Here is a 56,965-nt window from a genome sequence, read left to right as displayed (position 1 = left end):
ACGTAGTGGTAGTTGAGGCCGATCGCGAGGCTCTGGCCCTCGATCTCGCAGGAGAGCGTCTCGGAGGACTCTCCCTGCTCGGGCGAGCGGGCGGACAGGCGCACCAGCCCGCCGTCGGCGTCCACGTCAAAGCGGATCGAGGCATTCTGCTGGGCGATGACCGAGACGCGCTTGAGCGCGGCGGAGAACTCGGCCACGTCCAGGGTCACCGCCGTGGAGCACGTGGGCGAGACGAGCTGGCGCCAGGAGGGGAAGTTGCCCTCGAGCAGGCGCGTCACGAACGTCGTGGTCCCGAACGAGAAGACCGCCTGGTTTTCCGCCGTGCCGAGCGAGATCGTGTCGGTGATGGAGGGCATGGCCAGCACGTCGTGGAACACCTGGCCGCCGATCACCGAGCAGAAGGGCTCGTCGGGCGCCGCCTCGACGGAGGAGTCGCAGACGGCCAGGCGGATCGTGTCGGTGGCGACCATGCGGATCGTGTTGTCCTCGACGGTGAGCTGGATGCCCTGGAGATACTGGCGCGTGGTCTCCTTCGAGGTGACGCGATAGACCTTGTCGACCATGCGGGAGAGCAGCTCGCTCGGCAGCTCGATCGTGCGCTCCGGCCGGATCTCCGGGAAGGCGGGCCAGTCCGCGGCCTTGAGGGTGTTCAGGCGGAACGTCGACTTCGCGCAGGAGATCTCGACCTGGTGACCGTCGTCGGCGAAGCTCACCGCCGCGTCGGGCAGCGTCTTGACGATGTTGGTCAGCACCTTGCCCGAGACCACCGTCTCGCCGGGCTCCTCCACGTTGGCCGGGACGAGGTGGCGGATGGAGATCGAGAGGTTGTTGGTCTGGAGCTCCAGGTTGCCGTCCGCGGCGCGGAGGTAGATGCCCGAGAGGATGGGAAGGGTCGTGTTGGCGCTCATGCCCTTCGCCACGACCGTGAGGGCCTTCATGAGCGAGGACTGGCTGACGGTGAACTTCATGGTTGCCCCTTCTTCTAATAGTACTTAGAGAATAAAAGAACAGTAGTAGTAATAGGGCCTGTAGAAAAGACGAAAACCCGGAGAACTCCGAGGTCACGAGCCTGATCGAGGTCGCCTGCCGAGGGCCGTCCCCTCGACACCTCTCGACACGGCCCGCCGGGCGAGAAGAACGTTCTACATCGCGACCTCACTTTTCCACACGTTTCGACATCCTTCCCACAGGCTTGTCAACCTGCCTCACATGCTCCCCGTGATCGACTCCCTGATCTGCATGAGTCGGTCGTAGAAGGTCTTGTCCTCCCGTCGCGCCTCGTCGACGACGTTGATGCTGTGCTTGACGGTCGCGTGGCTGCGCCCGCCGAAGTGGTCCCCGATGTCCACGAGCGTGCGGTCGCAGAGCTCGCGCGAGAGCCAGATCGCGACGTGACGGGCCTCCATGAGGCCCTTGTTGCGCTTGTTGCCCACGAGGCTCGAGTGGTCGATGTCGTAGAACTTCTCGACCGCGCGCTGGACGTCCTCGATGGAGACGGACCTGCCGGCGCCCGGCCAGCACTCGCGCGCGATCGCCTCGATCTCGTCGCGCCCGAGCTCGTCGCCGCGCTTCTCGGCCGCCGTGGCCGCGTAGAGGCAGCGCTGGCAGAAGCCCTCGATCACGCGGATGTTGGTCCCGGCGCGCTCGGCCATGTAGCTGCGCGCCGCCTCGGGCACCGTCCCGGTGAGGCCGGCCACGTTCTCGCGCAGGGCGTCCTCGCGCATCCGCTCGCAGAAGGTCTCGACGAGGCGGAGCTTGAGCTCGTAGTTCGGGGCCTGGATCGGCGTGGTGAAGCCCGACGAGAGGCGGCTCGTGACGCGCTCGTCGAAGCCGTCCTTGCCCATGCCGAGCTGTGCCGGCGTGCGGTCGGCCGCGAGCACGATCTGCTTGCCGTTGGCGATGAGGTCGTTGAAGGTGTCGAAGAAGAACCCGACGGTGCCCGCCTTGCCGGCCATCTTCTGGACGTCGTCGATGATGAGGACGTCGATGTCGGCGTAGTTCTGGCGCAGCGCCTCGGCCGCCGAGCGCGCGGGGTCGCGCATGGCCCCGGTGTAGTCGTTGATGAAGGAGGAGGCGTCGCGGTAGACGCACAGGCGCGAGGGGTCGTCGCGCGCGATGTAGTTCTGGATGGCGCGCAGGAGGTGCGTCTTGCCCAGACCGCTCTTGCCGTAGATGAACAGCGGGTTGTACGTGCTGTTCATGCCGTTGGCCACCTGCACCGCCGCCTGGTAGGCGATGTCGTTCTCCTCGCCCCGGACGAAGCGCTCGAACGTGAGCTTGGAGGTCGTCGGCGAGATGTCCTCGACGAGCGGGTTGTTGCGCCTGCGGCGCTCGGCGTCCGCGCGCAGGTCCTCCGGGCTCGGGCCCACCCAGCCGTCGTCGGCGATCGTGCGGGCGGCGGGGCCCTCCCAGGCGGGCCGGCCGCCGCCGGTCTCCGCCGCCCAGCTGTCGGCCTCCTCGCGCGACATGCTCGACGGCGCCGGCGCCGCTGCGGCGGGGGCGCCCGCCTGGGCAAAGGTGACCTCGAAGCGCATGGGCTGGAAGGCGGCCTGCGAGAGGCACTCCTCTATGACCCCGGCGTTCTTCGACACCGTCTTGAGCACGAGGCGCATGGGGGTTTCGACGCGCATGGTCGAGCCCTCCATGCTCGTGGGCGTGCAGTTCCTGAGCATGGCGAGCGTGGCCTCGGGCAGGTTCCTGCCGGCCAGAAGATCGAGCGTGTCCTGCCAGAGCGCCTCGGCGTCCGACTCGAGGGAGAGTTCCATGGTCCTTGCATTCCCCTATTGTTGAAAACAGCGAAGAACCAGTATAGCGATTGTTGATAACTACTCGTCGGGAGTTAGACGAACGCCCGCCCGATTCCGGTGAGGCGGTACTTCTGCCCGTCCTTCATGACGAGTCCCTGCGCGGCGAGCCCGGCGAGCGTGCGCGACCACGTGGGGCCCGAGGCGCCGAAGGCGCGGGTCAGCTCGGTGGGGCCGCAGCTCTCGTGCGCGCCGAGGTAGGACAGGGCCTGCGACGAGCGCTCGTCGAGCTGCACGGGCGGGACGGCCGACGGGGCCGGCGCCGGGGCCGGCGCGGGCGCGGCCATGGCGGGCGAGAAGGACGGCGGGTAGTAGCCGTAGGCAGGGACCTGCTGCGGCTGGGGCTGCATCTGCGCCTGTGCCGGCTGCGGCCACGGCGCGGCCGCCCCCCACGGGGACGGCTGGGCCCAGCCCTGCTGCGGGACGGCCGGCATCTGCGGCGTCGGCGGCTGGACCTGCGGCGGGAGGTCCTTCTCGGCCGGCGCGTGCTCGGCGCCGGAGATGGCGCGGGCCTCCTCCCGGGGCCGCGTCGAGATGGTGACGACGGTCCCGCCGGAGATGTTGTCCTCCACCTCGAGGCTGCCGCCCTTGTCGCTCATGTACTGCTGCACGTAGGGCAGGCCGCTGCCCACGCCGCGGATGTAGCGCTTCATCTCCTCGGTGGCCGACGACGTCCCGTACTCGAGCGCGAGGGACTTCTCGCGGATGCCGGGGCCCTGGTCGGAGAAGCGGATGGTGTCGCCGCCGTCGAGGATCGTGATCGTGGGGGCCTGGAAGTACGCGTGGATGAAGTTCTCCACGATCTCGCGGATGACCATGAAGGGGATGGTGCCCCCCTGCTCGCGCACGAGGCGGTTCACGGTGGCGGTGATCTCCTCGAGGTAGGCGCGCACCTCCTGGGGCTCGACCATCACCACGCGGGGTGCCGCCGACGCGTCGTCGTAGACGGCGATGCGCGCGGGGTGACGCACCACGAGCTCGGTGCCCTCGGGCTCGTGCGCGCCCTCGGGGCCGTTCTCCACGAAGGGATAGAAGTCTCTCGGCACCGTCTCCCCTTTCAACATTCGTTCGTCATCTGTAGAAAACTTTTCAGACGGGATTCTATCTGAACGAAAGGTTTCAACAAACGTCAAACACTTGTTGAAAACTGGCTCTTTCCGCTGAATGGTGGTGAAAAATCATAGCATGTGCGGTGATTTCAAAGACTCATATGAACGGATGAATCCAAATGAATTCATCCGTCGGGTCCCACGCGCGGCGAGCACACCCGCAGACGACGCTGCCCACCTGCGAAGCAATCGTGAAGATTGTCTGCATCCCAAATTGACACGCCCCACGACGGACCCTTACAATCTCTGAGCTTATTGCTCTATCTGGACGTTCATACCCAACCGGGAGGAATAGACATGAAGCGTACCTACCAGCCCAACAAGCGCAAGCGCGCCACCACCCACGGCTTCCGTGCCCGCATGGCCACCAAGGGCGGCCGCGCCGTCCTCGCCCGTCGTCGCGCGAAGGGCCGCAAGCGCCTGACCGTGTAGCGTCGCCCGATGAGGACCATCAAGTCCAGAGGTGACTTCGAGAGGGTCTTCTCGCGGGGGAGGCGTCTCAACGACACCCTCCTCCGCGTGCGCGTGCTCGCAACGGGGGAGGGTGTTCCCGGAAGGGTGGCCTTCGTCGCCGCCAAGCGCCTGGGAAACGCCGTCTTCCGCAACCGGTGCAAGCGCGTCCTGCGCGAGGCCGCGCGCCTCTGTGACCTGCCGGCGCCCGGCTACGACGTGATCCTCTTCTCGACGCGCGCGACGCACGACAGCACGCCGGCCCAGGTGGCCGGCTCGCTGGGTCGCCTCCTGGGAAGGGTCGGCCTCTGATGGTTCCGAACGGTCCGGGCGCACTGCCCTCACGTGGGGCGCGCGCCCTTATTCGTCTCTATCAGACGAGAGTTTCACCCGCACTTCCCGCCCGATGCATCTACGTGCCCACGTGCTCGAGCTATGCGTACGAGGCAATCGAGAAGTACGGTCTAGTACGAGGGGGTCTGCTCGCCCTGCGCAGGATCGCACGGTGCCATCCCCTTCATGCCGGAGGATACGATCCCGTCCCCTGAGGGACGGAGCGGAGGAACCATGTGGGAATGGTTTATTAACTTTCTGACCTGGGTGCTCGCGGGCATCGAGGGCTTTGTCGGCGACTGGGGCCTGGCGGTGATCATCCTCACGGTCATCGTGCGCCTGATCCTCACGCCGCTCATGGCCCACTCGACGCGCTCGACGGCGCGCATGCAGGTCATGCAGCCCAAGCTTCAGGCGATCCAGGAGCGCTACGCCGACGACCCGGCGCGCCAGGCCGAGGAGCTTCGCAAGGCCTACGCCGACATGAAGTTCAACCCGCTCGGCGGCTGCCTGCCCCTGCTGCTCCAGATGCCCATCTTCTTCGGCCTGTTCTCCGTCGTGCAGGCGGTGCCCGCCGACGCGTGCTTCTACAACATCCTCCCGTCGATCGCCACTTCCTGCGCCACCATGGTCCAGAGTGGCGACTGGCTGGCCGCGGCGCCCTACATCGTCTTTGACGTCCTCTTCGGCGTGCTCACCTTCGTCCCCATGGTGCTCAACACCTCCATGCAGGACTCCGCGCAGCGCACCCAGACCATGACGATGGGCGCCATCATGGCCCTCATGATGCTGATGTTCGGCTGGAACGTGCCCGCCGCCGTGCTGATCTACTACGTGACCTCCTCGCTCTGGCAGGTCGTCCAGCAGCGCCTCATCACCGTCCGCGTCATGGAGAAGGCGAAGGCCGAGGCCGAGGCCGAGGCGGCCAACAAGCCGGTCGAGGTGGACGTCGTGCGTCGCGAGAAGAAGCCGCGCCCGCACAAGAAGAGCTAGTACGACCAAAGTCTCACCTTTGGTTTCTTTGACCAAGTAGTTTAGTTTCTGTTTCGGAGGACGGCATGTCAGAGGAAGAGCAGATGGAGACGACGGTGCCTGTCGAGGACGAGTTCTCCTCCATCCGTGAGCACTACGAGGCAGGCGTCGAGCTGACCGACGAGGAGATGGACAGGGTCGCCGACCTTGCCGTGGGATACCTCAAGGGCATCCTCTCCCTCTTTGGGGAGAACGAGTCCTCCATCGACGAGTACGACGGCGAGAACGGCGAGCTCATCCTCGACGTCAACGGCGGTGACCTGGCCGTCCTCATCGGCCGGCACGGCCGGACGCTCGACGCTCTGCAGATGGTGCTCACCTCGCTCATGAGCAGCCGCATCAAGTTCTACTATCCCATCGTGGTGGACATCGAGGGCTACAAGTCCCGTCGTCGCAAGAAGCTCGAGGACATGGCACGCAGCTCCGCCGCCCGAGCCAAGGATCGTGGTGGCAAGGTGACCCTCGCGCCGATGAATGCCTACGAGCGCCGCATCATCCACCTGGCGCTCCGTGGGGACGAGGGCGTGGTCACCCACTCCGAGGGCGAGGAGCCCGAGCGCCGGGTCGTCATCACTGCCGTCCGGTAGGCGCCCTCACATATGGTCCGGTCAAGGGAGAGCATTGAGTGCTCTCCCTTTTTCTGTGACAATTTCTCTTGATACACAGGTTTTTGTCAGCAAGGGGTTTCTATGAGCAACGGTCGAGTCGAACGGCTCCTTGACGAGCTGTCTGGATTTGGGATTGAGGTTACTGGTCAGCAGGCCGAGGCTCTTGTTGCCTACCTCGATCTGGTCATCGAGAAGAACAAGGTGATGAACCTCACGCGCATCACCGAACCTGATGAGGCAGTTACCCTCCATTTGGTTGACTCGTTGCTCCCGCTTGCCTCCCCGCTGCTGAGCCTTGACGAGAGGAGCCGTCTCCTTGACATGGGTACGGGTGCTGGGTTTCCTGGCGTGCCGTTTGCCATCGTCACCGGGGCTCAGGCTACGCTCGTTGACTCCGTGCGCAAGAAGGTGGATGCCGTTCAGGAGTTTGCGAGTGCACTAGGCATCCACAACGTGACCACACGCCATGCTCGTCTGGAGGACCTTGCTCGCGAGCTTCCTGCTTCCCAGGATGTCGTGTTCGCGCGCGCACTCGCACAGACCAACGTGCTCCTTGAGTATGCGACACCTTTCTTGCGACGCTCTGGACTTCTCGTTGTTGAGAAGGGCCGTCCTGAGGAGGACGAGATTGAGCGAGCCGAACGTGCGGCTGACCTCTGTGGGATGAAGCTTGTTTCACGTGAAACGTATGAGCTTCCTCATGAGCTTGGGCATCGTGAGATATTGATCTATCAGAAGATTCGAAAGAGTAAGATTCGACTCCCCCGTAAGGTTGGTATGGCCCGATCCAATCCATTGAGATAGTCACACGCTGTTTCACGTGAAACAGCGACAAAGATTTGAGAACTTCAATATAGAGAACAACGATAATGACGGCATGTTTCACGTGGAACATGCCGTATTATCTCTATAGATACGCTTGCGAGGAAAACGGAGGATAAATGAGCTATAAGGACACCAAACGTGGACTTCCTCAGCGTGAAACGAGGGTGATTGCGGTCATCAACCAGAAGGGCGGCGTCGGAAAGTCGACCACGGTCATCAACCTGTCCGCATGTCTCGGTGAGAACAAGAAGAAGGTCCTCGTCATCGACTTTGACCCACAGGGAAACTCGACCAGTGGGTACGGAATCGAGAAGGAGGAGCTCGAGCACGACATCTACGACGTCATCCTACACGATCATCCGATTGAGGACGTCGTTCTGGAGACGTGTGAGAGCAACGTGTTCATCGTTCCTGCGACGATTCAGCTTGCGACGGCGGAAATCGAGCTCGTCAGTGCGATGGCGCGTGAGTCAGTGCTCAAGGACGCGATTGCGCCGCTCGTGAATGACTTTGACTACATTCTGATTGACTGCCCGCCGTCTCTGGGTCTTCTGACCATCAACGCGCTTATTGCAGCCAACTCGCTTCTGATCCCGATTCAGTGTGAGTACTACGCACTCGAGGGTGTGGCAAAGCTTCTTGAGTCGATGCAGATGGTCAAGCGCCGCATGAACCCCGATCTTGAGATCTTTGGCGTCCTGATGACGATGTTCGACAGCAGAACGACGCTTTCCAAGCAAGTTGTCGACGAGGTGCAGAACTACTTTGGGAAGAAGATGTTCAAGACGATCATCCCCCGCAACGTGAAGCTCTCTGAGGCACCGAGTCACGGCCTGCCCGTCGTTCAGTACGCACGTGTAAGCAAGGGATCGCTGGCCTATATGAAGTTGGCAAAAGAGGTGGTCGCGCGTGGCTAAGAAGAGCGGACTCGGAAAGGGACTGGGTCTTCTCGTCGGTGAGGCGGATGCCGAGACGGCGGGGATGCGACCGGACTCGACGCTTCCAATCAACGAGATCAAGCCAAATAAGGATCAGCCGAGAAAGAGCTTCAAGGCTGAGGACCTCGCCGAGCTGACGGACTCCATCAAACAGAACGGCATCCTGCAGCCGCTGCTCGTCCGCAAGAAGGGAAACGGCTACGAGATCGTGGCCGGCGAGCGCCGCTATCAGGCGGCACGGGCTGCCGGCCTGACCGAGGTGCCGGTCGTCATCCGTGAGATCTCCGATGACGACGTGTTCAAGCTTGCCTTGATCGAGAACCTCCAGCGCTCCGACCTGACCCCGCTCGAGGAGGCTCGAGGATATCGCCAGCTGATCAAGGACAAGGGCCTGACCCAGGAGGAGCTTGCCAAGATTCTCTCCAAGTCTCGCTCTGCGATCACGAACACGATTCGCCTGCTCGACCTTCCCGAGGAGGTCCAGGACCTCGTCGAGGAGGGCAGCCTGTCGGCCGGGCACGCCCGAGCCATCCTTGCGGTCCCCAGCGAGGAGGGCCGCATCAAGCTGGCACAGAAGGTCGTCAACGAGCGGCTGTCGGTACGTCAGACAGAAAGTCTCGCCCCACTGTTTTCTGTCACAGAGAGCACCGAGCGGGCCGTCAGGGTGCCGACGCCCCAGTCCTTCAAGCGGGCGGCCCGTCAGATTCGCCTGGCGCTGGACACCAACGTCAAGGTGAAGAACGTGCGCGGCAAGAACAAGATTGAGATCGAGTTCTCCGACGAGGAACAGCTCGGTCACATCGTCGACCTACTGAGCGGTCCGGGGACGTGGTCGGAGTGAGCAAGAAGGTCGGCGGCGCGGTTCTTCTCGCCGGTCTTGTCGTGGGCGCAGGAGTGGCGGCCTATCGTCTGCTGCTGACAAGCGAGGCCAAGGCGGCACTCAGGGACAGTTTCGATGAGGTACGCCATGCCGTCGAAACGCTCAACGAGACCCTCGTGGAGAGGCAAAACAACGAGGAAGCGACCAGAGCAAACCAGCAGCGAACCCGAGAGATGTGGTCAGCGCTCGGATACTAACGAACATGTGTTCTTTTCGATAGAAGAAAAGAGGGACCCTGCGTTTCGTCTCGCAGGGTCCCTCTTCGTTGAGGCGGCTAGGAGCGCCGCGCACGGGCCACGCGCTGCTTGAGCTGGCCGCAGGCGGCGTCGATGTCGGCGCCGCGCGAGTTCCTGACGGTCGCCTCGACGCCGACGGAGGCGAGGCGCCTCACGAAGTCCTCGGCCCGCGCGGGCGTGGAGGGGCGCAGCTTGGAGCCCTCGACCTCGTTCAGCAGGATGAGGTTGACGTGGGCGAGCGTGCCCTCGCAGAAGTCGCAGAGCGCCTGGAGCTCGGGCTCGGTGTCGTTGACGCCGCCAATGAGGGCGTACTCGTACGTGGGGCGCCGCCCGGTCTTGGAGACGTAGGTGCCCATGGCGTCGTAGAGGTTGACGAGGGAGTACTTGCGGACGCCCGGCATGAGGGCGTTTCTCGTCTTCTGGACGGCGGAGTGGAGCGACACGGCGAGCGTGAACTGCTCGGGCTCGTTGGCGAAGCGCATGATCTGGGGGATGATGCCGCAGGTCGAGACCGTGAGGTGTCGCGCGCCGATGCCCGCCCCGTCGGGCGAGTTGAGCCGGCGGAGCGCCTTGAGCGTGGCGTCATAGTTCATGAAGGGCTCGCCCTGGCCCATGAGGACGACGCTCGTGACGCGCGTGCCAAAGTCGTCGCGCACGTGCATGACCTGCTCGTAGATCTCTGCGGCGGTGAGGGAGCGCGTGAGCCCAGCGCCGCCGGTCGCACAGAACGCGCAGCCCATGGCGCATCCCGCCTGGGTGGAGGCGCAGACGGCGAGGCGGTTGCCGGACGGCATGCCGACGCACTCCACGCTGACGCCGTCGGCGAGCCCGAGCAGGTACTTGCGGCTTCCGTCCGCCGAGAACTGACGCGCGAGCTCCTCGGCGGCTCCGAGCGTAAGGTGGCGCGAGAGCTCCTCGCGCAGGGACTTGGGGAGGTTGGTCATGTCGTCGAAGGAGCGGGCGTTCTTGGACCAGACCCACTCCTCGACCTGCTTGGCCCTGAAGGCCGGCTGCCCGAGGCGGGCGAGCAGGTCGCGCAGCTCGCCGCCCGTGAGCGCGTGGATGTCGCGCGGCGGCTCCTGCGGTGCGTCAGGGCGGTTGCTGGCAGCGGACGTCATCTCTACCCCCGTATCACGAAGCGTTCTTTGGAGTATCCTCTTCTGCGAGAGAACCAAGCCGAGTCTAGCGCAAGCATGCGGTACCAAAGGGGCGTCGATGGACAGAGAGAAGCTGATGGGAACGCGCGTCGCCGTGATCGGCGGCGGCTGGTCGGACGAGCGGGAGATCTCGCTCCAGTCTGCGACGGAGTGCCAGAGGGCCCTGCGCGAGGCCGGCTTCCAGACGGTTGACCTGCTCGACCTCGCGGCGCGGGACTTCGTCTCGCGGCTCATGGGGGGCGGCTACGACGTCGCCTTCGTGGCGCTGCACGGCCGCTACGGGGAGGACGGCAGCATCCAGGGGTTTCTCGACATCCTGCACATCCCCTACACCTTCTCCGGCGTGGCGGCGTCGTCCGCTGCGGCCGAGAAGCAGATAGCGAAGGCGGTCTTCAAGGACGCCGGCATCCCCGTGCCCGAGGGCGTGGACGTTCCGGCGGGGCAGGCGCTCTCCGAGGCGTGCGTGGACTCGCTCGTCGAGCGCCTGGGGCTGCCGATGTTCGTCAAGCCGGCCGCCAACGGCTCGAGCTTCGGCGTCACGCGCGTCACCGAGCGCGGGCAGCTCGCGGCCGCGCTCGAGGCCGCCGGCGCCGAGGGCGGACGCGTGCTGATCGAGAGCTGCGTCGAGGGGACCGAGATCACGGTCCCGGTCATCGGCAACGAGGACGCCCACGCGCTGCCGATCGTGGAGATCGTGACCGGCGCCGCGTTCTACGACCTCAAGGTCAAGTACGAGCCATCCTCCATGCACCACGTCATCCCCGCCCGTCTGGAGCCGGGCGTGTACGCCCGCGCCCAGGAGCTCGCCGTGCGCGCGCACCGCGCCCTCGGGTGCCGGGGATGCTCGCGCAGCGACTTCATCGTCCGCGCGGACGGAACGCCGGTCATTCTGGAGACCAACACCATCCCCGGCATGACGGCGGAGAGCCTGCTGCCCGACTCGGCGCGCCACGGCGGCATCGAGTTCCCGGAGCTCTGCACGCGCTTCGTCGAGTACGCGCTCGAGGAACGCCGGTGACGGCGGCGGCCGGCCCCCGGCCGCCCGTCGAGGACCTGCTCCTCTCGGGCACGCCGGAGGAGGTCCGCGCGCGCTACCTGACGCTCGCCGCCCGCGCGGAGACGGCCGACTTCGGGCCGCTCGAGGAGGACGTGGTGGTGCTCGACACCGAGACCACGGGCCTCTCCTTCAAGGACTGCGAGCTCATCGAGATCTCCGCCGCCCGCCTCTCGGGGCGCGAGGTGGTCGGGCGCTTCCAGACCTTCGTGGACCCGGGCTGCCCCATCCCGCCGGAGATCGAGCGTCTCACGGGGATCCGCAGCGTCGACGTGGCCGGCGCGCCCTCCGCGCGCGAGGCCGTGGCCGCACTCGCCGACTTCGTGGGCGGCAGCCCCGTCCTGGCCCACAACGCGACCTTCGACCGCACCTTCATAGAGGCCGTCCCCGGCGGCGCGGCGGTGAGCGACACCTGGATCGACACGCTGGCGCTCTCGCGGATCGCGCTGCCGAGGCTCTCCACCCACCGCCTCGCCGACATGGCCGAGGCCTTCGGGTGCGCCTCCGTGACGCACCGGGCCTCCGACGACGTGGACGCGCTCTGCGGCATGTGGAGGATCCTGCTGCTTGCCCTCTCCGACCTGCCCGGCGCCCTTCTCGCCCGCCTGGCGTCCATGCACCCGGACGTCGACTGGGCCTTCCGGCCCGTGTTCTCCCACCTCGCGGCGCTTGCCGGCGAGGCCGCGACGGCGCGGCCCTTCTCGCTCAGGGAGCACCGCGCGACGCTGCTGCGGGACGCCCCCGACGACGTCCGCGCCGACGCCGCCACGCTCGAGCGCCGCTCGGCGCCGAGCCTGGAGGAGGTCGAGGCGGAGTTTGCCCCCGGCGGCGCGGTCTCGAGGATGTACGAGCGCATGGAGCGCCGCCCCGAACAGGTGGCGATGGCCCGCGAGGTCGCCGAGGCGCTCGCGAGCGGCACGCACCGTGCGATCGAGGCGGGCACGGGCGTGGGCAAGTCGGTCGCCTACCTGCTGCCCGAGGTGCTCTACGCGCAGCGCAACCACGTCAGCGTGGGCGTGGCGACCAAGACCAACGCGCTCACCGACCAGCTCGTCTCCCACGAGCTGCCGGCGCTCGCGGCCGCCCTTCCCGGCGGGCTCACCTTCACGAGCCTCAAGGGCTACGACCACTACCCCTGCCTGCGCCGCCTGGACCGCGCGGCGGAGGAGCCCCTGCCGCTCGGGGAGGTCCCCCACGACGGGCGCTCGGACAACGCGGTGTCCTGCGACATGCTCACGGCGATCGCGGTGACCTACGCCTTTGCGTGCCAGTCGCTCGAGGGCGACCTCGACGCGCTCGGCATCCGCTGGCGCTACGTGCCCCGGCAGATGCTCACGATCACGCCGGGCGAGTGCCTGCACGCCCGGTGCCCGTACTTCCCGGGGGCGTGCCTGCTGCACGGCGCCCGCCGGCGCGCGGGCTGCTCCGACGTCGTGGTGACCAACCACTCGCTGCTCCTGCGCGACGTGGAGGCCGAAGGGCGGATCCTGCCGCCGGTCCGCAACTGGGTGGTAGACGAGGCGCACGGCTTCGAGGCCGAGGCGCGCCGCCAGTGGGCCGTCGAGGTCTCGGGGACCGAGGCGCGCACCGTCTTCGAGCGGCTCGGCGGCACGCAGACCGGCACGCTCCACGCGGCGCTCGTCGCGGCCATGGGAGCGGAGGGCTCCACGCTCATGGTGGGCCTGCTCACGAAGGTCGCGGCGTCGGCCGCGCGCTCCATGGCGGCGACGGCCGACCTCTTCGAGGCCGTACACGGCCTCGCGCGCCTCGCTCGCGGCGACGGCGGCTACGACACGGTGACGCTCTGGCTCGACGCCGCCGCCCGCGAGAGCGCCGAGTGGCACGCGGTGCTCGACGCGGCGGCGCGCGCCGAGGACGCCCTCGACGAGACCGTCCGCGCGCTCGCGGACGCCGCAGGGGCGCTCGAGGCGCAGCTGCCGCAGCACGCCGCCGACCTCGCCGACCACGGCCGCGAGCTGCGCGACCTTCTCGCCGGCATCCGGCTCATCTGCGAGGGGACGGATGAGAGCTACGTCTACTCGGCGCAGCTCTCACGCTCGCGCAAGCGCATCGCGTCCGAGCGGCTGGTGGCCGAGAAGCTCGACGTGGGCGCCGACCTCGCCGCGCGCTGGCTGCCGGAGATGGAGAGCGTGGTCTTCACGTCGGCGACGATCGCGGTCGGAGACGACTTCTCGCACTTCGATCGCGCCGTGGGCCTTGTCGAGCTGCCCGAGGGCGCCCACCGCGACGTACGGCTCGACTCGAGCTTCGACTACGACGCGCACATGTCCGTAATCGTGGCGAGCGACCTGCCGGCGCCGAGCGAGCGCGGCTACCTGGACGCGCTGGAGGACCTGCTCTTTGACGTGCACGTGGGCATGGGCGGCTCGGTGCTCACCCTGTTCACCAACAGGCGCGACATGGAGCGCGTCTACGAGGGGCTGCGCCCGCGCCTGGCGGTAGCCGGATTGGAGCTCGCGTGCCAGGAACGCGGCAGCTCGCCCCGGCGCCTGCGAACGCGCTTCATGGCCGAGAAGACCCTCTCGCTGCTGGCGCTGCGCTCGTTCTGGGAGGGCTTCGACGCCGGCGGCGACACGCTGCGCTGCGTGGTCATTCCCAAGCTGCCCTTCGCGAGCCCCACCGACCCGCTCGTGCGCGAGCGCGACCGCCGCGAGGAGCGCGCCTGGTGGCGCTACTCCCTGCCCGACGCGGTCATCTCCGTCAAGCAGGCCGCCGGCCGCCTCATCCGCAGCGCGACCGACACCGGCGTGCTCGTGCTCGCGGACTCGCGCGTGGCGAGCAAGCGCTACGGGAGCCTGTTCCTGAAGTCGCTGCCATCGAAGAACGTGTCTCGGCTCGAGGCTGCGCACGTCGGGCGCTACCTCAAGATCTGGCGCGCGAGCCACGAGTGAGGCCGGGGCCGGGCTCAGGCCTCCTCAAGCTGCTGCTGGGCGTATGACGTGGCCAGGGACGTGACCTCGGGGTCGTCGCAGCGTGCCGACCCACCGCAGGCCGCGAGCATGCGCGGGAGCCACATGCCGCCGTAATAGGGCGTCTCAGCGACCACGGGCCGCGCCCCCGGGGCGCTCGTCACGTGCAGGTCGTGCCAGGGGAGCAGGTCGAGAAGGGCGGCGTCCTCGAAGGTCAGGCGGACCGTCCGGGCGCGGGGGCGCTCGGGCTCGGTGGGCCCGTCCGGCGCGCGGCGGCCGGTCTCGACCTCCGACATGCGGTCCGCCCGGAAGGTGCGCTCGGCGTTTCGGTCCAGGTCGTGGGCGTCGAGGAACCACGCCCCGTCCTCCGACCTGAGCTCGCGCGGGACGACGCGGCGCCGCTCCGTCGTACCGCCGTCCGGCTTGCGGTAGGCGAACTCGAGCACGCGCCGGCCGGCGATCGCCCGGCCGCAGGCCACGAGCGTTCGGGCGAGGCCCTTCTCGCCGCGCTCTCCCGCCATGAGACGCCGGACGAGCCCCTCGTCGACGGGCTCGGCGGCGAGGGCCCCGGAGAGCGTCTCGCGCAGCGGGTCGTCACCGGGGACGCCGAGGCGCTCGAGCGCCGCGTCGAGGGCGAGGGTCTCGGCGTGGCTCAGGCGGAGCCTCCGGCCGCGCACGCCGTCCGCGCCGACGAGCGTGAGCAGGTCGCCGTCCTCGGCGAGCGGCAGGCCCGCGCCTCCTGCGGACGCCGAGGAGAGGACGAGCTCCAGGAGCTTCTCGGCCCGCTCCTCGCTGACCCCGAGCCGCTCGGCGACGGCGTCCGCCCCGAGGGCGTCGCCGGCGTCGCTCAGGCTCGTGACGAGCGCCACGAGCTCGCGCGCCTCGTCGAGGGAGCCGGGCCTTCCCGCGCCGCCGCCCCTACCGGCCATCGTCCGCCACTCCCTCGAGGACGCCTCGCCACGCGGAGACGAGCGAGTCTGGGAATACCGGCCGCACGTCTGCCGCGACCGCCCAGCGCGCGGCCGCGAGCTCGTCGCTGACCTCGACGGTCCAGACGAAGCCGTCTTCCGTGCGCTCGAAGGTCCCCTGCGCGCCCGCCATGCGGCGCACGTCGTCCTCGCGCTCCGGGCTCACGAGCAGCCGCGCCGTGCCGCGCGCCGGACCCATCTGGAAGGGAAGGCGCCGCCAGGCCGCCACCGAGAAGCCCTCGGGAACCGAGAAGGACGTCCCCTCGAGGGGGCGCGCGGAGGAGAAGCGGTCGATGCGATAGGTGCGCACGTCCCCCGCGCCCGGCCCGCCGTCGTCCGCGAGTCGGGCGGCGACGAGGTAGAGGGTCCCGCGCAGGCCGAAGAACCCATAGGGGGCGAGCGTGCGCTCCGAGGCGACGCCCCGCGCGTCCACGTAGGACACGCGCGCCGCCGTCCGGTCGGTCAGGCACGCGCGGAGGGCGTCGAGGACGCGCCCGGGCCCCGCCGCACGCACGCGCGACGCGGAGAGGGCCTCGGAGAAGGCGCGCGACACCTTGGCGAGGGCGAGCCGCAGGTCGTCGGCAAGCGGGAAGGAGGGGTCGTCCGCGAGCGGGCGGCAGGCGAGCTCGAGCGCCGCCGCGTCCGTCGGGGAGAGCTCGGCCCCGCGCGCGAACGACCGCGCGGCGTCCGCCTCCCAGAGCGACTCCTCGCCGGGCACGCGCCGCTCGACCACGATGACGCCGCAGGCGGCGAGCACGGCGCGGTCGCGCGAGAAGGACCGCCGGAAGCTGTCGGGCGAGAGCCCGGGGTAGTGCGCGCGAGCGATCTGGGAGGAGGGGACCGGGACGGTCGCGTTCATGAAGTCGAGCGCGAGGGAGCAGACCCGCCTCGCCCGTTCGTCGTCGCGCGTGAGCCTCACGGTGCCTCCCACCCTTCTCACGTTCCCGTTCATTGAGCCATTCGGTGTCTTTCCTGCGTGGCGCAGGGACAAGACGTATACTCTTTTGATTGTATGCACGGCTCGTGACGACGTTCGCGACACTCGTGAAAAGGATGCTTCGCATGGCCATGACACACGACTACCTTGACTTCCTCGACGAGAGAATCGGCATCTCGCCCACCAACAGCGAGGAGGAGCTCCAGGCTGCGGAGGTCATCTCCGACCTCATGGGGCAGCACAACGTCGAGGCCAGCATCGAGGACTTCGAGGTGCCGGCGCTCTCCGGCCTCACGCCGGCCCTTCTCGCCGTCATCTCGCTCGTGGGCATGGTGCTCGTCGGCATCGGGGTGCTCCCGCTCACGCTGGTCGGTCTCGTGCTCGCCGTCGCCCCCGCCGTCATCTCGCTGCTGCGGCTCTTCGGCCGCGCGCCGCGCCTCGCGTTCGGCCCGCGCGCGCAGAGCCAGAACGTCGTCGCGGTCCACCGCGCCACCGGCCCCCTCGTGACCAAGGGGAGCCGCACCATCGTCATCGCGGCTCACTACGACTCTCCTCGCGAGAACCTCCTCTACACCTCGCCGCTCGCGCCCTATCTCGCGCTCATGGGACGGCTGGTCGTGCCGTGCTCCTTCGCCGTGGCGGTGTGCGCGCTCATTCAGCTGCTGGGCTTCCTGCCCGCTCCCTTCCGCATCGTCGTGTGGATCGTTGGCATCCTCGCCGCCGTCCCGGCCACCGTCCTCGCGGTCGGCTCGATCATCGAGCGGACCGCCCCGTGCACCGACGGCGCCAACGACAACAAGGCCGCCGTCGCCGCACTTCTCGGCGTGCTCGAGAACGTTCGCCCGAGCGGCGCCGTGCCCAAGGCTCGCCCCGTTCCGAAGCCCGAGCCGGAGCAGGCAGACGAGCCTGAGGTGCCCGCAGCCGAGCCGGAGCCCGAGCCTGCGGCCACCGCCCCGGCGGACGAGCCGGTGGTGGGCGTCCGTCACGGCGCCGAGGTCCTTAGGGCCCTCGCGATCCTGCCCGAGTCCTGCGAGATCGAGTACGTGACCCCGGCTGCGGCGCCCGCCCGCCCGGTCGCGGCTCCGCCCGCCCCGGCGCCCGTCGTCGCGGAGGACGAGACGCCCGCCGCTAAGGACGAGGCTCCCGTCGAGCAGCCCGCCCCCGAGCCCGAGCGGACCGCCCCCATCGCCGATGACACGGCGACGACGCGCGATGACCTGCTCGCGACCGGCCGCTTCGCCATCGTGATGGACGACGAGAGCACGGGCGTCGGCCCCAAGGACTCCTCGGGCCTCTCTGCGATGGAGGAGGACCTCGACCCCGACGCCACCCGCCCGGCCGAGCCGATTCGGCGCCCGGAGGCCCCGGACGATCCCGAGTGGGGCAAGACGAGCTACCGGCCGCAGCTCTCGAGCGTCGCGCGCCGTGCGTCGCTCTTCGACCTGCCCGACCCCTCGGCGAGCGAGTCCGACCCGTTCGCGACCGACCCCAACGCGACGCGGGTGCAGCCGCCCGCCGACGCCCGCGCCGCCGAGCCCGCCCCCGCGAGCGCCGACGCCCCGCAGGCCGAGCCGATCGAGACCATCTCCGCGACCGGCGCCGCCCCCGAGGAGGCGCGCGCGGGGAAGAAGTCCAAGAACATCGTGCTCTCCCTCATCGAGCGCCTGCGCGGCGCGGCGCCGCGCAACGCCGCGCCCGAGGACGAGCCCGACGCCGATGACGACGCCGACGACGGCCGCGACTGGCGCGGCGGCGCCGCGACGCGCGGCGACCTCCGCCTCGTGGGCGAGGACGAGCAGCCGGGCGAGGAGGAGCTCCGCGACGCCGTGCTCGCGCTCGGCGACGACGCGCTCATCGCCCACGACATCTGGTTCGTCGCCCTCGGCGGCTCCGCCCTCGACCACGCCGGCATGCGCTCCTTCCTCTCCCGCCACCGCTCCGAGATCCGCGGCTGCTTCGTGGTCAACCTCGACTGCGTGGGCGCTGGGCGCCTCGTCACGCTCAAGAACGAGGGCCGCGAGGAGACGCGCCGCGCCGACCGCCGCATGACGCGCCTGCTCAACGGTGCCGCGAACGACCTGCACGTCGAGCTCGGCCAGGAGACGCACGACTGGGCGGACACCGACGCCACCCCCGCCATGCGCTCCTCGCTGCGCGCCGTCACCCTCATGGGTCTGGACGACAACGGTCTCCCCGCGCTCTCGCGCACCCCGGAGGACGTTATCGAGAACGTGAGCGGCGACCAGGCGGCCCAGGTCGCGGCCATCGTCACCGAGATGATCCGTCGCTCGTAGCGGGCCGTCACGGCACGCCGACGCACGCCCTCCCGGCGTGACCGACCGCCGGGTGACGGCCGTCGCGGGGCAGGTCCCCGCCCCTCGGCCACGAGCGCGGGGCGCACGTCCTTCTCGCCCGCACCCGGTCCGGGTGGTCCCGGGACCGCCCGGACGCACCTATCGGCTCTCTATGCATGTGACCTCCCGTCTCTCTGGTGGATGGGAGGTCACACGTTACGCAGGGTCCCTTGCACGAATCTTTCCGACGGCGTCCCGCGCGCTCGCACGGGGCGTGCGGCTGGCTGACGACCTCTCTGGGTCAGCAGCTCACGCCCCGCGCACAGCCCGTGCCACACCAAGCCAGCCCGCTCGGACGCACCGGACGGGACCGCCGCGTCTCACAGGACCTCCATCAGCGGAGACGGGCCCCGTCCGCGTGCACCGTCGTCGGCACCGCGCGCCGCACGGCGCGGCCAACGCTCACGCCGACCGCGAGCTTGAGGGCGTCCGGCACGACGAAGGGCACGACCGCCATCCCCAGGGCGGCGACGGGCCCCACGTTGAGCAGCACCATGAGCTGGAGCGTCCCGAGCGCGTAGGCGACGAGCAGCATCACGGTCACGGCGAGCGCCTCGCGCACCCGCTCGGGCAGTGCGCGGACGGAGAGGACGGCGGCCGCGAGCAGCATGCCGACGAAGAATCCCCACAGGTAGCCCCCGGTGGGGCCGAGCAGGTGGGCGACGCCGCCCGAGAACCCCGAGAAGACGGGCAGGCCCACGCCGCCGAGCAGCAGGTACACGCCGACCGCCCACACCGCCTCGCGCCCGCCGAGCGCCACGGGGAGCATGGCGAGCACGAGCGTCTGCAGCGTGAACGGGACGGGCCCGAGCGCGACGGTGATCGAGGACGCGACGGCGAGCAGCGCGACGGCGACGCCGCAGCGCGTGACGAGACGGGCGGACATGGGGCGGCTCCCTTGACGGCCGTTTCTGACGGAGGCACACGGACGTTCTTCTCGCCCTAGCCATGGGGCGATGGTGATTCCGCGTGCCTTGCCTCCCGGTCGAGAGGCAGGGTATACTATACCGTGCGTCTCGCATGGCGCCACAGACGCGGGCATCGCCAAGTGGTAAGGCATCAGCTTCCCAAGCTGACACTCGCGGGTTCGAGTCCCGTTGCCCGCTCCAGACTGAACGGGGCCCCGCGCGGGCCCTTTTTTTGTTGCCGCCCGCCGCCCCCGGGCGAGCACGAGCGAAAGGAACCAAGGTGGCAAGCATCCCCATGACCGACGAGGAGTGCCGCGTCGCGACCGAGCGGCTCTCCGAGCAGCTCGACCTCTACGCAAACCTCCTCGTGAGGAAGGGCGTCGCGCTGCGCGCCGGGCAGGAGCTCGTCCTGCAGGCGCCCGTCGAGCGGGCCGACTTCGCGCGCCGCGTGGTGCGCGCGGCGTACCGTCACGGCGCGGGCCACGTGACCGTCATCTGGGCGGACGACGAGGTGAGCCGCCTCACCTACGAGAGCTGCCCGCTCGAGTTCTTCGAGCACACGCCGTCCTGGCAGGTCGAGCAGCTCAACTCGCTCGCCGAGGCCGGCGCGGCGTTCCTGTTCCTGGAGGGCCAGGACCCCACGATCCTGCGCGGCATCGACCCCGCCAAGCCCGCCGCCGCGTCCCGCGCGCGCAACACCGAGTGCCGCTCCTTCCGCGACGGCATGGACTTCGGCCACAACGCCTGGTGCATCGCCGGCGTGCCCGTCCAGGCCTGGGCGCGCGAGGTCTTCCCCGAACTCTCCCCGGCCGAGGCGCTCTATCGCCTCTGGGTCCTCATCCTTGAGGTCTCCCGCGCCGACGGCGAGGACCCCGAGAGCGCCTGGGAGACGCATAACGCGTCCTTCGAGAAGACCAAGCGCTTCCTCAACGGCCACGCCTTCGACGCCCTGCGCTACGAGGCCGCCAACGGCACCAACCTCACGATCGGCCTGCCCGCCGGGCACATCTGGGACGGCGGCGCCGGGCGCACGCAGGACGGCGTGACGTTCTTCCCCAACATTCCCACCGAGGAGGTCTTCACCTCGCCGGACCGCCTGCGCGCGGACGGCGTGGTCCACTCAGCGCTGCCGCTCGTCCACGCCGGCCAGGTGGTGCGCGACTTCTGGCTGCGCTTCGAGGGCGGCGCCGTGGTCGACTTTGGCGCCGAGCAGGGCCGCGAGGTGCTGCGTCACGTCCTCGAGACCGACGAGGGCTCGCGCCGCCTCGGCGAGGTCGCGCTCGTCTCCAAGAACACGCCGATCCGCCAGAGCGACACGCTCTTCTACGACACCCTCTACGACGAGAACGCGAGCTGCCACCTCGCCCTCGGCATGGGCTTCCCCGAGTGCATCGCCGGCGGCCCCAAGCTCAGCAAGGAGGCCCTGCTCGAGCACGGCGTCAACCAGAGCAGCGCGCACGTCGACTTCATGGTGGGCTCGGACGACCTCACGATCACCGGCATCTGCGCCGACGGCACCGAGGTCCCCGTGTTCGTCAACGGCCAGTGGGCCTGGGAGTAGCCGCCGCGCGACCGCGCCGTGCTAGAATCGACACCACGCGCCCTTAGCTCAGCTGGCAGAGCAGGGGACTTTTAATCCCAAGGCCCAGGGTTCGAACCCCTGAGGGCGCACCAGAGCGCATCGGGCCGGACGTCCTTCTCGGCGTCCGGCCCTTCTTTGTGCCCTCCCGCGCCGGGAATGTTTCAAAAAGGAGTCACTTCTCGCTGCTCGCGGGCCGCTGTCCTATAGTCACCCACGTCAGACAGCCGCAGGCCAATAGCCTGCGCCCGCTCAACTACTGAGGAGGCCAACGTTCATGAACGTTCACAGCGCGCCCATGCCCGCTGCGGTCCTCCTCCTCGCCACCTCCCAGATGCGACGAATCTAGCCCGCGATGTCCCCTCGGCGCGCGCTGCCGCCCCGTGACCGACATCGTCGGGTTTCCCCTGTTCTGACACCCATCCCGTGAAAGGAAGCATCATGGCAGAGAAGGAAAAGGTCGTCCTCGCGTATTCCGGCGGACTGGACACGTCCGTCATCGTCAAGTGGCTGCAGGTCGAGAAGAACCTCGACGTCATTGCCATCTGCGGCAACGTGGGCCAGGACGAGAAGGACCTCTCCTGGATCAAGCAGAAGGCCCTCGACATGGGCGCCATCGCGTCCGAGGCCATCGACATGCGCGCCGAGTACGCCGAGAAGATCCTCTCCAAGGCCATCTGGGCCAACGGCAAGTACGAGGGCGTCTACCCGCTGCTCTCCGCGCTCTCCCGCCCGCTGATCTCCAAGCACCTCGTGGACATCGCGCACCAGTACGGCGCCAAGTACATCGCCCACGGCTGCACTGGCAAGGGCAACGACCAGGTGCGCTTCGAGACCTGCATCCGCGCGCTTGACCCCGAGCTGGAGATCATCGCTCCCGTGCGCGAGTGGGACCTCACCACGCGCGACTCCGAGATGGAGTGGGCCGAGGCCAACGGCGTGCCCGTGCCCACCACCAAGAAGAAGCCCTACTCCATCGACGACAACCTCTGGGGCCGCGCGATCGAGTGCGGCGTGCTTGAGGACACCTGGAACAAGCCGCCCGCGGACATCTGGACGATGACGGCCAACCTCGAGGACTGCCCGGCCGAGCCGGAGGAGGTCGTGATCAGCTTTGAGGAGGGCGTCCCCACCGCCATCAACGGCGAGAAGATGGACCTGCTCAGCCTCATCATCAAGGCCAACGAGATCGCCGGCCGCAACGGCTACGGCCGCATCGACATGATCGAGGACCGCGTCGTGGGCATCAAGAGCCGCGAGTGCTACGAGTGCCCGGCCGCGCTGCTGCTCATCCAGGCGCACCAGACGCTCGAGCAGCTCTGCCTCGACGCCGAGACCCTCAAGCAGAAGGCCAAGATGGACGTCGAGTGGGCCTCCACGGTCTACCGCGGCCTCTGGTTCTCCCAGAACCGCAACGCCATCGACGCGTACAACGCCTACACGCAGAAGTACGTGACCGGCGACGTCCGCATCATCCTCTGCAAGGGCGGCCTGTTCGTGGACGGCGTGCGCTCCGCCTACAGCCTCTACGACTACAACCTGGCCACCTACGACGAGGGCGACACCTTCGACCACACCGCCGCCGAGGGCTTCATCGTCCTCCACGGCCTGCAGTCCAAGACCTGGTCGCGCGTGCAGGGGCCGGGCAGCGGCCTGCAGCCCGTGCACTAGGCGCGGCGGGGCTGGGGTTCTCGGCACTGTGTGACCAATAGCATACACTGAGCGCCGCAAGCTGAAAGTTCTTCTCGCGTTTTGACGATAAGCGCGGCGCCAGTGTATGCTAATCTTGCCGAGAAGAACCTCCGCCCGCCACCCAAGGAACCCTATGCGCCTCTGCGTCTGCAAGCTCACCGCCCTGCGTGCCCTGCGCCAGCTGCGCAGCTCGAGCGCACGGCTGCCCGAGGCGCGCTGCGACCTTCCCGTGCCGGACCCGAGCCCCGCCTGCCGCTGGACGTCGCGCCTCGTGCCCGTGGAGCGCCTCGCGCTGGACGAGCGCCCCAGCGCCGAGCGGCGCATCGACGTGGCGGTCCCGACGCGCGACGCCCGGATCCAGGCGGGCTTTGTGGCCAACGCGCTCCACTCCAGGGGCTATCCAGCCGGCTCCTTCGTGGACCTGGGCGACGGACTGGTGATCCCCTGCCCGGAGCTGCTGTTCCTCGAGCTGGCCGGCGTGCTCATGCAGGACACCCTGGCCCTTCTTGCCTACGAGCTCTGCGGCACCTTCTCGCGCGACGCGCGCGACCCCCGGCTCGGGCCCGTCACCTACGACGTGGAGCCCGTCACCAGCGTCGCGCGCATCGCGACCTACCTGGACTCGTGCCCCGGGGTGCGCGGCGTGGCCGAGGCCCGGCGCGCCCTCGCCCGCGCCGCCGACAACGCCTGGTCGGCGCCGGAGTCCGTGATCGCGCTCATGGCCACCACGCCGATCGAGCGCTTTGGCTACGGCCTGGGCCGCGTGCGCCTCAACCGCCGCCGCGCCAACGACCGGGGCCTCGTCGCCCTCGGCACGCGCGCGTCCCGGGTGCCCGACATCGAGATCGCGGGCACCTCGGTCGGGCTCAACTACGACGGGCACGATCACCTTGACCTGGCGTCGATTGCCGAGGCAACGCCGGAGGACGTCTCCGAGGCCATGGCCGCCGTCCGCGGGAAGTACCGCGACGACCTGAGCCGCAACCGCGAGCTCGCCGCGCAGGGACGCATCGTGCTGCCGGTGACCAGCGAGGACCTGTTCGCGCCCGGCGGGCTTGACGCCGTGATGCTTGAGGCGATGATGGTGGCCGGGAGAATCGACGGCCGCCGGATGGCCGAGCTGGACTGCATGCTGCTCGAGTCGGACACGCTGTCTGTGGTTCGCCAGCTCACGATCTGGGCGCTGCTTCCCTGGCCGCAGGGCGCGCGGTATGCCGCAGAGCTCGTGCGCCTGCGCGGCGGCCGGAACGACCCCGAGGTCCACGACGAGGTCATCAAGTTCTGACTGCGGGCGCGGTGTTCTTCTCGCCGGGCGGGTTTTTGCGGCGCGATAGCATACACTGACGCACCGTAATTCCGCATATGCCGAGAAGAACTTTCAGGTAGTGGACGCCAGTGTATGCTAACGGCCACGACATCAGCGCAGCAGCATCGTTTGCTAAGCTGTACACGACAAAATCGCGGGCAAGGAGGCTGGCATGGCGCTGTGGGGCGGCAGGTTCGAGAAGGGCGTGGACGCGTTCACGCAGGAGTTCGGCGCGAGCCTCGAGGTCGACAAGAACATGGCGGCCCAGGACATCGCCGGTAGCCGCGCGCACGCGCGCATGCTCGCCGAGCAGGGCGTCATCTCCGCCGAGGACCAGGCCGCGATTGACGCGGGCCTCGCCGACATCGCGCGCCAGATCGAGGACGGCACCTTCGTCTGGGACGTCAACGACGAGGACGTCCACATGGCCGTCGAGGGCGCGCTCACCCGCGCGATCGGCGCGCCCGGCGGCCGGCTCCACACGGGCCGCTCCCGCAACGACCAGGTGGCCACCGACATCCGCCTGCTCGCCAAGGACCTCTGCGACCAGCTGCTCTCCGGCAATGTGGCCCTGCGCCGCGCGCTCGTGGAGACGGCCGACAAGAACCTCGACGTCGTCATGCCCGGCTACACGCACCTCCAGCACGCGCAGCCGGTGCTGCTCTCCCACCACCTGCTCGCCTACTTCTGGATGTTCACGCGCGACTTCACGCGTCTCGCCGCGGCGCGCACGGCGGCCGACGCCAACCCGCTCGGCGCTGCGGCGCTCGCCGGGACCACCTACCCGCTGAATCGCGACCGCACCACGGAGCTGCTCGGCTTCTCGCGCACGATCCCCAACTCGCTCGACGCCGTCTCCGACCGCGACTACCTGCTGGACCTGGAGTACGCCTGCGCCGTGAGCATGATGCACCTCTCGCGCCTCTGCGAGGAGATTGTTCTCTGGAGCTCCACGGAGTTCGGCTTCATCACGCTCTCGGACAGCTACTCCACCGGCTCCTCCATCATGCCGCAGAAGAAGAACCCGGACTTCGCCGAGCTCACGCGCGGCAAGTGCGGCCGCGTCTACGGCGACCTGATGGCGCTGCTCACCACGATGAAGTCGCTCCCGCTGGCGTACAACAAGGACCTCCAGGAGTGCAAGGAGGGCCCGCTCGACGCCGCGCGCACGCTCAGCGACTGCATGGAGATCGCTGCCGGCATGATCGAGACCATGACCGTGAACGCCGACGCCATGCTCGCCCAGGCGGGCACGGGTTTCTCGGCCGCCACGGACGTGGCCGACTACCTGGCCAAGAAGGGCATGCCCTTCCGTGAGGCACACCGCGTGGTGGGCGAGCTCGTGCTCTACTGCGAGAAGCACGGCAAGGGGCTCGAGGACCTCACGGCGGAGGAGTTCGCCGCCGCGAGCCCGCTCTTTGAGGCGGACATCGCACAGGACCTAGACCCGGCCGGCATCGCCAACGCGCGCGTGACCTACGGCGGCACCGGGCACGACGCGGTGGTCGTGCAGCTGGGCGAGGCCCGCGACGCGCTCGAGAAGGACGCCGCCTCGATGGCGTAGCGCCGGCCGAGAAGAACATGCGCCCGTGACGGAGGGCTTCCAGGAATCGCCGCCCTTGTCGTCCGTCGTTCTAGAAACGGCCGCCCTTGTCGCGCAGGCTTCCAGGAATCGCCGCCCTTGTTGCACGGGCTTCTTGGAATTGCGGCCCTTGTCGCAGGGCGTCCGGAAATCGCCGGGCTTGCGCGCCGTGATTCCGGGAATCGCCGACCTTGCGCGGCCGTCGTCCTTCTCGCCTGCGCAACCTCGCCAGTTCCTAGAGCCCGCCGGGACAAGCCCGCCAAAACCTAGACGCGTCCTGCCTGCGGTAGAATCGAGGGGTCAGCCGCGCAACCGCCGAGGAGGCCTCACATGATCGATCGCTACACCCGTCCCGAGATGGGCCACATCTTCTCCCTGGAGAACAAGTACCGCATCTGGCAGGAGATCGAGGTCCTGGCCTGCGAGGCGCACGCCGAGATGGGCAAGATCGGCATCACGCGCGAGGAGGCCGCCTGGATCCGCGAGCACGCGGACTTCAACAAGGACGAGGTCGACGCCATCGAGGCCGTGACCAACCACGACGTCATCGCCTTCCTCACCAACATGGGCGAGTACATCGACAAGGACGTCCCCGAGGGCGAGCCCAAGCCGTCCCGCTGGGTCCACTTTGGCATGACCTCCTCCGACCTCGGCGACACGGCCCTCTGCTACCAGCTCGTCCAGGCCACCGACCTCCTCATCGAGGACTGCCGCAAGCTCGGCGAGATCTGCCGCCGCCGCGCCTTCGAGGAGCGCGACACCCTCTGCGTGGGCCGCACGCACGGCATCCACGCCGAGCCCATGACCTTTGGCATGAAGTTCGGCAGCTGGGCGTGGGAGCTCAAGCGCGACTACGACCGCCTCAAGGACGCCCGCGCCAACGTGGCCTTTGGCGCCATCTCCGGCGCGGTGGGCACCTACAGCTCCATCGACCCGTTCGTGGAGGAGTACGTCTGCGAGCACCTGGGCCTGGTCCACGACCCGCTGTCCACGCAGGTCATCTCCCGCGACCACCACGCCTACCTCGCCGGCGTTCTGGCCACCACCGCCGCCACCTGCGAGCGCATCGCCACGGAGATCCGCAACCTCCAGAAGACCGACACCCTGGAGGCCGAGGAGCCGTTCCGCAAGGGCCAGAAGGGCAGCTCGGCCATGCCGCACAAGCGCAACCCCATCACGGTGGAGAAGGTCTGCGGCCTCTCCCGCGTGGTGAAGGCCAACGCACAGGTTGCCTTTGACAACGTGGCGCTCTGGCACGAGCGCGACATCTCCCACAGCTCCGCCGAGCGCGTGGCCCAGGCGGACAGCTTCATCGCGCTGGACCACATGTTCCAGTGCCTCATCCGCATCGTGGACGGCCTCATCCTCTACCCGGCGCAGATGCTCGCCAACCTCAACAAGACGCGCGGGCTCATCTACTCCTCCAAGGTGCTGCTCGCCCTGGTGGAGACCGGCATCACGCGCGAGGAGGCCTACGCGATCGTGCAGGAGAACGCCATGGCCACGTGGCGCGAGGTCCAGCAGTGCGAGGGCGGCACCACGTTCCGCGAGAAGCTCGAGGCCGACCCGCGTTGCACCGTCCCTGCCGCAGAGCTGGACAAGATCTTCGACCCGCGCGCGTTCCTCACCCGCGCCGGCGTGGTCTTTGACCGCCTGGAGCAGCTGAGCTTTGACTAACGTGGAAAAGGGACAGTCCCTATTCCACATCGAGAGGAGATAGAGATGCACTTCGACTACACGCCGCGCGGCGTCTGCTCGCGCGCCATCCACATCGACCTGTCCGACGACGGCACGACCATCGAGCACGTCTCCTTCGAGGGCGGCTGCAACGGCAACCTCAAGGCGATCGGCAAGCTCGTGGTCGGCCACCCCGTGGAAGAGATTGTGGGCATCCTGTCCGGCAACACCTGCGGCCCGCGCCCCACGTCCTGTGCCGATCAGCTCGCCCGCGCGCTCACCGAGGCGACCGCCGCCGCGCGCGGCTAGCCCCGCCATGCGCCTGCCCGTCCCCACACGCCGCACGTTCCTCAAGGGCGCGGCCGTCGGCTCGGCGGCCGCCGCCGCGACGGTCACCCTCCTCTCCGGCTGCACCCACACCACCGACGAGGAGGAGACCTCCGACCCGGTCGTGGTCGACGAGGACTCGGCCGAGAGCATCCTGGACACCTTTGAGAGCGTGGACCTCGCGCTCGTCGAGGAGGCGGCCTGGTCCTTCCCCCTGGGTAACGTGCTCCACCCGAGCGAGGGGACCTGGGTGCCCGTCACCACGGCCGGCTCCTCCGCCGCGCCCATGGTGAAGGCCTCGGCGCTCTCCCTCGCGTCGGGCCAGCTCGTCGAGGTGGTGTCCGAGCCGGTGGGCACGACCGCGACCACCGTGATCTACGACGTCCGCTGCTCGGACTACGCCTACGCCTGGGTCGAGCTCGACCTGCAGTCGCGCGCGTGGAAGCTCTACGCCGCGTCCTTCTCGGGCGGCGCGCTCGCCGACGACCCCGTCACGCTCTGGGAGTCGGACGCGGAGTACGACCCGGCGGCGGTCGCCGTGTCCGGCCGGACGGTCCTCTGGCAGGTGCAGCCCTCCGCGACCGGCTCGCACACGGCCGACCCCTCGCGCTGCTACGTGTGGCATCTCGGCGACGCGGAGGCCAAGGCGGCGGTGGAGTCGCCGGGGCGCTTTGCCACGGCGCCGAGCGTCTCGGGCGACGCCGTCATCCTCACCCCGCGCGTCCGCGCCGACGAGGGCGTCTTCTACGGCGTGACGGCCTACTCGCTCTCGGACGACCTTGCCACCCGCCTGGACCAGCTCGTCATGCCCCAGAACGTCCGCCCGTTCAAGGCCACGCGCGTCGGCGAGCGGTTTCTCGTCTCGGTTGAGGCCAGCTACAGCACCGGCGGCCTGCTCGGGCAGATGGGGACCTACGTCGGGACCGCCGACGGGGGCTTCTTCCGGCTCAACCGCGAGCCCTCCGAGATAGGCTGCGGGACCGGCGACACGGTCATCATCAAGAGCCTCGCCTCGTACTTCGTTGTCGACCTCGCCAAGCGGCAGTACGCGGTGCTCGGCTCGGCGGACCGCTCCGTCGACTACGGCGACTACCCCGCCCGCACGGGCGAGTGCGACCTCTTCGTCACCTACGCCACGGTCAAGGACGCCGACACGGGCTATCCGGCCACCGTGGCCGTACGCACCTTCCGCCTGTAAGGTCGCATCGAGCCCGCGCCGGTGGGGTACACTAGAGACACTTACGGGCCGCGCGTCGGCAACGCGAGAAAACCAGGGAGGCCAAGATGGCTTCAGACGAGAAGAAGATCCTGCTGGTCGAGGACGAGAAGGCGATCCGTGACGCCGTCGCGGCCTATCTCGAGCGCGAGAACTACATCGTGCGCGGGGTCGGTGACGGCCAGAGCGCGGTCGAGGAGTTCGAGAAGCACTCCTTCGACCTCGTGATCCTGGACCTGATGCTCCCCAAGCTCTCGGGCGAGCGCGTCTGCCGCGCCATCCGCGAGACCTCCAACGTGCCCATCATCATGCTCACGGCCAAGGGCGAGGTGGAGGACCGCATCATCGGCCTGGAGCTCGGCGCGGACGACTACCTGATCAAGCCCTTCTCGCCCCGCGAGCTCGTCGCGCGCGTCCGCGCGCTGCTGCGTCGCGCCCACACCGAGGCCGAGCCCGCGCTCGAGACGCTCGACTTCGGCGACCTCGTGATCGACATCTCCGGCCACAAGGTCCTCGTTGAGGGCAAGGAGGTCGACCTCACGGCCTCCGAGTTCAAGCTGCTCACCACCCTCGCGCGCTACCCGGGCCGCGTCTACACCCGCATGGAGCTGGTCGAGAAGGTCCTGGGCTACGACTTCGAGGGCTACGAGCGCACGATCGACTCCCACGTCAAGAACCTGCGCGCCAAGCTCGGCGACGACCCGCGCAACCCGCGCTGGCTCTACACCGTGCACGGCGTGGGCTACCGCTTCGAGGCGCCGGAGAAGCCGTCTGATTCCGCCACCAAGTAGGAAGCGGTCATGGCCGCAAAGTTCGTGACCGGGAGAAGGGCGCCCGCCGACGAGGGCGGCGAGCGGCCGTCCTCGGGCACCAGCTCGTGGAACACCATCAAGCGCCGTCCCAAGCGGGGCCGTCCCTACGTGACGAGCCTCACCTTCGCCTTCGCGCTCACCGCCATCATGACCGCGCTCGTGCTCGTGGCGGTTCTCGCCATCGTGTGGGAGCCGCAGTTCATGGCCTACACGCGCCAGAACATGCAGGGGCTGGCGGACTCCACGGCAGACGCCATCTCCGACGCCTACGCCGAGGCAGGCGAGATGAACGAGGAGGTCGCGGCCGTCGCGGGCTCCGCCTCGGCCGTCTCGTCGGAGATCGTGGTGCAGGTCACCACGACCGATGGGGAGATCCTCTACGACGACACGTGGGCCACCGGCCCGGGCCGGCTGCCCGGCGGCGGCTCACGCGCCTCGGCGACGGTGCCCACGGCAGAGAACGCCACGGTCAGCGCGGCCATCACGGCCCCCAGCGGCAAGATCGTGGGCACGGTCCGGCTCTGGGCGCTCGGGTCCGAGGCCCTCCTCACGAAGGCCGACGCCGCCTTCCGGACCAACTCCTACGGCGCCATCGCCACCGCCGCGGCCATCGCCGCCCTTCTCGCCTGCGTGATCGGGTACTTTGTGTCGCGGGCCATCTCCCGCCCGATCCAGTGCATCACCTCTACGGCCAAGCAGATCAGGAACGGTGACCTCACCGCCCGCTCCAAGGTCACGGGAACCGACGAGGTGGGCCAGCTCGGCGAGACCTTCGACGACATGGCGGGCACGATCGAGCGCGACCTCAAGCTCGAGCACCGCCTGACCGGCGACGTGGCGCACGAGCTGCGCACCCCGCTCATGGCGATGCAGGCCACCGTCGAGGCCATGCAGGACGGCGTGCTCCCGGCCGACGACGAGCACCTCGAGGTCGTGGCCACCGAGGTGCGCCGCCTCTCCCGCCTGATCGACGCGATGCTCAAGCTCTCCCGTCTGGAGAACGGCACGACCGAGCTCAAGAGCGAGCGGACCGACCTCGTCTACCTGGTGCGGAGCCTGGTCTCCTCGCAGCACCAGCTCTTCCACGAGAAGGGCCTCCACCTGCGCTTCGTGGACGAGACGCCCCACGGCGAGCTCTACGCCGACGTGGACCCCGACCTGTTGCGCGAGGCCATCGTCAACCTGATGAGCAACGCGATGCGCTACACCAACGCCGACGGCTGGGTGAAGGTCTCTCTGCGGCAGGACCACTCCGACGTGCTCATTGCCGTGCAGGACACGGGCATCGGCATCGCCAAGGAGGACATCCCGCAGACCTTCGCGCGCTTCTGGCGCTCCGACGTGAGCCGCGAGCGCGTGTCCGGCGGCCTGGGCGTGGGACTGGCCATCACCAAGGAGATCGTGGACCGGCACAACGGCACGATCCTCGTGGAGTCCGAGCTCGGGCGCGGCACCACCTTCACGCTGCGTATCCCGCAGCGCCGCGAGCGCAAGCAGCAAGAGCGGTAGCGCCGGGGCGGACTCTGTAAGGCGGGGGACGGACGTTGTTTACACAGCGTTACGCAACTCTTTCCAAATGATGCAAGGACCGAGACAACGCGTTCCTAGGGTTGTGTGGTGACACCTGACCACGCATGAGGAGGAACGCACATGACGAGAAACCAGCTGATGGCAAGCGCCCTCTCGGCCCTGATGATCGCGACGGCTGTCCCGGCGCCCGCCCTGGCGGAGGCCCTGGACCCCAGCGCCGGCGGTGCCGTCGCAGACGAGCAGGCCGTGGACGGCGACGAGGCCGACGATCTGGGTGACGCAATCGCCGAGGAAGTGCCCGCCGGGACCGAGGCCGAGGCGGAGGCCGTTGGGGAGGCGCCTGCCGGGACCGAGGTCGACGAGCCGGCGCCGGCCGAGAAGAACGAGGCGGCCGACGGGGAGACGGCGCCCGCGGCCGTGGAGACCGCAGATCCGGAGGCTCAGGCGGCGCCCGTCGCGCAGGCCGCCGGCGACCCGTACGAGACTGAGGCCCCCGCGCACGACGCGAGCACCCTTGCGCGCGTAACCAGCACGGTGAGCTACAAGTACGGCGCTGACGGCTTGAGCAACAGCACGTCGATCCTCTCGGCGGGCAACATCGCCTCCATCGGAGAGCCGACCAAGAACGAAAAGGGAGGCTGGGACGTCACGGTGACGCTTGACGCCCAGGCCACGGCGAGCGATTTCGGTCTGAGCAGCTGGCAGGTCGGGAGCAAGGACCCCAAGAGCGTCTACATCGACGCGGCCGCGTCCAAGCTCACCCTCACGTTCAGCACCGACTCCGCCACCGACGGTTCGTGGAGCTGCACGAGTTCCGCTCGTGCGAGCATCGTCTTCACCGACCAGGCATCTGCGCAGGCCCCCGCGTTCGACGTCAACGACGTGCTCGACGTCGACAATGCCGTGCACTACTACGCGAACGGCAGCACGAAGCACGCCACGAACATCGGGAGCATCAGCAACGTGGTGAGCTGGAGCCAGCCGGTCCGTCATGAGAATGCGAACATTCCGCGCCTTTCCTACTGGTCCGTTGACGTCACCATCAAGGGCGCGGGCACCACGGCGGAAGACTACGGCGTGCCGACCGGCTACCTCGGTCAGACGGACCCGTCCGAGTGGGTTTTTGACGACAGCCAGGAGAACGACCTCGTAACGACGTTCGTCCTCTATGACGGCCAGTCCAAGTGGCAGGCCGGCGCAGGTTCCTACGCCCTGCTCCACTTCAAGCACGATGTCGCCCCTGCCGCGCCGACTGCTGCCGAGGTCTCCAACATTGCAGGCATGGCAAACTATCGACTTCTGAACGCTGATGGCAGCGAGGGATACTCCGTGCGCTCCACTGCAGGCCAGCTTCCCGCTGAGCTCATCACCGTCGGGAACGTCTACAAGGCGGATGACGGCAATTACGCCGTCGACGTGACCGTGGACGCAAAGGAGACCCCTGCCGAGAACGGCTTTGTCCCGTCGGCGGGGTATACCGACGCCTACAAGCTCGTCGCTGATCAGTCCACGACCAAGATGACCCTCGAGTACCAGGACGGCGCATGGAACTACACCTGGCCGAACGTCATCCAGCTCACCTTCGCTCCCGTGGTCGGCCCTGCCTTCGACATAAACGCCCATGCCTACGACATCAACAACGTGGCATACGTGGTGTACGGCGAGGACGGTCAGGTCGAGTACCGCGGCAGCGTGAGCCTCTCGGCGCTCGGCGGCGTCAGCAAGGTCGAGAAAGAGGGCGAGCCCGAGCAGCAGGTTGACAGCACCTGGGCCGTGGTCGTGACGCTCGCGGAAGACACGCTCACCTCGCTCGACCAGACCGACGTCCCGGCGTATCAGCTCAAGCACGACAAGGGCGACTACGTCCTCGACCTCGCGTCCTCCGACCTCACGGGCACCTACCGCACGACGGGCTCCGGCACCACGTACACCATCGCGGGCACCGACCGTCCGACCTTCGTGTTCCGCTACAAGGCCCCGCAGGAGCCCCAGGCCCCTGCGTTTACCTACGACGGCACGGTTCCCGTGCGCTACGAGCTCCGCAACGCGGACGGAACCCTCATCACGAGTGGCACCACGACCAGGCACGACGAGCTGGCCTCCGTCTCTGACCCCTATCTTGACGAAGAGGGCAACTGGGCGGTCGACGCCTGGATGCCGACCCTCACGCCCGCAGGTCTCGGCATCGACGGCTCGACCCTCGGCGTCGACGACCTCGACGCGGCTTTCGCGCTGGACGAGGACGCCTCTAAGACTGCCGTCACGCTACGCACCGACGGTCAGGACGGCACGGTCTACCGCTGCGAGGGAGAGGACGGCCCGCTTTACGTCTACACGGCCAAGAGTCAGCTGGACCTGAGCGGGGAGCAGAAGCCCACCGACGAGAAGCCGGGCGACGTTCAGGACACCAAGACGGACGAGACGGACGAGACGGACGAGAAGGACGAGAAGGACGAGAAGGACGAGAAGGACGAGAAGGACGAGTCCGCTGACGAGGGCAAGGCGCTTCCCAGGACCTCCGACCCCTCCAGCCTCCAGAGCGTCGCCACTGCAGCCCTCTCCGGCATGAGTGCGCTTCTCGCCGCTCTGGGCGTCTCCTCCCGCCGGCGCAGGAACGGCTAGCTCACGAGGCCAGCAGGCAAATTGAGGCACGCATGAATTCGTCGGGGGCGGACCCAGCCGGGCCCGCCCCTTCGCCTGTTCTTCTCGCCGCGCTATACTGGTTGTTTGACTGAGACGCCGAGGAAAGGTGGCCGGAATGGCTGAGATGGAACTTCGCCCGGACTCGCACGGCAAGGTGCGTGACATCTACGACTGCGGCGACAAGCTGCTCATGGTGGCGTCCGACCGCATCAGCGCCTACGACTACATCCTGCCCGACGAGATTCCCTACAAGGGCGAGATCCTCACCCGCATCTCCGCGTTCTGGTTCGAGCGCTTCGCCGACCTCATCCCCAACCACATGATCTCCTGCGACGTGGCGGACCTGCCCGAGGAGTTCAAGCCCTACGCGGACTACCTCGCCGGCCGCTCCATGCTGGTCAAGAAGGCCCAGACCGTGCCCATCGAGTGCATCGTGCGCGGCTACCTCACCGGGTCCGGCAAGAAGACCTATGACCAGGACGGCACCGTCTGCGGCATCAAGCTGCCCGACGGCCTGACCGAGGCCTCCAAGCTCCCCGAGCCGATCTTCACCCCGTCCACCAAGGCGGAGCTCGGCGACCACGACGAGAACATCTCCTTCGAGCGCTGCTGCGAGATCGTGGGCACCGACGTCGCCGAGCAGCTGCGCGACGCGTCGCTCGCCATCTACAAGGCGGCCGCCGACTACGCGGCCGAGCAGGGCATCATCATCGCCGACACCAAGTTCGAGTTCGGCTTCATCGACGGCAGGCTCACGCTGATCGACGAGTGCCTCACGCCCGACTCCAGCCGCTTCTGGCCGGCCGACTCCTACGAGGAGGGAAAGGTCCAGCCCAGCTACGACAAGCAGTACGTCCGCGACTGGCTGCGCGCCAACTGGGACATGACCGGCGAGCCGCCGCGCATCCCCGCCGAGGTCATCAAGGGTACCTCCGACCGCTACCAGGAGGCGTTCCAGATCATCACCGGCACCGCGTTCGAGCCCGTCCGCGCCAACTAGCGGCGACGTCAAGCTAAGGAGTTCCATTGTCACTGAAAGACACCATCCAGGGCGCCCTCCAGGAGGCCGAGGGCAACGCCGCCGGCCGTCCCAAGAAGGAGGTCGAGGAGGTCGTCGGCGACGACGAGAAGAGGGGCTTCTCGCGCAGCTCCGCCGCCAAGGCCAAGCCCGCGCGCGAGGCGGCCGCCTCGGTCCGCACCGGCTCCAAGCCGCAGTCGTCCGGGCTCTTCGGGAAGTCCGAGAGCAAGGAGGAGAAGAAGGAGCGCCGCCGTCGCGAGCGCGAGGAGTCCGACATGCGCACCCGCGCCTACGACCTGCTCCTGCGCTCGATCCCCGAGTACCGCAGGACCGACCGCATCTTCTGGGTCGTCGTCGGCGTGGCCATGGTGTTCGCCGTCGCCTCGCTCGTGGGCATGTACGCGTTCGGCGAGGTCACCGACATCACGTCCGTGCACGGCATCGTCGCCACGGTCACGCTGGTGGCCGCCTACGCCCTCATCATCGGCGCCATCATCTACGACTTCGCCAAGCGCCGCCCCTTCCGCAAGCGCGCCCAGGCGCAGGTCAACGGCCTCACCGAGAAGCGCCTCGTCGAGCTCTTCGAGCAGGACCGCGCCGCGCAGGTCGCCAAGCAGGTGGCGCGGGAGGCCCGGCGCAAGAAGAAGTAGTTCTTGTCGGGCGGCGCCCCGGTGATAGAATGTCATTCACGCCTTCGTAGCTCAGGGGATAGAGCACCGCTCTCCTAAAGCGGGTGTCGGCCGTTCGAATCGGCCCGGGGGCACCAGAGTTTTCGCAGGTCAGTGGCCATGTGGCTGCTGGCCTGCTTTGCTGTCGGGGATGCTTCCCGTTTTGCCGGACCTTGTCCCAGGGGCTTCCGGGAATTCGCGACCGTGTTCCGCGTGCTTCTAGTAAATCGTGCCCTTGTCCCGCGTTGGTCCGAGAATCGCCGTCCTTGTCGTATTGTTGGGCGAGAAACTCTAGGAACTGGCGGCCTTGCGCGCCTCTGGCGCGCGTCCGTGGGACAAGCCCCGCGTTTCTCGGACGTCCCCGGAACAAGGCCGCCGATTCCGGGAACGCGCCCGCCTACCGCGTACCTGGGTCCGCTCGTGAATTCACCTGCGGCCCGTTTCTAACGCTCCGGCGAGAAGAACCCCCGCTCGTGAATTCACGAGCGGGGGCTGCGGCTGCAAGTCCGTTGGAAGGCGGAGCGCTACTCGGTGGTCTCGCCGCCCGAGGGAGTCTCGGGCTCGGGCGGCGTGGTCGTCTGCTGCGCCTCGGTCGTGAGCGTGATCGTGGAGCCGTAGGGCGCAGACCCCGTCGCGGACTGGGAGACGACGATGCCGTCGTTCGGCCCGTTGACCGTGACGTGGAAGCCGCTGTTGGTGAGCGCGGTGCTCGCCTGGCTCCCGGTCCAGCCCACGACGTTGGTCACGTCAACGTACTGGACGCCGAGCGAGACGGTGATCGTCACCGTGGAGCCCACGTCCGCCGACTCCCCGACGCCGGGGTTGACGGCCGTGACCGTGCCCTCGGGCGAAGAGGAGTAGTCCTCGTTCACGCTCACGACGAAGCCCTCGTCCTCGAGGCGCTGGCGCGCGCTGGACTCGGAGTCACCGATCACGTTGGGGATGACCTTCTGGCTGGCGCCGCTGGAGATGTGATAGGTGATCGTGGTGCCGGCGTCGACCATGGCGCCCGGCTCGGTGTCCTGCGAGGAGACCTTGCCCTTCTCGACCTCGTCGCTCTCCTCGTCGGCGCCCCGGTTGGGGGTGAGGTTGACCTTGGCGAGCGCGTCCTCGGCCTCCTCCTGCGTCATGTTCTGCAGGTCGGGGACCTCCACCTGCTCGATGGGCGTCGGGCCGTTGGAGACCTTGAAGTTGATGGTGCTGCCCTCGGGCATCTCGCGGTACGCCGCCGGGTCCTGCTCGCAGACCTTGCCCTTCTCGACGCTGTCGTTGTAGGTGTACTCGGGCTCGCCCGGCACGAAGCCGGCATCAGTGATGGCCTGCTCGGCCTGCTCCACGGTGAGGTTGGCGAGGTTGGGCACCGTCGCCGTGGCCGTGCCCGAGCCGAGCACCATGACGAGCGCGGCCACGATCAGCGCGACGGCCGCGATGCCGCCCACCACGCCGAGGATGACGTTGCGACGGTGCTTGCGCTGCCGCTCCGCCTCCTCCTCGGCGGCCTGGGCCGTGGCGCTCTGCGTGTAGAAGCGCCCCGTGCGCTCGGTGCGCGCCATCTGGGCGGTGCCGCCGACGCCCGCCGCGCTGCGGTCGAGCTTGTTGGTCGTCTGGACGGGCAGCATGGCGGTCGCGGAGTTCACGGCCTGCATGCGGCCGGCGAGGTAGTCGCGCAGCGTCCGGTAGAGCTCGTCGGCCGTCTGGAAGCGGTCGGCCGGGCTCTTCTGCATGCACTTGAGGATGATGGCCTCGAGCTGCGGGTCCACGGCGGGGTTGAGCTGGCTGGGCGGCTTGGGCTGCTCGTTGACCTGCTTGAGCGCCACGGAGATGGCGTCGTCGCCCTGGAAGGGGACCTGGCCGGTGGCCGCCTCGTACATCACGATGCCGAGCGAGTAGATGTCCGTGGTGGGGCCGAGCTCCTTGCCCTGCGTCTGCTCGGGGGAGACGTAGTGCGCGGTGCCGAGGACGGAGTTGTCCTGCGTGAGGTGGCTGTTCTTGGCGCGCGCGATGCCGAAGTCCATCACCTTGATGTTGCCGTCCGGCTGCACCATGATGTTCTGCGGCTTGATGTCGCGGTGGATGATGTCGTGCTTGTGCGCCACCGAGAGCGCCTGCGCGATCTGCGAGCCGATCTGCGCGACCTTCTTGCAGTCGAGCGCGCCGTGCTTGCGGATGCCGCTCTTGAGGTCGGTGCCGCGCAGGTACTCCATGACGATGTAGTAGGTGTCCGCGTCCTTGCCCCAGTCGTAGACGCTCACGATGTAGGGGCTCTGCAGCGCGGCGGCCGCCTGGGCCTCCTGCTTGAAGCGCGCGGCGAACGAGGGGTCGTTGGCGTACTGGGGCAGCATGGTCTTTATCGCCACCGTGCGCCCGAGTACCTCGTCGAGGCCGCGGTAGACCGTGGCCATGCCGCCCGCGCCGATCTTGTCCTGAACCTGGTAGCGTCCGCCAAGTAGCATCGCTGTCATCGTCTCTCCTATCCCTCGCGGGCGGGGCCCGCGTCGTATCGTCCGGTGTCGCGTCCGGTTGCGCCCATCATCGTCAGCTCCCCGCGCCGGCGGCCTGCACCTGCAGGGAGGTCGCGAGCACCCGGCCGGCGATCCCGGCCGCGAGCCCCTCGACGTCGCTGCCCTGCCCCTCCACGCAGACCGATATCACGAGCGTGGGCTCGTCGTACGGCGCGAAGCCGATGAAGAGCGAGTTGACGTTGCCGTTCTCGACCTCGGCGGTGCCGGTCTTGCCGGCCACGCGCGTGCCCGAGACCCGCGCCGCCGTGCCGGTGCCGCCCTCGACCACGCCGAGCATGGCCTCCTTGAGCTGGTCGGCCGTGGAGGCGGAGACCACCTGGCCGAGCGAGCGCGGCGCCGTCGAGGAGGTCTCGACGCCCTCCGGCGAGAGCACGTGCCCGACGACGTAGGGGTCCATCGCCACGCCGCCGTTGGCGATCGCCTGGGCGACCACGGCGTTCTGCATGACCGTGGTCTGCGGGCCCGCCGGGCTCTCGTGCTGGCCGACCGGCTGGCCGCACGCGGCCCAGGCCGTCTCCCACTCCGTCATCTCGGCGGGGACGGGCATGAGCGAGGCGAGGCACGGGAAGTCCTGGCCGATCTCCTGCCCGTAGCCGAAGGCCTTGGCGTAGCTCACGAGGGTGTCCGCCCCCGTGGAGAGCCCGATCTGGCCGAACGCCGTGTTGGCCGAGACGGCAAAGGCGTCGGACACGGAGACGTTGCCGTAGTCCGCGTCATGGATGTTGGTCACCTCGGCGCCGCCGAGCTCGATCGAGGCGGGCGCGCTCACGGTGGCGTCGAGCGACGTCGCGCCGGAGTCGAGCGCGGCCGCGAGCGTGACGGCCTTGAACGTGGAGCCGGGCGCGTAGAGCGCCTGCGTGGCGCGGTTGACGAGCTCGCCGCCCGTGCCGGAGGAGATCACCTGGTCGAGCTGGTCCACGGTGTAGGTGGGCGACGACGCGCTCGCGAGCACGGCGCCGGTCTTCGGGTCCAGCACCACGATCGCGCCCGTGTACCCCTCGAGCGCCTGCTCGGCCGCGCGCTGGATCTGCGAGTTGATGGTCAGCTGGACCGTCGAGCCCGGCTGGGCGACCCCGGCCAGGGAGTAGAGGGCGCTGCGCCAGTTGGAGTAGTCCTCCCGCCCGGTGAGCGTCTCGTTCATCGTGGCCTCGACGCCCTCGGTCCCGTACTGGGTGGAGATGTAGCCCACGGTGTGACGCGCGAGCGAGCCCTGCGGGTAGGAGCGCGTGTAGGTGCCGTCGGGCTGCTGGGTGCTCTCGGCGAGGGTCACGCCGTCGGAGGTGATGATCGCGCCGCGCTGCACGTAGGCGCTCCGCGCGATCGTGTGGTTGTTGGTCGGCAGGCTCTGGATGCGGTCCGCGTCAATCTGCTGGACGTAGGTCAGGTTGGCCACGAGCGCGGCAAAGAAGAGCGAGAAGACCGTGATGAGCGCGGTCAGACGCTTGCCGAGCGCCACGCGCCCGAGCACGCCGGACTCGGCGGTCGTGAGGCCAAAGCGCCCGCGCGCGTGGCTGCCGTGGACCACGGAGGCCGCGTGCGCGCCCGCCGCGCCCGGCGCCTGGATCTGGCTCGTCAGGGTGAGGACGGGGTCGCGCCGGGAGCTCTCGCGCTCGGTCGCGCTGCGCATCTGCGTCTCCCGCCCGGTGCCCTCGTCGCCGGCGCGCAGCAGCAGGCCCACGATCACGAAGCTGGCGAGAAGGGACGTGCCGCCCTGGCTCATGAAGGGCAGGGTCACGCCGGTGAGCGGCAGGAGCTTGGTGACGCCGCCCACGATGATGAAGGCCTGGATGGAGATGGCGCATGTGAGGCCGACGGCCGCGAAGGCGGAGCAGTCGGACTTGGCGCGCGCCGCCGTCGCGAGGCCGCGTACGCAGAAGAGCAGGAAGAGGATCAGGATCGCCGACGCGCCGAGAAGGCCCATCTCCTCGCCGACCGCCGCGAAGATGAAGTCGCTCTCGACGAAGGGGATCGTCGTGGAGAGGCCGTTGCCGATGCCCGTGCCCACCAGGCCGCCGTCGGCGAGCGAGTAGAGGCCCTGCACGATCTGGTAGCCCCCGCTCGACGCGGCCGACCACGGGTCGAGCCAGATGTTGACGCGGTTCTGCACGTGGCCGAAGAGGAAGTAGCACGCCACGCCGCCGACGGCGAGCAGAAGCAGGCTCACCACCACGTAGCTCGCGCGGCCCGTGGCCACGTAGATCATGATCACGAAGAACGCGAAGAAGAGCAGGGCGCTGCCGAGGTCCGTCTCAAAGATCACGACGAGCAGGCTGATGCCCCACATGACCAGCAGCGGGAGCAGCATGCGCAGGCGCGGCAGCGAGAAGGGCCCCAGCTTGCGCATGGACGCGGAGAGCGCCTCGCGGTTGGTGGCGAGGTAGAACGCCAGGAAGAGCGTGATCGCGATCTTGGCGAACTCGCCGGGCTGGAAGCTGAAGCCGCCGATGTAGATCCAGAGCTTGGAGCCGTTCTGCTCGGTGCCCAAGATCATGGGCAGGACGAGAAGGACCACGCCGGCTATCCCCAGCGTGTACTTGTAGTCGGCGAGCGCGTCGAGGTCCCGCACCACGGCCAGCACGGCCACCATCGCGGCCACGGAGAGGAACAGCCACACGACCTGGCTCACCGCCGCGTCCGGCGCGAGCCGCGTGAGGAAGGTGATGCCGGTCCCCGAGAGCACGAAGACGATGGGCAGGACGGCGGGGTCGGCGCCCGGCGCGAGGAAGCGGATCGCCACGTGGGCGGCCGCGAAGGCGCCGAAGAGCCCGAGCGGCACCCCGAGCGTGGAGAGGCTCAGCTGGGCGTCGGAGTTGAGGACGTACATCGCGTAGAGCAACAGGACCGGCACAGCCGCGAGGCAGAGCAGGAAGAGCTCGGTGTTGCGGCGGCCGTGGCCGTGCCGGCGCCCGCGCTCTGCGGGAAGCGGCGCGGCCATGACGGAGGCCTCGACCTCGGAGCGCGACAGCGCGCCCGCGTACCTTCTGCGCCTCACTGCTGATCGCCCCCCGCGTCATCGGCCGTGGCGCCGTCCGTCTCGGAGCGCGCCGTCTCGGCAATCTCCGCGGCGCGGTCCTTCTCGGCGTTGATCTGGTCATGGTAGGAGTCGATGACCTCGCGGCCCGCCTCCTCGCTGTCCACGCGGATGCCCTGCGCGAGCTGGTCCTGGACGGAGGTGGGCAGGTCGGAGAGCTCGACGGAGCTCGTCCCCACGAGCTCGTAGGTGGGCACGCCGAGGAAGCTGCCGCTGACGCCCCGGTAGAGGCCCACGGTGGTGCCGTTGACGCCGAGGAACCACTCGCTGCGTACGAGCGCGGCGGCGAGAAGCACCGCGAGCGCCACGAGCGCCACGACCACGCCCCCGATGATGCCCGCGCGCCGGACGAGGCGCCTGCGGGCGGCGTCGGCGAGGCCGTCGTTCAGGACGTCCACCACGACGACGGTGACGTTGTCGGCCCCGCCGGCGGTGAGCGCGGCGGCCACGAGGTTGTCGGCCGCCTGCTGCGGCGTGGCGCTCGAGACCGCGACGGACTCGATCTCCGCGTCGGAGATCATCGACGAGAGACCGTCCGAGCAGAGGATGATGCGGTCGCCGTCGTTGACCTCGAGGGAGAAGTGGTCGGCGTACATGTCCGGGTCGGAGCCCAGGGCACGGGTGATGATGGAGCGGGAGGGGTGCGTGCGGGCCTCGTCGGCCGTGATCTCCCCGGCGTCCACGAGCTCCTCCACGTAGGAGTGGTCGTGCGTGACGCGCACGAGCGTGCCCTGGCGCAGGACGTAGGCGCGCGAGTCGCCCACGTGGGCCACGGCCATCTTGTTCTTCTCGACGAGCACGGCGGTGGCGGTGCAGCCCATGCCGGGCTTGCCGATGCCCTGCTCGGCCGCCTCGATGACGGCCATGTTGGCGGCCTCGACGGCGGCGCCGAGAAGGACGTCGTCGGCCGTGCCGGGGGCCTGCTCGCCCACGGTCTCCACCGCGATCGAGCTCGCCACCTCGCCGGCGGCGTGGCCGCCCATGCCGTCCGAGACCATGAAGAGCGGCGTGCGCAGCAGGAAGGAGTCCTCGTTGTGGCCGCGCACGAGGCCCACGTCGCTGCGGGCGCCCCAGGAGATGAACTCGTTGGAGCCCGAGACGGCGTCCGCGCCGACGCGCCCCTCGACGGGGATCTCGGCGCGGCCCGGGGCGTTGGTCGGCTCCTGGAGGGGGGCCGTCTGTGCCTCGGCGGACGTCATCCGCGACTCACTCGCATGATGGTGTCGCCGACCTGGACCTCGTCGCCCTCGCGCAGCGTGACGGGCTGGTCGATGACGTGCCCGTTGACGAGGGTGCCGTTGGTGGAGCCGAGGTCCTCGAGGACGAGCGCGGGGCCCTGGAGGGCGAGGCGCGCGTGCGTGGAGGAGACGTACGGCTCGTCGATCACGACGTCGGAGGAGGGGGAGCGGCCGATGACGATCGGCCCGAGGATGTCGACGTGCAGGCCGCGCAGGGAGCGCGTGCCCTTCTCGACGTCGATCGCCCAGATGGCGGCGTCGCGGCGCTGGCCGCGCACGAGGCCCACGCCGGTGCGCATGACCGCGAAGAGGAAGAGGTAGAGGACGACGACCAGCAGGATGCGCCCCGCGAACAGCACGAGCTCGATCATCGCGGGTTCTCCCTGAACTCGAGGTTCATGAGGCCGAGCGTGATGAGGTCGCCGTCGCGCAGGACGCACTCGCGGACGTCGACGTCGTTGACCAGCGTGCCGTTGGTGGAGCCGAGGTCGGCGATGTGCCAGTCGCGGCCGTCGAAGGAGAGCTGGGCGTGGCGGCGCGAGACGTTGGGGTCGCGCAGGACGACGCCGGACTGGGAGCGCTCGCGGCCGATGATCGTGGACGGCGCGCTCGCGGTGTAGGTCTGGCCGCTCTGGCGGTCGATGAGCAGGCAGGTCGCCGGGCGGGGCTCGGCGGCGGGAGCGGCGGCCGCGACGGGCTCGCCCACGCCGCGGCGCGGGTCGACGAGCGGCACGTTGCGGCGCTGGGTCTGTGGGACGGGCGCGGCGCCGGGGCCCTCGCCGGGCACGACGACCGGGGCGGGGCCGCCCAGGGGCACCGGCATGGGGGTCGAGGAGGACGCGGAGGCCACGGGCAGGGGCTCGATCATGTCGAGCGGCATCACGTCGAGGCCGTCGTCCACGGAAGCGGGCGCCGGGGTCGGGGCCGGGGTCGGCACGGGAGCGGGGGTCGGGACCGGCGTCTGGGCCGGGGCGACCTCGGCGACCGGCGCCTCGCGGCGGCGCCCGCGCGGGTGCACCTGGGCCGCGGCGCCGCCGGCGCTCGAGTTGCCGGCGAGAAACGCGCGCTCCTCCTCGCGCAGGCGCGCGAGCGTGCCCGCGTCCACGTTCTCGGCGAAGACGGCGAACTTGCCGGACTTGAGGGACGGGTCGACCATGAAGCGCACGAGGGGGCTGCCCACGAACGCGTAGCCCTTCTTCTGGGCCTGGGCCGTCACGAACGAGGAAGTCTCGTAGGTGATCTGCTCGTAGAGCGGGCGCATCAGGGAATCGTCGGTGGCGGAGACGAGCACGGTGTAGAGGGCGGGCGCGGTGTCCACGCCGTCGATCTCGTAGGTCTCGTTCTCCATCTCGCGCGCGGCGCGCTTGGCGAGCTTCTTGAACGAGAAGGGCTCGGTGTAGCCTTGGGGCGCCGCGCCAAAGACGGAGCCGATCCGGGACTCGAAGTCACTCAGAAAACTCATCTATCTCCTCGCCTTCCCGGTCCTCGTCGAGAGGCCCTCGCAGGACGGTCGCGATGCACATAAGCACAGTCAAGAGTACCGCAAGGACGAGCGCGGACCAGTCGAGGGCGGGCCATATACCGCTATTCTCCATCCTAGCTGCGAGGACGCCGGAGGCGACTATGCAGGCCAGGCCAAGGAGCTGCCCGGCGACCCCGCTCGCCACCGAGCCGCGCAGCGCGACGGCGGAGGAGAGCGCCGCGCAGGCCACGGAGCCGACGAGCAGGAGCCAGAACGAGGGGTCGGCCGCCCCGGCGAGCAGCGCCGCCCCGAGCGGACCGGCTGCGAAGGAGGACGAGACCGCCGCGTGGTAGAGGGCGCCGGTCAGGTATCCCAGCAGGCCGGTGAGCGCTGCCGGGAGCGGGTCGAGCGCGTAGCCCGCGAGCGCGGCGCCCGAGACCGGCGAGGGCAGGCAGCACGGCAGGAGGACGGCGAGCGACGTGAGGCGCTCCCGGCGCCCGAAGACCGCCCACCACGCCAGGGTGGCCACGAGCAGCGCCCCGGCGAGAAGAACGCCCGCCCTGTCCCCGTCCGGCGCCGCCGCGAGCGCGGCCGTCAGGGCGAGCGCCGGCAGCGGCCCCGTCGCGGGCGGCCAGAGGGCGCCGAGCAGCCCGCAGACGAGCGGCGCCACGACGCCGGGCGCGCCGTCGCCCAGCCACGGGATCCCGGGGACGAGGAGCCTGAGCGCGGAGAAGGCGGCCAGGCCCGTGGCCAGGCGCGCCGCGAGGCCCTCCGGCAGGCGCGGGGCGGGACGGGCGGCGTCGCGGCGCACCCGACCGTCGGCGTCCGGCTCGTCGTCCTTCTCGGCCTGGGAGACGAGCTCGCGCAGGGACTCGGCGCCCATCGCGGGGATCCCCAGGCGCGGGACGAGCTCGTCGGCAAGGTCGAGCGCGTCGGCGCTGCGCCCCGAGGGGGAGGGCGACAGCTCTGCCAGAAGCGCCGTCTCCACGCCCGGGTCGATCCCGGGGCAGAGCCGCGCGAGCCGCCCGGGCCCCTTGGCGATGCGCCGGCGCGAGTCCTCCGCGCTTCTCGCCAGGAACGGGTTTGCGCCGGTGAGGGCCTGCCAGGTCACGACCGCGAGCGAGAAGACGTCGGTGCGCTCGTCGACCATGGCGCCGTCGATCTGCTCGGGCGGCATGTAGCCCACGGTCCCGCCGCGCGCGTCGCCGTAGCCCGCCGCCGAGGCGAGGGTCGCCATGCCAAAGTCCGCGAGCTTCACGACGCCCTGGCGGTCGATCATGATGTTGGTCGGCTTGATGTCGAGGTGCAGGACGCGGTTCTCGTGCGCGAAGGCGAGCGCGCGGGCCACGCTCTGCAGCACGTGGGCGCACTCGTCCGGGGTCAGGCGGCCGCCCTCCACGCGGGCGAGCAGCTCGGCGAGGTTGAGGCCGTCGACGTACTCCATGACGAGGTAGGCGAAGGTCCCGTCCGTCTCGAAGTCAAAGACCGTGACGATGTTGGGGTGCCCGAGCATGCAGGCCGTGCGCGCCTCGGCGAGCGCCTCCTCGGCCGTGGTGCCGGTCTCTGCGGCGAGCGGCATGCGCTTGATGGCCACGCGCCGCTGCAGGCGCCGGTCCCAGCAGGTGCAGACCGTGCCGAAGCCGCCGCGCCCGCGCCGCTCGAGCACGCGGTAGCGGCCGAGCAGGTACTCGTCGCGCGGCTGGGCCGCGGACAGCAGGGGGGTGGCGTGCACCCTCGTGGGCGTCTCGCTCACGGCTCCTCCTCGTTTCAGCTGCTTCCGGCCGTGTGGTGCCATTCTAGCGCTTGCGACCGGTCCGGGCGGGAAGCGCCGTCCTTGCTGCGGGGCCTTCCAAGAATCGCCGCCCTTGTCGCAGGACTTTCCGGGAAACACCGCCTTTGTCGCGCGGCGCTCCAGGAATCACCGTCCTTGTTGCGCTGGCATCCGGGAATCGCTGACCTTGTCGCGGGGTCTTCCAAGAATGGACGCCCTTGTCGCAAGGCTATCTAAAATAAGCCGACCTTGTCGCGCGTTCTTCTCGGAATTGGCGCTCTTGTTGCACGAGCTTCTTAAAAACGCTGCCCTTGTCGCGCGGAAAGGGGTCTCGGCTGTGCAAGGTCGCCGATTCTCGGAACCGCTCGGGACAAGCTCGCCGATTCCCGGAGGCGACCGGAACAAGGGCCCGAATTCCTGGAACCGCCCGGAACAAACCCGGCGATTCCTAGAATCGCCCGGAACAAGCCCGCAGATTCCCGGACCCCGCCGCCCTTCTCGCCCGGCGAGAAAAACACTTGGCAACGCGCGACGGATGCGTTACGATAGCTCAGCACGCGGGCGTGGCGGAATTGGCAGACGCGTACGGTTCAGGTCCGTATGGGGGCAACTCCATGAAGGTTCAAGTCCTTTCGCCCGCACCACGATCGTTCGGGGCCTCGGCGGCAGCGCCGGGGCCCCTTTCTTGTGCGCCGGGACGACCCGCGCCCGCCCCGGCGCGCGGCGGGGCGGCTACTCGTCGTCGCCGAAGAGGTCCCAGTCGTCGTCGGTCTTCTCGTGGTTGAAGTAGCGCCGCTTGGTCTTGCGCTCCATGAGAATCGCGATGAGCAGGCAGATCACGATGCCGCCGCCGATGAGGCAGAGGACGCCCACCTTGTCGCTGAAGAGCCACGTGAAGAAATCCGAAAGTGCCTGCATGCTGCCTCCCTGGGCGCGTCGTCTTCCAACCGCACAAGTATATACTTGGGGGGCTTGCGGGCGAGGGCCTGCGACCGGTACAGCACAAAGCGAGGAGTGACCATGCTCGACATCAAGTTCGTTCGCGAGAACCCCGACCTTGTTGACAAGGCCTGCGAGTCTCGGCAGAACGCCCACTGGGACCGCGAGAAGTTCTTCGAGCTTGACGAGGAGCGCCGCTCGGTCATCTCCGAGGTCGAGAAGCTCCAGGCCGAGCGCAACGCCGTCTCCAAGGAGATCGGCCAGCTCATGCGCGAGGGCAAGAGGGACGAGGCCGAGGCCGCCAAGGCGCGCGTGGCCGCCAACAAGGACCGCATCGCGAGCCTGGACGACCGTCGCACCGAGGTCGAGGACGCCCTCTTTGACCTGGTCTCCCGCATCCCCAACATCCCGCACGAGTCCGTGCCCTACGGCAGGGACGACTCCGACAACCCCGAGGTGCGCCGCTGGGGCACCCCGCGCGACTTCGCGGCGGACGGCTTTGAGCCCAAGGCGCACTGGGACCTGGGCCCGGCCACGGGCATGATCGACTTCGACCGCGGCGTCAAGATCGCCGGCACGCGCTTCTACGTGCTCGGCGGCATGGGCGCCCGCATGGAGCGCGCGCTCATCAGCTTCATGGTGGACATGCACGTCAAGGCGGGCTTCAAGGAGTGGTGGATGCCCGTCATCACCAACCGCGAGACCCTCTTTGGCACGGGCCAGCTGCCCAAGTTCGAGGACGACCTCTACCACGTGAACCCGGACCTCTACCTCATCCCCACGGCCGAGGTCATGCTCACCAACCTGCACCGGGGCGAGGTGCTGGACGGCTCCCAGCTTCCGCTGTGGTACACCGCGTTCACGCCGTGCTTCCGCGAGGAGGCGGGCTCGGCCGGGCGCGACACGCGCGGCATCATCCGCGTGCATCAGTTCGACAAGGTGGAGATGGTCAAGTTCGCCAAGCCCGAGGACTCGATGAACCAGCTCGAGAGCATGGTCGCCGAGGCGGAGGCGGTGCTGCAGGCGCTGGGGCTGCCCTACCACGTGGTCACGCTCTGCACCGGCGACATCGGCTTCTCCGCGTGCAAGTGCTACGACCTCGAGGTGTGGCTGCCCAGCTACAACAACTACAAGGAGATCTCCTCCTGCTCCAACTGCTGGGACTTCCAGGCCCGCCGCGCCAACATCCGCTACAAGGACCCGGCGGAGTTCAAGGGCACGCGCTACGTGCACACGCTCAACGGCTCCGGCCTGGCCGTGGGCCGCACGATGGCCGCGATCATGGAGAACTACCAGAACGCCGACGGCTCCATCACGGTGCCCGAGGCCCTGCGCCCCTATATGGGCGGCGTCGAGGTCATCCGGCCGGAGTAACCGCTCGCCGAACGGGTTGTCGGGCGAACGGCAGAACACTTGTTCTGGTCCTGCAGCTGTGCTGTACTGTACGCAGGAAAGCGTGGAGAGGAGTACGGGATGCGGGAGCATGCGGTGGCGCGCTTCGAGCGTGCGGGGGACGTTCGTTCGGTCAGCATCGTTGAGGGGGACGACGGCGTCCTCGAGGTGCGGGAGCATCTCGAGGGGCCGTCGACGCTCGTCGCCTACGGGGAGGACGAGCGCAGCCTGCGGGTGATCTTCGCGCCAGCGGCGGTGCCGGGCGTGCTGGGCGCGGTCGGCGCGGCGGGCCGGCCCTCGCTCGCGGCCTATCTCACGGACGAGAAGAACGACGTCGTGGACCTGATGGACCTCTGCGACGCGCGCGGTGTCGCGTACACGTTCGTGGGCGTGGGGCCGGAGAGCGGCGTGCAGTGCCGACCGGCGCTGTAGCAAGTTCGCGTCCATAGCAAAACGGGAGGCCCCCGAGGGAGCCTCCCGTATCTTGCGTGGTGCGGCGTATAGGATTCGAACCTATGACGCCCTGATTCGTAGTCAGGTCCTCTATCCAGCTGAGGTAACGCCGCGTGCGGTTGTTAATACTGCCATCGTGCCCGGCGGAAGTCAAGGGAAAAGGAGAAAAGTGTCGAAGATGTGGTGACGCCTACGAAAGCGGGCCCCCGCCGACGCTGCGACAGGGGCCCGCTTGACAGGACACTGGCGGAGAGCTGGGGATTCGAACCCCAGATAGGATTTGCATCCTATACTCGCTTAGCAGGCGAGCACCTTCGGCCTCTCGGTCAGCTCTCCGTGGCTGGTGCCTGTGCATCATACCGCACAAACGGAGGTCTCACAACTTTCACGCACGGAGTCGGGCGAGAAAAACGTCGTCCACGACGATGTCATGCCGGTGAGCCGCGAGACGCTCCCAGGAGAAGCCGCCGACGAGCTCCGCCGGCCGGCCCTCCCAGCCTGGCTCGGCGAGGCCCGCCGCGCAGGCGAGGGTGCCCACCACGCGCTCGGGTCGCACGCCGCTCGCGCGGAGGGCACCGAGGTCGAGGTCCTTCTCGCGCTTGGCGAGGCGGCGCCCGTCGGGGGCCACGAGCAGCGGAACGTGGCCGTACTCGGGAGCGGGAAAGCCCAGGAGCCTCCCCAGGTAGATCTGGCGCGCGCAGGAGCCGAGCAGGTCGCGCCCGCGCACCACCTGGGTCACGCCCATGAGGGAGTCGTCCACCACCACGGCGAGCTGGTAGGCCACCACGCCGTCGCTGCGCCGGACGAGAAAGTCGCCGCACTCGCGCGCGAGCACCTCGCGCCGCGGCCCGTAGGCGAGGTCGCGGAACTCGATGGTGCCTGCGGGGTCGTCGGCATCTGGCACGCGCAGGCGCGTCGCCGGAGGGCGCACGGCCGAGCGGCGTGCGACCTCCTGCGCGGAGAGCCCGCGACACGTGCCGGCGTAGACCGGCGTGCCGTCGGAGGCGTGCGGTGCGCTCGCGGCGTGCAGCTCCGCCCGGGTGCAGAAGCAGGGGTAGGTGAGCCCGGCGGCGTCCAGACGCGCGATCGCCTCGTCGTAGAGCGACCCGCGCTCGCTCTGCCAGTACGGGCCCTCGTCCCAGTCGAGCCCCAGCCAGCGCAGGTCGTCCATCAGGAGCTCCGCGCGCTCGCGGCTCGCCGCGCGCGGGTCCAGGTCCTCGACGCGCAGCACCATCCTGCCGTTCGCCGCGCGCACGGAGAGCCACGCCACCAGCGCGGCGAACGCGTTGCCCAGATGCATCCGCCCCGACGGCGTAGGCGCGAACCTCCCGCAAACTTGCCTAAAAGGGGTCTGACCCCTTTTAGGCAAGTTGGAGGGACTGCTCGTAGACGTAGACATAGAACTCGTCCTTCTCGGGGTCGACGCCGGGCCAGTACGCGCGGGAGCGCCGCCGCATCGCCTGCGTGAGCCCCTTGTGCTCGTAGAACCCGACGTCGCAGCTGTCGTCCGTGAGCAGGTGGTAGCCCCGGGCACCGGTCTCGCGCAGGTGCTCCAGCGCGGCCGAGAAGAGCCCCCCGCCGATCCCCAGGCCCTTGGCGTCGGGGGAGACGATGAGCAGCTTCACCGTGGCGTCCGCGCCTGCGGGGCCGTCGGCGGCGTACTCCCGCTCCAGCTCGGCCTCCTCGCGCACGCCGTCCATCTCCGTCCGCACGGCCTCCGCGAGCGCCTCGTCCTTCTCGGCCGCCCGCGTCAGACGCGCTTCGAGCCCGGCCCAGTCGACGTCGCCGGCAGCCTCGCGACCGCGCTCGGCGACCAGCACCACGCCCAGGACCTCGCCGTCCCGCTCCGCGAGGAGCGACCACGTGCTGGCCGCCAGGTAGTGCGCGAGCTCGATCTGGCTCGCCGCCCGCTGCGCCGCCTCGCCAAACTCCGGGAGCCACGTGCGGCCGAGCAGCCGCGCCGCCCTCTCGAAGTCCCCCGGCTCGAAGGCGCGCCACGTCAAGTTCCGAGTCTGCGTCATGTTGTCCTCCAGCTGCGGTATCGTAGATGAGACGGTACATCATGTCGTCGACAAACCCAAGGAGGGGCCATGGCAGACACTCCCATCAAGCGGGCGCTCGTCTCCGTCACGGACAAGACCGGCGTCGTCGCCTTCGTCAAGGCGCTCGAGGACGAGTTCGGCGTCGAGGTGATCTCCACCGGCGGCACCGCGCGCGTGCTCGAGGAGGCCGGCGTCCGCGTGGTGCCGATCGAGCAGTACACGGGCTTCCCGGAGATGATGGACGGTCGCGTGAAGACGCTGCACCCCAAGGTGCACGGCGGTCTGCTCGCCCGGCGCGACAACCCGGCCCACATGGCCGAGGCCGCCGAGCACGGCATCGGCATGATCGACCTCGTGGTCGTGAACCTCTACGAGTTCGAGAAGACCGTGGCCAACCCCGAGGTCACCTTCGACGACGCGATCGAGCACATCGACATCGGCGGCCCCTCCATGCTGCGCTCCGCCGCCAAGAACGCCGACTCCGTGACCGTGGTCTCCGACCCTGACGACTACGACGAGGTCCTGGACACCATGCGCGCCTGCGACGGCTGCACCACGCTCGAGCTGCGCCGCTACCTGCAGCTCAAGGTCTACGAGACCACGGCCTGCTACGACGCGGCCATCGCCGGCTGGCTGGCCGAGCGCTACGACGAGGAGTTCCCCGAGGAGCTCGAGGACGCCGAGGCGCCCGCCACCCCGGACGAGCTGGGCGTCTACCTGGAGAAGGTCGACGACCTGCGCTACGGCGAGAACCCCCAGCAGAGCGCCGCGGTCTACCGCTTTGCGGACGACTTCGCGGCCGCCGGCTCCTCCGAGTTCCCGCTCGTGGGCGCCGAGCAGGTCCAGGGCAAGCCGCTCTCCTACAACAACTACCTGGACGCGGACGCCGCGTGGAACCTCGTGCGCGAGTTCGACGGCCCGGCCTGCGTGATCCTCAAGCACCAGAACCCCTGCGGCTCCGCCGTGGCCGACGACGTCACGACCGCCTACGACCGCGCCTTCGCGTGCGACCCCAAGAGCGCCTTCGGCGGCATCATCGCCTGCAACCGCGAGGTGCCCTACGAGCTGGTCGAGCACGCCTTCGACGAGAACGGCCAGTTCGTGGAGGTCATCATCGCGCCGAGCTACACGGCCGAGGCCCTCGAGCGCATGGCCAAGCGCCCCAACCTGCGCGTGCTGGCCACCGGCGGCGTGGGCGGCCACGCCGAGTACGAGCTGCGCTCCATCGACGGCGGCGTGCTGCTGCAGAACGTCGACTCCGTCTCCGAGGACCCCGCGACCTTCACCTGCCCCACGGAGCGCAAGCCCACGGACGCCGAGATGGACGAGCTGATGTTCGCCTGGCGCGTCTGCAAGGGCGTCAAGTCCAACGCGATCCTCGTCTCCAAGGGCAAGGCCGGCATCGGCATGGGCCCGGGCCAGCCCAACCGTGTGGACTCGGCCCTTCTCGCCTGCGAGCGCGCCGACGAGGCCTGCGAGCGCATGGGCGTGGAGAAGGGCGGCTACGCCTGCGCGTCCGACGCGTTCTTCCCGTTCCGCGACAACGTGGACGTGCTCGCCGAGCACGGCGTGACCTGCATCATCCAGCCCGGCGGCTCCAAGCGCGACGACGAGAGCATCGAGGCCTGCAACGAGCACGGCATCGCGATGGTCTTCACCGGCAACCGCCACTTCCGTCACTGACGTGGAAAGGGGACAGTCCCTTTTCCACATGCGCCCCGGTCGGCCCTGCGGCTGCCGGGGCGCTTCTCGTTTTCCGGGACTTTGTTCCGGGGTCTTCTAGGAATTTGCGCCTTTGTCCCGCAGGCCTCCGGAAATCGCCGCCCTTATCGCACCTTTGACCGAAAAACTCTAGGAATCGCCAGCCTTGCGCACTTCAAGCGGCCGCCAACGGGACAACCCCCGCAATTCTTAGACGCCCTTGGAACAACCCCGCCAATTCCGGGACGACGCCACCCCCGACCGCCGCGCTAGAATGTGAGGCCCGCGAAGGAAGGAGCCTCATGACGGGCGAGAAGAACGACGCGCAGATGGAGAACTTCAGGCTGGGCCGCCCGGCGCTCGTCTGCCGGTGGCGCCTCGCCGCCCGCACCCTGCCGCTCGAGAACCGCCACCTCAGGGCGCTCTCCCGCCGCGTTGTCAACGGCGCGCCGGTGTCGCCGCAGCTCGTGGCCTGGGCCAAGCAGCACATCGAGTGGACGCTCGGTGCCGGCGCCGCGCTCCACCCAGACGGCGTGCTCATGGTGATCGTCGACGAGGAGGGTCGCGCCGCCATGACCGTGGGCCCCTACGACCCGCTGCCCGTGACCACGGTCTCCGCCCTCGCCGAGCGCGCCCTCGGTGCCGCGCGCGAGGCCGACGTCACCGGCGTCGCTCCCGAGGGGCTCTGGCTGGTGCGCGGCGAGGAGCTCGTCCGCGACGGGGCGCCCGAGCGGCCGCTCTCCGGTGCGGCCTCGCTGATAGCCGACCTCGCGCGCACGGCGGGGATCCCCGTGGCCTGCGAGGAGGGTGTCGCGCGCGCCGTCATGGACGGCACCGCCCGCTACGACGAGGCGTTTCTCGTCTCGGACGAGCACGGCGTGGTCCCGGCCGCCGGTGCCTCCGGCCCGCGCGCCCGGCGCCTTGCCGACGGCTACGCGCGGCTGCTCGAGTCCGCCCGACGGGCCGCCCGGCCCGGCGCGTCGGCCGTCGGCGCGTGAGGTCGGACCGGGTTCTTTCAGGCTTCGACCGTCCGCCGCTCTTCTCGTCCGTTTGGGCCGCGCGGGGTAGTAGACTATGACCATGAATGGGCAAAGGCCCCGTTCCGTCATGCGCCTTCGGCGGCTCGGGCGTGCCCGCGAGGGATTCGTTGGAATCACTACGAAGGAGAGGATATGGCGCGCAAGTTTAAGTCCATGGACGGCAACGAGGCGGCGGCGTACGTCTCGTATGCGTTCACCGAGGTGGCGGGCATCTACCCGATCACCCCGTCCAGCCCCATGGCGGACCACGTTGACCAGTGGGCCGCCCAGGGCATGAAGAACGTCTTTGGCACGCCGGTCAAGGTCGTGGAGATGGAGTCCGAGGCGGGCGCTGCGGGCACCGTGCACGGCTCGCTCGGCGCGGGCGCCCTCACGACGACCTACACGGCGTCGCAGGGCCTGCTCCTCATGATCCCCAACATGTACAAGATCGCGGGCGAGGGCCTGCCGGGCGTCTTCCACGTGTCCGCCCGTACCGTCGCCTCCCACGCGCTCAACATCTTTGGCGATCACTCCGACGTCATGGCCTGCCGCCAGACCGGCTTCGCCATGCTCGCCGAGGGCAACGTCCAGGAGGTCATGGACCTCGCGCCGGTGGCCCACCTCGCGGCCATCGAGGGCAAGGTGCCGTTCCTGAACTTCTTCGACGGCTTCCGCACCTCGCACGAGATCCAGAAGGTCGCCACCTGGGACTTCGAGGACCTCAAGGACATGCTGGACATGGACGCCGTCCAGGCGTTCCGCGACCACGCCCTCAACCCGGAGCACCCGCACGCGCGCGGCTCCCACGAGAACGGCGACATCTTCTTTCAGCACCGCGAGGCCTGCAACAAGGCCTATGACGCGCTGCCCGCCGTGGTCCAGTCCTACATGGACAAGATCAACGAGAAGCTCGGCACGAGCTACCACCTCTTCGACTACTACGGCGCCGCCGACGCCGACCGCGTGGTTGTCTGCATGGGCTCCTTCTGCGACACGCTCGAGGAGGTCATCGACTACCTCAACGCCCACGGCGAGAAGGTCGGCCTCGTGAAGGTCCGCCTGTACCGTCCGTGGTCCGTCGAGGACTTCGTGGCCGCGCTGCCCGCCACCGTCAAGAAGATCGCCGTGCTCGACCGCACCAAGGAGCCCGGCTCCATCGGCGAGCCCCTCTACGAGGACGTCATCACGGCCCTCTTCGAGGCCGGCAAGTCCGACATCACCGTGGTCGGCGGCCGCTACGGCCTCGGCTCCAAGGACGAGCCGCCCGCGGCTGCCTTCGCCGTCTACAAGGAGCTCGAGAAGGACGCGCCCGCCCGCGAGTTCACCATCGGCATCGTGGACGACGTCACCAACCTCAGCCTCCCCATGGACCCGGACGCCCCCAACACGGCGGACCCGTCCACGATTGAGTGCAAGTTCTGGGGCCTCGGCGGCGACGGCACGGTCGGCGCCAACAAGAACTCGATCAAGATCATCGGCGACCACACCGACAAGTACGTCCAGGCCTACTTCCAGTACGACTCCAAGAAGACCGGCGGCGTCACCATCTCGCACCTGCGCTTCGGTGACTCCCCGATCCGCTCGCCGTACTACATCAACAAGGCCAACTTCGTGGCCTGCCACAACCCGTCCTACATCGTCAAGGGCTTCCCGATGGTCCGCGACGTCAAGCCGGGCGGCACGTTCCTGGTGAACTGCCAGTGGTCCGACGAGGAGTTCGCCTCCCACCTGCCGGCCGTGGCCAAGCGCTACATCGCCAAGAACGACATCAAGGTCTACCTGATCGACGCCATCGACCTCGCCGAGAAGGTCGGCATGGGCAAGCGCACCAACACGGTGCTGCAGTCCGCGTTCTTCTCGCTGGCGCAGGTCCTTCCCGCGGCCGATGCCATCCAGTACATGAAGGACGCCGCCGAGAAGTCCTACGCCAAGAAGGGCCAGAACATCGTCGAGGCCAACTGGAAGGCCATCGACGCCGGCGCCACCGCCTACCGCAAGTTCGAGGTGCCCGCCGACTGGGCGACCGCCGAGGACGAGAAGGTCGAGCTCACGCTTGAGGGCCGCGAGGCCATCGTCAAGCAGGTCAAGGAGCTCATGGAGCCGATCAACCGCATGGACGGCGACTCGCTGCCCGTCTCCAAGTTCATGGACGTCGCCGACGGCCAGTGGGAGCTCGGCGCCTCCGCGTACGAGAAGCGCGGCGTCGCCGTCATGGTGCCGCACTGGGACGAGACCAAGTGCATCCAGTGCAACCAGTGCTCGTTCGTGTGCCCGCACGCCACGATCCGTCCGATCGTCATGAACGCCGACGAGCAGGCTGCTGCCCCCGAGAACATGCGTCGTCTCGACCTCACCATCCCCAAGGGCACCGGCTACACCTTCACCATGGCCATCAGCCCGCTCGACTGCATGGGCTGCACCAACTGCGCCAAGGTCTGCCCGAAGGGCGCCCTCACGATGGTGCCGCAGGAGTCCGAGCTCGACCAGGCTCCGGTGTGGGACTACGCGGTGAACAAGGTCTCCGAGAAGAAGGAGCTCATCGCCGCCAACGTCAAGGGCAGCCAGTACGCCAAGCCGTACCTCGAGTTCTCCGGCTCCTGCGCCGGCTGCGCCGAGACCGCCTACGCGCGCCTCGTCACGCAGGTCTGCGGCGACCGCATGTTCATCTCCAACGCCACCGGCTGCTCCTCGATCTGGGGCAACCCGGCCGCGACCTCGCCGTTCACGGTCAACGCCTGCGGCCACGGCCCGGCGTGGAACAACTCGCTCTTCGAGGACAACGCCGAGCACGGCCTGGGTCTCGCTCTGGGCTATGACGCCGTCCAGGAGAAGATCGTCGCCGAGACCGAGAAGCTCATCGAGTCCGACTGCGCGTCCGAGGCGCTGAAGGAGGCCGCCACGGCCTGGCTCGAGGCCCGCAAGGACACCGAGGCCAGCAAGACCGCCGCTGCCGCCTACATCGCCGAGCTCGAGAAGGCCGACTGTGACACCGCCAAGGCCATCCTCGCCGACAAGTCCTACCTCACCAAGAAGGCCTTCTGGATCTTCGGCGGCGACGGCTGGGCGTACGACATCGGCTTCGGCGGCCTCGACCACGTGCTTGCCTCCGGCAACAACGTGAACGTCTTCGTCTTTGATACCGAGGTCTACTCCAACACCGGCGGCCAGGCCTCCAAGGCCTCCAACATCGGCCAGGTGGCGCAGTTCGCCGCCGCCGGCAAGGTGACCAAGAAGAAGAGCCTCGCCGAGATCGCCATGTCCTACGGCTACGTCTACGTGGCCCAGGTCGCCATGGGCGCCAACATGAACCAGACGCTCAAGGCCATCCACGAGGCCGTGTCCTACGACGGTCCGTCCCTCATCATCGGCTACAGCCCCTGCGAGATGCACTCCATCAAGAAGGGCGGCATGCAGAACTGCCAGGCCGAGATGAAGAAGGCCGTGGAGTGCGGCTACTGGAATCTCTTCCGCTTCAACCCGGCCGCCCCGACCGGCAAGAAGTTCACGCTGGACTCCAAGGAGCCGGCGGGTGGGTACCAGGACTTCCTGATGAACGAGGCCCGCTACGCCTCGCTCACCCGCTCCTTCCCCGAGCGCGCCAAGGAGCTCTTCGCGGAGAACGAGGAGGCCGCCATGGCTCGCTACGCGCACCTGCTCAAGCTCAAGGACCTCTACGCCGACGCGTAAGCGCTGACGACAACGTCTGAGCTGCGGCCCCCGGCCCTGTGCCGGGGGCCGTTTTTTGCCGCGAGGGGGCGTTCTTCTCGCCTGCCTCCGCCGCCGTCCTCGCCGTTGTTGCCGGTGCCGTGGACCATCGCG

Annotated in this window: 45 protein-coding genes and 6 tRNA genes (1 of these 51 cut by a window edge); 33 read left to right on the top strand and 18 right to left on the bottom strand. The window is 68.9% G+C overall.

The genetic code is table 11. The features are described 5' to 3' along the window. The 3 genes from dnaN to H6A07_RS04615 all read right to left on the bottom strand — a co-directional run. Positions 1-968, bottom strand: partial view of a DNA polymerase III subunit beta gene (dnaN, locus tag H6A07_RS04625; RefSeq protein ID WP_204813762.1) — the 5' portion only. The gene continues 133 nt to the left of window position 1, outside the view; only the first 968 of its 1,101 coding nucleotides appear in the window; it begins with the start codon at positions 966-968; the stop codon falls past the left edge of the window. Between the two features lie 237 nt (positions 969-1,205). Next, positions 1,206-2,765, bottom strand: coding sequence for a DnaA ATPase domain-containing protein (locus tag H6A07_RS04620; RefSeq protein WP_204813761.1), 1,560 nt, complete (start codon positions 2,763-2,765; stop codon positions 1,206-1,208). 74 nt (positions 2,766-2,839) lie between these two features. Then, the gene (locus H6A07_RS04615; protein WP_342636559.1) at positions 2,840-3,850 is read right to left on the bottom strand and encodes an ATP-binding protein; all 1,011 of its coding nucleotides are present in this window, start codon (positions 3,848-3,850) and stop codon (positions 2,840-2,842) included. A gap of 360 nt (positions 3,851-4,210) precedes the next feature. On the opposite strand from H6A07_RS04615, the gene rpmH reads away from it, so the two are divergent. The 9 genes from rpmH to H6A07_RS04570 all read left to right on the top strand — a co-directional run bounded on the left by rpmH (position 4,211) and on the right by H6A07_RS04570 (position 9,176). Continuing rightward, a complete protein-coding gene (rpmH, locus tag H6A07_RS04610) occupies positions 4,211-4,345 on the top strand; it encodes a 50S ribosomal protein L34 (RefSeq protein ID WP_072373740.1) in 135 nt (44 codons plus the stop codon). 9 nt (positions 4,346-4,354) lie between these two features. Further along, positions 4,355-4,675 carry a ribonuclease P protein component gene (gene rnpA / locus H6A07_RS04605; RefSeq protein WP_204813759.1) on the top strand — a complete coding sequence of 107 codons (321 nt, stop codon included), beginning with the start codon at positions 4,355-4,357 and terminating at the stop codon, positions 4,673-4,675. Then, positions 4,675-4,911 (top strand): membrane protein insertion efficiency factor YidD, encoded by a 237-nt coding sequence (yidD, locus tag H6A07_RS04600; RefSeq protein ID WP_204813758.1) that lies wholly within the window; start codon positions 4,675-4,677, stop codon positions 4,909-4,911. Before rnpA ends, yidD begins: the two co-directional genes overlap by 1 nt. A gap of 19 nt (positions 4,912-4,930) precedes the next feature. After that, positions 4,931-5,689 (top strand): YidC/Oxa1 family membrane protein insertase, encoded by a 759-nt coding sequence (locus H6A07_RS04595; RefSeq protein WP_204813757.1) that lies wholly within the window; start codon positions 4,931-4,933, stop codon positions 5,687-5,689. 65 nt (positions 5,690-5,754) lie between these two features. Next, a complete protein-coding gene (locus H6A07_RS04590) occupies positions 5,755-6,315 on the top strand; it encodes a Jag family protein (protein ID WP_204813756.1) in 561 nt (186 codons plus the stop codon). A gap of 102 nt (positions 6,316-6,417) precedes the next feature. After that, positions 6,418-7,140, top strand: coding sequence for a 16S rRNA (guanine(527)-N(7))-methyltransferase RsmG (gene rsmG / locus H6A07_RS04585; RefSeq protein WP_204813755.1), 723 nt, complete (start codon positions 6,418-6,420; stop codon positions 7,138-7,140). 137 nt (positions 7,141-7,277) lie between these two features. Further along, complete coding sequence (locus tag H6A07_RS04580) at positions 7,278-8,078, top strand: ParA family protein (RefSeq protein ID WP_204813754.1); 801 nt, start codon at positions 7,278-7,280, stop codon at positions 8,076-8,078. Beyond that, positions 8,071-8,940 carry a ParB/RepB/Spo0J family partition protein gene (locus tag H6A07_RS04575; protein WP_342636558.1) on the top strand — a complete coding sequence of 290 codons (870 nt, stop codon included), beginning with the start codon at positions 8,071-8,073 and terminating at the stop codon, positions 8,938-8,940. Before H6A07_RS04580 ends, H6A07_RS04575 begins: the two co-directional genes overlap by 8 nt. After that, entirely contained in the window at positions 8,937-9,176 is a 240-nt protein-coding gene (locus tag H6A07_RS04570) for a hypothetical protein (RefSeq protein WP_204813753.1), read from the top strand. Before H6A07_RS04575 ends, H6A07_RS04570 begins: the two co-directional genes overlap by 4 nt. 77 nt (positions 9,177-9,253) lie before the next feature. Here H6A07_RS04570 and rlmN read toward each other — a convergent pair whose 3' ends face one another. Beyond that, entirely contained in the window at positions 9,254-10,333 is a 1,080-nt protein-coding gene (gene rlmN, locus H6A07_RS04565) for a 23S rRNA (adenine(2503)-C(2))-methyltransferase RlmN (RefSeq protein ID WP_204813752.1), read from the bottom strand. A 97-nt stretch (positions 10,334-10,430) separates the two neighbouring features. On the opposite strand from rlmN, the gene H6A07_RS04560 reads away from it, so the two are divergent. Together H6A07_RS04560 and H6A07_RS04555 are read left to right on the top strand one after the other, a co-directional pair. After that, a complete protein-coding gene (locus H6A07_RS04560) occupies positions 10,431-11,390 on the top strand; it encodes a D-alanine--D-alanine ligase family protein (RefSeq protein WP_204813751.1) in 960 nt (319 codons plus the stop codon). Continuing rightward, a complete protein-coding gene (locus H6A07_RS04555; protein ID WP_204813750.1) occupies positions 11,387-14,338 on the top strand; it encodes a helicase C-terminal domain-containing protein in 2,952 nt (983 codons plus the stop codon). The genes H6A07_RS04560 and H6A07_RS04555 overlap by 4 nt, the downstream gene beginning before the upstream one ends. A gap of 14 nt (positions 14,339-14,352) precedes the next feature. Here H6A07_RS04555 and H6A07_RS04550 read toward each other — a convergent pair whose 3' ends face one another. Together H6A07_RS04550 and H6A07_RS04545 are read right to left on the bottom strand one after the other, a co-directional pair. Beyond that, a complete protein-coding gene (locus H6A07_RS04550; protein ID WP_204813749.1) occupies positions 14,353-15,285 on the bottom strand; it encodes a helix-turn-helix transcriptional regulator in 933 nt (310 codons plus the stop codon). After that, the gene (locus tag H6A07_RS04545; protein ID WP_204813748.1) at positions 15,275-16,243 is read right to left on the bottom strand and encodes a WYL domain-containing protein; all 969 of its coding nucleotides are present in this window, start codon (positions 16,241-16,243) and stop codon (positions 15,275-15,277) included. Before H6A07_RS04545 ends, H6A07_RS04550 begins: the two co-directional genes overlap by 11 nt. A 143-nt stretch (positions 16,244-16,386) precedes the next feature. Between H6A07_RS04545 and H6A07_RS04540 the strand changes: the two genes are divergently transcribed. Next, a complete protein-coding gene (locus tag H6A07_RS04540; RefSeq protein WP_204813747.1) occupies positions 16,387-18,555 on the top strand; it encodes a hypothetical protein in 2,169 nt (722 codons plus the stop codon). A 394-nt stretch (positions 18,556-18,949) separates the two neighbouring features. Here H6A07_RS04540 and H6A07_RS04535 read toward each other — a convergent pair whose 3' ends face one another. Then, complete coding sequence (locus H6A07_RS04535) at positions 18,950-19,501, bottom strand: biotin transporter BioY (protein ID WP_204813746.1); 552 nt, start codon at positions 19,499-19,501, stop codon at positions 18,950-18,952. Between the two features lie 148 nt (positions 19,502-19,649). Here H6A07_RS04535 and H6A07_RS04530 point away from each other — a divergent pair. From H6A07_RS04530 to H6A07_RS04460, 15 genes are all read left to right on the top strand, one after another. Next, positions 19,650-19,724: transfer RNA gene (locus H6A07_RS04530), tRNA-Gly, on the top strand. A 79-nt stretch (positions 19,725-19,803) separates the two neighbouring features. Next, on the top strand, positions 19,804-21,084 hold the full coding sequence (locus H6A07_RS04525) for an aminopeptidase (protein WP_440589989.1): 1,281 nt from the start codon (positions 19,804-19,806) through the stop codon (positions 21,082-21,084). Between the two features lie 37 nt (positions 21,085-21,121). Continuing rightward, positions 21,122-21,197: transfer RNA gene (locus H6A07_RS04520), tRNA-Lys, on the top strand. A 346-nt stretch (positions 21,198-21,543) separates the two neighbouring features. Then, a complete protein-coding gene (locus tag H6A07_RS04515; RefSeq protein ID WP_204813745.1) occupies positions 21,544-22,773 on the top strand; it encodes an argininosuccinate synthase in 1,230 nt (409 codons plus the stop codon). A gap of 154 nt (positions 22,774-22,927) precedes the next feature. Next, positions 22,928-24,079 (top strand): hypothetical protein, encoded by a 1,152-nt coding sequence (locus H6A07_RS04510; protein WP_204813744.1) that lies wholly within the window; start codon positions 22,928-22,930, stop codon positions 24,077-24,079. Positions 24,080-24,272: 193 nt separating this feature from the next. Then, the gene (gene argH / locus H6A07_RS04505) at positions 24,273-25,664 is read left to right on the top strand and encodes an argininosuccinate lyase (RefSeq protein ID WP_204813743.1); all 1,392 of its coding nucleotides are present in this window, start codon (positions 24,273-24,275) and stop codon (positions 25,662-25,664) included. 348 nt (positions 25,665-26,012) lie between these two features. Further along, complete coding sequence (gene purB, locus H6A07_RS04500) at positions 26,013-27,359, top strand: adenylosuccinate lyase (RefSeq protein WP_204813742.1); 1,347 nt, start codon at positions 26,013-26,015, stop codon at positions 27,357-27,359. A 45-nt stretch (positions 27,360-27,404) separates the two neighbouring features. Next, a complete protein-coding gene (locus tag H6A07_RS04495; RefSeq protein ID WP_204813741.1) occupies positions 27,405-27,668 on the top strand; it encodes a TIGR03905 family TSCPD domain-containing protein in 264 nt (87 codons plus the stop codon). A 7-nt stretch (positions 27,669-27,675) separates the two neighbouring features. After that, positions 27,676-28,884: a twin-arginine translocation signal domain-containing protein gene (locus tag H6A07_RS04490; protein WP_204813740.1), complete on the top strand. Its 1,209-nt coding sequence runs from the start codon at positions 27,676-27,678 to the stop codon at positions 28,882-28,884. Positions 28,885-28,970: 86 nt separating this feature from the next. Continuing rightward, on the top strand, positions 28,971-29,693 hold the full coding sequence (locus H6A07_RS04485; RefSeq protein ID WP_204813739.1) for a response regulator transcription factor: 723 nt from the start codon (positions 28,971-28,973) through the stop codon (positions 29,691-29,693). 9 nt (positions 29,694-29,702) lie between these two features. Continuing rightward, positions 29,703-31,223 carry a HAMP domain-containing sensor histidine kinase gene (locus H6A07_RS04480; RefSeq protein WP_204813738.1) on the top strand — a complete coding sequence of 507 codons (1,521 nt, stop codon included), beginning with the start codon at positions 29,703-29,705 and terminating at the stop codon, positions 31,221-31,223. 141 nt (positions 31,224-31,364) lie between these two features. After that, positions 31,365-33,866, top strand: a complete 2,502-nt coding sequence (locus tag H6A07_RS04475; RefSeq protein WP_204813737.1) for a hypothetical protein — start codon at positions 31,365-31,367, stop codon at positions 33,864-33,866. Between the two features lie 136 nt (positions 33,867-34,002). Then, the gene (locus tag H6A07_RS04470; RefSeq protein ID WP_204813736.1) at positions 34,003-34,887 is read left to right on the top strand and encodes a phosphoribosylaminoimidazolesuccinocarboxamide synthase; all 885 of its coding nucleotides are present in this window, start codon (positions 34,003-34,005) and stop codon (positions 34,885-34,887) included. 26 nt (positions 34,888-34,913) lie between these two features. Continuing rightward, complete coding sequence (locus H6A07_RS04465; protein ID WP_204813735.1) at positions 34,914-35,555, top strand: APC family permease; 642 nt, start codon at positions 34,914-34,916, stop codon at positions 35,553-35,555. A 40-nt stretch (positions 35,556-35,595) separates the two neighbouring features. Continuing rightward, positions 35,596-35,671: transfer RNA gene (locus H6A07_RS04460), tRNA-Arg, on the top strand. 426 nt (positions 35,672-36,097) lie between these two features. Here H6A07_RS04460 and pknB read toward each other — a convergent pair. The 6 genes from pknB to H6A07_RS04430 form a co-directional block, all read right to left on the bottom strand. After that, positions 36,098-38,035, bottom strand: coding sequence for a Stk1 family PASTA domain-containing Ser/Thr kinase (gene pknB, locus H6A07_RS04455; RefSeq protein WP_204813734.1), 1,938 nt, complete (start codon positions 38,033-38,035; stop codon positions 36,098-36,100). 73 nt (positions 38,036-38,108) lie between these two features. Continuing rightward, positions 38,109-41,030, bottom strand: coding sequence for an FtsW/RodA/SpoVE family cell cycle protein (locus H6A07_RS04450; protein WP_204813918.1), 2,922 nt, complete (start codon positions 41,028-41,030; stop codon positions 38,109-38,111). 53 nt (positions 41,031-41,083) lie between these two features. Beyond that, on the bottom strand, positions 41,084-42,325 hold the full coding sequence (locus H6A07_RS04445) for a Stp1/IreP family PP2C-type Ser/Thr phosphatase (RefSeq protein WP_204813733.1): 1,242 nt from the start codon (positions 42,323-42,325) through the stop codon (positions 41,084-41,086). Beyond that, positions 42,322-42,735, bottom strand: a complete 414-nt coding sequence (locus H6A07_RS04440; RefSeq protein ID WP_204813732.1) for an FHA domain-containing protein — start codon at positions 42,733-42,735, stop codon at positions 42,322-42,324. The genes H6A07_RS04445 and H6A07_RS04440 overlap by 4 nt, the downstream gene beginning before the upstream one ends. Further along, positions 42,732-43,826: an FhaA domain-containing protein gene (locus H6A07_RS04435; RefSeq protein WP_204813731.1), complete on the bottom strand. Its 1,095-nt coding sequence runs from the start codon at positions 43,824-43,826 to the stop codon at positions 42,732-42,734. The genes H6A07_RS04440 and H6A07_RS04435 overlap by 4 nt, the downstream gene beginning before the upstream one ends. Further along, on the bottom strand, positions 43,810-45,579 hold the full coding sequence (locus H6A07_RS04430; RefSeq protein WP_342636557.1) for a serine/threonine-protein kinase: 1,770 nt from the start codon (positions 45,577-45,579) through the stop codon (positions 43,810-43,812). The genes H6A07_RS04435 and H6A07_RS04430 overlap by 17 nt, the downstream gene beginning before the upstream one ends. Positions 45,580-46,154: 575 nt before the next feature. On the opposite strand from H6A07_RS04430, the gene H6A07_RS04425 reads away from it, so the two are divergent. Next, positions 46,155-46,241 (top strand) — tRNA-Leu (locus tag H6A07_RS04425). Between the two features lie 88 nt (positions 46,242-46,329). On the opposite strand, the gene H6A07_RS04420 is transcribed toward H6A07_RS04425, so the two are convergent. Next, entirely contained in the window at positions 46,330-46,515 is a 186-nt protein-coding gene (locus H6A07_RS04420) for a DUF6724 family protein (RefSeq protein WP_204813729.1), read from the bottom strand. Between the two features lie 102 nt (positions 46,516-46,617). Between H6A07_RS04420 and serS the strand changes: the two genes are divergently transcribed. Further along, positions 46,618-47,910, top strand: coding sequence for a serine--tRNA ligase (gene serS, locus H6A07_RS04415; RefSeq protein WP_204813728.1), 1,293 nt, complete (start codon positions 46,618-46,620; stop codon positions 47,908-47,910). Between the two features lie 99 nt (positions 47,911-48,009). Then, positions 48,010-48,360, top strand: a complete 351-nt coding sequence (locus tag H6A07_RS04410) for a hypothetical protein (protein WP_204813727.1) — start codon at positions 48,010-48,012, stop codon at positions 48,358-48,360. Between the two features lie 57 nt (positions 48,361-48,417). On the opposite strand, the gene H6A07_RS04405 is transcribed toward H6A07_RS04410, so the two are convergent. From H6A07_RS04405 to H6A07_RS04390, 4 genes are all read right to left on the bottom strand, one after another. Continuing rightward, positions 48,418-48,494: transfer RNA gene (locus tag H6A07_RS04405), tRNA-Arg, on the bottom strand. 131 nt (positions 48,495-48,625) lie between these two features. Continuing rightward, positions 48,626-48,717 (bottom strand) — tRNA-Ser (locus tag H6A07_RS04400). Positions 48,718-48,766: 49 nt separating this feature from the next. Further along, complete coding sequence (gene gluQRS / locus H6A07_RS04395; RefSeq protein ID WP_204813726.1) at positions 48,767-49,780, bottom strand: tRNA glutamyl-Q(34) synthetase GluQRS; 1,014 nt, start codon at positions 49,778-49,780, stop codon at positions 48,767-48,769. Continuing rightward, a complete protein-coding gene (locus H6A07_RS04390; protein WP_204813725.1) occupies positions 49,743-50,402 on the bottom strand; it encodes a GNAT family N-acetyltransferase in 660 nt (219 codons plus the stop codon). Before H6A07_RS04390 ends, gluQRS begins: the two co-directional genes overlap by 38 nt. A 69-nt stretch (positions 50,403-50,471) precedes the next feature. Here H6A07_RS04390 and purH point away from each other — a divergent pair, with 69 nt between their 5' ends. The 3 genes from purH to nifJ all read left to right on the top strand — a co-directional run bounded on the left by purH (position 50,472) and on the right by nifJ (position 56,833). Beyond that, on the top strand, positions 50,472-52,106 hold the full coding sequence (purH, locus tag H6A07_RS04385) for a bifunctional phosphoribosylaminoimidazolecarboxamide formyltransferase/IMP cyclohydrolase (protein WP_204813724.1): 1,635 nt from the start codon (positions 50,472-50,474) through the stop codon (positions 52,104-52,106). Between the two features lie 320 nt (positions 52,107-52,426). Next, on the top strand, positions 52,427-53,122 hold the full coding sequence (locus tag H6A07_RS04380) for a hypothetical protein (RefSeq protein WP_239471069.1): 696 nt from the start codon (positions 52,427-52,429) through the stop codon (positions 53,120-53,122). Positions 53,123-53,296: 174 nt separating this feature from the next. Then, the gene (gene nifJ / locus H6A07_RS04375; RefSeq protein WP_204813723.1) at positions 53,297-56,833 is read left to right on the top strand and encodes a pyruvate:ferredoxin (flavodoxin) oxidoreductase; all 3,537 of its coding nucleotides are present in this window, start codon (positions 53,297-53,299) and stop codon (positions 56,831-56,833) included. Positions 56,834-56,965 lie beyond the last annotated feature (132 nt).

Origin of the sequence: Olsenella uli, from assembly GCF_016899935.1 — a bacterium.
GTDB lineage: Bacteria > Actinomycetota > Coriobacteriia > Coriobacteriales > Atopobiaceae > Thermophilibacter > Thermophilibacter uli_B.
This window is presented reverse-complemented; position numbering and strand designations above follow the sequence as displayed.

What these genes read in the sequence shown, in the direction of transcription:
- H6A07_RS04620 (WP_204813761.1), bottom strand. Translation starts at nt 2,765, where the DNA reads ATGGAACTCTCCCTCGAGTCGGACGCCGAGGCGCTCTGGCAGGACACG.
- rpmH (WP_072373740.1), top strand. Translation starts at nt 4,211, where the DNA reads ATGAAGCGTACCTACCAGCCCAACAAGCGCAAGCGCGCCACCACCCAC.
- rnpA (WP_204813759.1), top strand. Translation starts at nt 4,355, where the DNA reads ATGAGGACCATCAAGTCCAGAGGTGACTTCGAGAGGGTCTTCTCGCGG.
- yidD (WP_204813758.1), top strand. Translation starts at nt 4,675, where the DNA reads ATGGTTCCGAACGGTCCGGGCGCACTGCCCTCACGTGGGGCGCGCGCC.
- H6A07_RS04595 (WP_204813757.1), top strand. Translation starts at nt 4,931, where the DNA reads ATGTGGGAATGGTTTATTAACTTTCTGACCTGGGTGCTCGCGGGCATC.
- H6A07_RS04590 (WP_204813756.1), top strand. Translation starts at nt 5,755, where the DNA reads ATGTCAGAGGAAGAGCAGATGGAGACGACGGTGCCTGTCGAGGACGAG.
- rsmG (WP_204813755.1), top strand. Translation starts at nt 6,418, where the DNA reads ATGAGCAACGGTCGAGTCGAACGGCTCCTTGACGAGCTGTCTGGATTT.
- H6A07_RS04580 (WP_204813754.1), top strand. Translation starts at nt 7,278, where the DNA reads ATGAGCTATAAGGACACCAAACGTGGACTTCCTCAGCGTGAAACGAGG.
- rlmN (WP_204813752.1), bottom strand. Translation starts at nt 10,333, where the DNA reads ATGACGTCCGCTGCCAGCAACCGCCCTGACGCACCGCAGGAGCCGCCG.
- H6A07_RS04560 (WP_204813751.1), top strand. Translation starts at nt 10,431, where the DNA reads ATGGACAGAGAGAAGCTGATGGGAACGCGCGTCGCCGTGATCGGCGGC.
- H6A07_RS04550 (WP_204813749.1), bottom strand. Translation starts at nt 15,285, where the DNA reads ATGGCCGGTAGGGGCGGCGGCGCGGGAAGGCCCGGCTCCCTCGACGAG.
- H6A07_RS04540 (WP_204813747.1), top strand. Translation starts at nt 16,387, where the DNA reads ATGGCCATGACACACGACTACCTTGACTTCCTCGACGAGAGAATCGGC.
- H6A07_RS04535 (WP_204813746.1), bottom strand. Translation starts at nt 19,501, where the DNA reads ATGTCCGCCCGTCTCGTCACGCGCTGCGGCGTCGCCGTCGCGCTGCTC.
- H6A07_RS04515 (WP_204813745.1), top strand. Translation starts at nt 21,544, where the DNA reads ATGGCAGAGAAGGAAAAGGTCGTCCTCGCGTATTCCGGCGGACTGGAC.
- H6A07_RS04510 (WP_204813744.1), top strand. Translation starts at nt 22,928, where the DNA reads ATGCGCCTCTGCGTCTGCAAGCTCACCGCCCTGCGTGCCCTGCGCCAG.
- argH (WP_204813743.1), top strand. Translation starts at nt 24,273, where the DNA reads ATGGCGCTGTGGGGCGGCAGGTTCGAGAAGGGCGTGGACGCGTTCACG.
- purB (WP_204813742.1), top strand. Translation starts at nt 26,013, where the DNA reads ATGATCGATCGCTACACCCGTCCCGAGATGGGCCACATCTTCTCCCTG.
- H6A07_RS04495 (WP_204813741.1), top strand. Translation starts at nt 27,405, where the DNA reads ATGCACTTCGACTACACGCCGCGCGGCGTCTGCTCGCGCGCCATCCAC.
- H6A07_RS04490 (WP_204813740.1), top strand. Translation starts at nt 27,676, where the DNA reads ATGCGCCTGCCCGTCCCCACACGCCGCACGTTCCTCAAGGGCGCGGCC.
- H6A07_RS04485 (WP_204813739.1), top strand. Translation starts at nt 28,971, where the DNA reads ATGGCTTCAGACGAGAAGAAGATCCTGCTGGTCGAGGACGAGAAGGCG.
- H6A07_RS04480 (WP_204813738.1), top strand. Translation starts at nt 29,703, where the DNA reads ATGGCCGCAAAGTTCGTGACCGGGAGAAGGGCGCCCGCCGACGAGGGC.
- H6A07_RS04475 (WP_204813737.1), top strand. Translation starts at nt 31,365, where the DNA reads ATGACGAGAAACCAGCTGATGGCAAGCGCCCTCTCGGCCCTGATGATC.
- H6A07_RS04470 (WP_204813736.1), top strand. Translation starts at nt 34,003, where the DNA reads ATGGCTGAGATGGAACTTCGCCCGGACTCGCACGGCAAGGTGCGTGAC.
- pknB (WP_204813734.1), bottom strand. Translation starts at nt 38,035, where the DNA reads ATGACAGCGATGCTACTTGGCGGACGCTACCAGGTTCAGGACAAGATC.
- H6A07_RS04450 (WP_204813918.1), bottom strand. Translation starts at nt 41,030, where the DNA reads ATGGCCGCGCCGCTTCCCGCAGAGCGCGGGCGCCGGCACGGCCACGGC.
- H6A07_RS04445 (WP_204813733.1), bottom strand. Translation starts at nt 42,325, where the DNA reads ATGACGTCCGCCGAGGCACAGACGGCCCCCCTCCAGGAGCCGACCAAC.
- H6A07_RS04440 (WP_204813732.1), bottom strand. Translation starts at nt 42,735, where the DNA reads ATGATCGAGCTCGTGCTGTTCGCGGGGCGCATCCTGCTGGTCGTCGTC.
- H6A07_RS04435 (WP_204813731.1), bottom strand. Translation starts at nt 43,826, where the DNA reads ATGAGTTTTCTGAGTGACTTCGAGTCCCGGATCGGCTCCGTCTTTGGC.
- H6A07_RS04420 (WP_204813729.1), bottom strand. Translation starts at nt 46,515, where the DNA reads ATGCAGGCACTTTCGGATTTCTTCACGTGGCTCTTCAGCGACAAGGTG.
- serS (WP_204813728.1), top strand. Translation starts at nt 46,618, where the DNA reads ATGCTCGACATCAAGTTCGTTCGCGAGAACCCCGACCTTGTTGACAAG.
- H6A07_RS04410 (WP_204813727.1), top strand. Translation starts at nt 48,010, where the DNA reads ATGCGGGAGCATGCGGTGGCGCGCTTCGAGCGTGCGGGGGACGTTCGT.
- gluQRS (WP_204813726.1), bottom strand. Translation starts at nt 49,780, where the DNA reads ATGTCTACGTCTACGAGCAGTCCCTCCAACTTGCCTAAAAGGGGTCAG.
- H6A07_RS04390 (WP_204813725.1), bottom strand. Translation starts at nt 50,402, where the DNA reads ATGACGCAGACTCGGAACTTGACGTGGCGCGCCTTCGAGCCGGGGGAC.
- purH (WP_204813724.1), top strand. Translation starts at nt 50,472, where the DNA reads ATGGCAGACACTCCCATCAAGCGGGCGCTCGTCTCCGTCACGGACAAG.
- H6A07_RS04380 (WP_239471069.1), top strand. Translation starts at nt 52,427, where the DNA reads ATGACGGGCGAGAAGAACGACGCGCAGATGGAGAACTTCAGGCTGGGC.
- nifJ (WP_204813723.1), top strand. Translation starts at nt 53,297, where the DNA reads ATGGCGCGCAAGTTTAAGTCCATGGACGGCAACGAGGCGGCGGCGTAC.